The following is a 57,671-nucleotide window of genomic DNA, read 5'->3' as shown; positions in this document are numbered from 1 at the left end:
ATCCATGACGCCGGCGCCAACCGGGCGGTAGCCGAGGGCCGCGAGCTCGCCCGCATCCCGCGCCAGGGTGGCGGGATTACAGGAAACATAGACGATTTTCTTCGCGCCGAAGCGCGCCGACTGTCGCACCACTTCGAGGGCGCCGCTGCGCGGCGGGTCCAGCAGGATGCGATCGAAACCGCCCCCGGCCCAGGAATGGGACAGGATATCCCGGGTCAGGTCGGCGGCGTGAAACTGCACATTGTCGAGGCCGTTGCGGGCGGCGTTGTCGATACCGCGCTGCGTCAGAGCGCCCTCGCCTTCCACCCCCACCACCTCGCCGGCGCGGCGCGCCAGCGGCAGGGTGAAATTGCCCAGGCCGCAGAACAGGTCCAACACCCGCTCGCCCGGCTGCGGGTCCAGCAGTTCCACCGCGCGGCTCACCATCTGCCGGTTAATGGCGGAATTCACCTGGATAAAGTCCAGCGGGTGGAAGGCCAGCGCCAGGTCGAATTCCGGCAGCTCGTAGTGGAGCCGCTCCTCGCCGACCGCGGGCCAGATGCGGTGTGCCGTGTTCGCGTCGCCCGGCTGCAAATACAGGTGGATGCCGGTCGCTTCCGCAAAGGAAAGCCAGCGCTCGCGGTCCGCGTCCGCCAGCGGTTTCAGGTGGCGCAGCACCACGGCCGCAGCGTCGTCGCCGACCGCCACTTCCAGCTGGGAGAAATGCGCGCGGCCGACGCTTTCCGCCACCAGCCGTTTCAGGGCCGGAATATGATCGGCGATGGCCGGGTGCAGTACATGGCACTCGCCGATATCGGTCAGGTCGTTGGAGCGCTTGCGGCGGAAGCCGAATACCAGCTCGCGCGCGCCTTTGCCTTTTTTCACTTCGCCCTTTTTCATCTCCCGGATGCCGATACGCCCCTTGCGGCGGTAGCCGAACGGCTCGGCCACCAGCGGCGGCAGTATTTCCGGGACCTGCAGATCGCCGAAGCGCGCCAACTGATCCAGCAGGATTTTCTGCTTTTCCGCGACCTGCACCGCCGGCTGCAGATGCTGCACCGCGCAGCCGCCACACAGGTCCACGTGCGGGCAGCGCGGCTGACAGCGATCCGCGGACGGCTGCAGGATTTCCACCGCCGCGCCCTCGTCGTACCTCGAGCGCCGCGCGCTGTATTTGAACGCCACCGATTCACCGGGCAGCGCATTGTCGATAAATACGGTTTTGCCGCCGACGCGGGCGATGCCACGCATATCGTGGCTGAATTTTTCCACCTGCGCCCCGGCTTTCGCGGGCAGCGGTTTCTGCGGCTTTTTTTTCGGGGAAAAGAAACGGGGTTTGCCGGCCATACAAGTCAGTCACAAAAAAATAAGTAGGGTCTACACAGTCAGACGGTGACCGTTGTCCCGGAGCCAGCCGCGCAGCTCGCGGTAGCGCGGGCAGACGGAATCCACCAGTTGCCAGAAGGCGCGGCTGTGGTTGTGGTGGCGCAGGTGGCAGACCTCGTGGGCCACCAGGTAATCCACCACCGGCTCCGGCGCCAGGCAGACCAGCCAGTTGTACTGCAGTTCGCCGCGAATGGTGCAGTGACCCCACTTGCTCCTGGTGCGGCGCACGCGCACCGACGAAAACTGCAGGTCCAGCCGATCGGCGTAGAGGGCGGATTTGTCCGTCAGCAGCGCCAGCGCCTCGCGCTGGTAGAGTTTGTACAGGGCGGTTTGCAATTGCGCTTCCGTCGGCTGGCGATAGCGGCTGTAGAGATGGATACGATCCGCGCGCACGCCGGCGCCGGTCGACTGCGCCGCGCGCTCCAACGGCAGTTTCCGTCCAAGCCAAGGAAACATCTCGCCGAATCCGTAGCGATACCGCGGGATCTCCGCGGCCCGCTCGCTGGCGCGCAGCAGTTGCGTCCGCACCCAGCGGATATTCTCCTGCAGGAAGCGATGGCCGTGGCGCGCGGCGCAGCGCTGCGGGATCCGCACCTCCACGCCGGATGCCGCCAGTACCAGGCCCAGGCGCTTGCGCCGCGGCGAGCGCACCAGCCGGTAGGGAATATCCTCGTAGATGTGCTCTTCGGCCGTATTCATTGGCCGCCGTGGGGCACCACGGCCATGGTGATGCGGGAAATGCAGCTCAGCTTGCCGCTCGGATCGCTGATGCGGATTTCCCACACCTGGCTGCTGCGGCCGATATGCACCGGTTTCGCCACGCCGGTGACCTCGCCCTCCGCTACCGGGCGCAGGTGGTTGGCGTTGATCTCCTGGCCCACGCAGTAGAATTTTTCCGTGTCCACCACCAGGTTGGCGGCGATGGAGCCGAGGGTTTCCGCCAGCACCACGCTGGCACCGCCGTGCAGTATGCCGAACGGCTGGCGGGTGCGGCGATCCACCGGCAGGGTGCCGGTGAGGGAATCGTCGCCGATCCCGGTGATTTGCAGGCCGATATGACCGGGCATGCAGCCGGCCGAGTTCCGGTTGATGTCTTCCAGGGAGGGAATGGTATGCCAGATTGCCATAGTGTTACTTCTCAGGGGACGGCCCGGTTCAGTAAAACCCGGGCCAGAACAGAAAATCGATGCCGGTGCCGAAACCGGATTCACCGCCAAAACCGAAACCGGTGCCAAAGCCAAAGCCAAAGCCGCCGATGCGGAACATCTGCATATCCAGCCTCTGCAGTTCGCGGTTGAGGCTCGCGCGGCGCATCCGCAGGCTGCCGATGCGGTTCGGGTCCTCGGCGCCGGCCAGGGCGGCGTTCACCGCGTACAGCTGGCGCTCGACGTGATCCTGCCGCGCCGCCAGTCGGCGGTATTGCCGCTCCACCCGGTAGTCGGCGAGGCCCTGCTTGTAGTAGTCGACAAACAGGTCCGCGGTGGGGCCTGTGCAGACACCGTTGTAGCTGCGCCCCCGGCGGCCGTAGCGGTAGCCATTTTCCGGAGTACAGAACTGCTCCACGCCCTCCTCGTGGCCGCGCAGCCAGGCCTCGCTGTCGACGCGCACCCCGTACTCCTGCTGGCAGGTCTGGGCGATATCGTACACCAGCGACTGGTTGCGGCCACGGGCGCCGTCCTCCACGCCGCGCTCGTACCAGAGCCCGGCGCGGCACTCCTCCTCGGAGACCACGGCGCAGCCGGCCAGCAGTGCGGACAACAGTATCAGCAGGCGTTTCAGTAATGGCATGGCGGCCTCACTGCTTGTCGTTATCGGGATCGCGTCGTCAGCCGAAGCGCTTGTCGGCCACGAAGGGATTCGTCTGCCGCTCGTGACCGAAGGTGGACATGGGGCCGTGGCCGGGTACAAAGCGCACCTCGTCGCCCAGCGGCCACAGCTTTTCTTTAATGGAGCGGATCAGGGTATCGTGGTCGCCCCGGGGAAAATCCGTGCGGCCGATGGAGCCGGCGAACAACACATCGCCCACCAGCGCCAGGTTGGTGGGGCGGTGGAACAGAATCACATGACCGGGGGTGTGGCCCGGGCAGTGGTGTACCTCCAGTGTCTCGTCACCGACGGTGACGGTGTCGCCCTGGTGCAGCCAGCGGTCCAGGGTAAAGGTCTCCACCGGCGGGAAGCCGAACATCTGTGTCTGCAGCGCCAGCTGTTCGATCCAGAAGGCGTCGTCCTCGTGCGGGCCCTCGATCGGCAGTTGCAACTGCTTCGACAGCTCGGCGGTACCGCCCACATGGTCCAGGTGGCCGTGGGTCAGCAGGATCTTTTCCAGTTTCAGGCCGCGCTCTTCCACGGCAGCGAGAATCTTGTCGATATCGCCGCCCGGATCCACCACCGCGGCGCGCAGGCTGTCTTCACACCAGAGCAGGGTGCAGTTCTGCTGAAAGGGCGTGACCGGCACGGTGTGAAATTGCAGGGACATATTCGCTACCCACTACTGCTGAGAATGTGGCGGAGATTATACCGCGGCAGCCGCACGGTTTCGCGCCGGTGTTGCCGGTCTGCGGCCGCGGTTCCTGTTCAGCAGTTCCCGCAGGTCCTCCAGCAGTTGCCGCTGTACCAGCGCGTCGCTCCAGTAGCCGTGGTGGGAGACCAGCTGCGGGCCCCAGTTGGACGCGCTCCAGTCTGTCAGCGGGCGGGTCTCGTAGTCTCGGTAGACCGACTGGTTGTAGGAGGGGGAGAGCGGCTTTAGCGGCCAGCCGAACAGGTCGTCGGGGTGGTAGAAGTTCTTCCAGCGAAAGTTGTAGCCGCGGGTATCGGAGGTGACCGCCTGTATCTGCTCCCGCGGCATGCCCGCGCACCAGAGCGGGTTGCCGGCGCCGAGGGTATACCAGTGGCTGAGGCTTTTGAGCCGCAGGAACAGGTCCCGCGCCGACCCCTTGTGTACGCCGCGGGGACCGCCGTCCCGCCAGATGCCGTGGTTGACGCTGGGGCGCTGGGCGTCCCACAGATAATTGGAGAGGTTGATACAGCCCACCGAGTGACTGAGCAGAATCACCGGCGCCGTCTCGCTGGCGGCCGCGGCGGCCTTTTCCAGGGTGGAATAGATGGATTGCTGGGTCTTTTCGTAGTTGCCGCCGCGCTGCTGCAGTTCATTCATCTGCGCGGCGCTCTCGGCCAGCCCGTAGAGCATGAACTTGCGCGCGCGCAGGAAGTCCATATCGCGCTTCTGCATGCCCTCGAACACCCGCTCGATATTGGTCTGCAGGTGGCCCTGGCAGAGGATGGTGTCGCAGTGCAACCGCGACCAGTCATCCTCCCCCAGCCCCTCGCGCAATACGGCGAACAGCGGGTCGGCGAAACGCTCGTCCACCGCCCCCATACCCGGCGCTGCCAGAATCACTATATCGGCCATTTCTCGCCCCTGTATTTATTCTCGTACGGCGCTTCGAGGATGCTTTTTGTCAGAAGAAGCGCCTGTCGTTCTTGTTAATGGGCACCGCTGAACCTGACGAAACTACCAGTTGGACCGCATATTGCAAACTTCTACGCCCCGACGGCGGAGGATGTCATACCCCTGTCCCCATGCCACCCTTATGGTGCATAATCTCGTCTGTACAAAAATCAACCACCAAAGACGAACCGCACCCAGCGATGTTACTGACCTCCAAGTACAGCCTGCCGGACTGCCCCGAGCACACACTGCCGCGACCGCGACTGCTGTCACTGCTGGACGACAGCCACAGCGATCAGTTGCTGCTGGTCACGGCGCCGGCCGGCTACGGCAAGACCACCCTGGTGTCCTCCTGGGCCCTGACCCAGGACAATCCCGTGGCCTGGTTCTCCCTCGACGCCAGCGACAACGACCCGGCGCAGTTTTGCCGCTACCTGGTGGAGAGCGTGCACCGCGCCACCGGCAACGGCGTGCCCGAGACACACGGCCTGCTGGCCGCCCAGCAGCACCCGGACGCGGCGCTGATCATCAGCCAGATGCTGGCGGAACTGCGCGGCCTGCCGAGCGAGCTGCGCATCGTGCTGGACGACTACCACCAGATCGACAACCGCGCCGTGCACGACGCTACCCGCTTCCTGCTGCGCCACGCGCCGGCGGGCATCGGCGTGGTGCTCACCAGCCGCAGCCAGCCCCCGCTGGGACTGGCTTCGCTACGCGTGTCCGGCCGCCTGCTGGAACTGGGCAGCAGCGAGCTGGCGCTCACCAGCGGCGAGATAGCGCAACTGCTGAAACAGCGACTGCCTTTTTCCCTGGACAACGACCGTGTGGACCAGTTGCACCAGTTGAGCGAGGGCTGGCCGCCGGCGGTGCAACTGTTCGCCCTGTCAGTGCGCGACCGCGCCGAGGTGGATCACTACTTCGCCGAGCTGGAACAGGGCCACAGCCATATTCTCGACTACCTGGCCGAGGAGGTACTCGAGCGCCTGGAACCCGAGCTGCGCGAACTGCTCGCCAGCACCTCCATCCTGACCCGCGTCAACGCGCAGCTGGCGGAGAGACTGAGCGGTCTCGGCGACGGCCAGCAGCTGCTGGAACAGACCGCCCGGCGCGGCCTCTTCCTGCAGGCGCAGGATTCCAGCCGCCGCTGGTTCCGCTACCACCCGGTATTCGCGCGCTTCCTGCAGCGCCAGCTCACCGACAGGGCACAGCTGGAGCAACTGCACAGCACCGCCTGCGACACCTGGCTGGAAATGGGCCAACCGCTGGAGGCGCTGCGCCACGCCCTCGAGGCCGGCGACAGCGAACGCGCCGAACAACTGCTCGCCGACCGCGGCGAACAGCTGCTGCGCGAGGGCCAGAGCCGCCTGCTAAAGGACAGCCTGACCTGGCTGGGCGAGGACAAGCTGCGCCGCAACGCCCGCTTCGCGTTGATCGCCGCCAAGCTGGCGCAGGAGAACTACGAACACGGCCAGTGCGAGAAGTACCTGGCTGCCGCCGAGAGCTGGCTGCAGCGCCAGGACCCGGCCCAGTGGCGCGACTTCGAGGGCGCCTTCGCCGCCGCCCGCGCCCAGGCCGCCGTGGCCCGCGGCCGGACGCTGCTGGCCAAGGAGTACGCCGAGGAGGCATTGACGCTGCTGCGCGACGACCAGCCCGGCGACCGCATCGCCGCGCTGCTGGTGACCGGCGAGACCGGCTTCTGCCTCGGCGAGCTGGCCGCGGCGGAGCAGCATATGCGCGAGGTGGAGTCCCTGGCGCTGGCGGAACAGGACTACCCCAGCGCCACCTGGGCCGTCTGCCAGCAGACCGAGATCGCCATCGCCCAGGGGCTGATGAAAAAGGCCGACGCGCTGCAGGAGCGCGCCCAGCGCCTGGTGCAGGAACACCACCTCGTGGGCCTGCCCATCTCCGAATTCATCTGCCGCCTGCGCGGCCAGCTGCAGTGGGAACAGGTTGACCTGGACGGCGCCGCCGCCTCCGCCCGCCGCGGCATGCAAATCAACCGCAAGGTGGGCGAGCGCTGGCTGTTGCCGGAATACACGCTGCTGCTGAAAGTGTCCCAGGCCCGCGGCGAGAAGGAGGAATCCCTCGAGTGGCTGGCGCGCATCGATCGGCTGATGGCCGGCGAGCGCTACCACCTGGACTGGATCGCCAACGCCGACGCCGCGCGCATCCGCGCCTGGCGCGCGCTGGACGACCGCGAGGCCATATACGCCTGGCTGGAACAGTCGCAGCCGGTGGCGGACAGACCCGCCAACCACTTCGAACAGTGCAACGGCCGCAATCATGTCCGCGCCCTGATCGAGCTGCACCGCTGGTCCGACGCCAACCGCCTGCTCACCCGCCTGCTGCAGGTGGCCCGCGACTGCGGCCTGGTCACCGACTGTCTGCGCAACCTGGTGCAGGAAGCGCACCTCCTGTGGTTGCGGGAGCAGCGCGACAGTGCCCTGGACGCCATCCGCGAGGCCCTGAGCATCGCCGCCGAGCGCGACTTCCGCGCCAGCTTCCTGCAGATCGGCAAGCCGCTGATCGTGATCCTGAAGGCAGCGCTGGAAACCGACCTCAGCGATGCCGAGCGGAACACCGCCGAATCGCTGATCCGCCTGGCCCAGCAGCAACCGGAACTGGACGGTGGCATCCGCATCGAGCTCGACGAAACCATCATCCGCGAGATACTCGACAGCAACGCCGTGCCGGACTTCCTGCGCCACTCACCGCTGACCCCGCGCGAGTGGCAGGTGCTGAACGCCATCCACTCGGGCCTCTCCAACGAGCGCATCGCCCGCCACTTCAAGGTGGCCCCCAGCACCATCAAGACCCATATCCGCAGCCTCTACCAGAAGCTGGACGTCAAAGACCGGCAAGAGGCGATTGCGCTGGCGGAGCAGATGTTGCGGTCGGTGCAGGATCAATAAACTCCGCTCTCCTCTAGGAAGAGGGGCTGGGGAGAGGGGATACCGGGACCGCGGAGCTCCAGCTCCGCACGCGGGCCTCAGGCCCGCCAAAGCCCCCCGATCCATGGTGCGAAGCCTTCAAGCCGAAAGCCCTCAATGGCTCCACGCATTTGATAACTTCTCGGCCTGTTGCAAAATCAGCTCCACCGCTTGCGGCGCATCGTCCGGTGGATACTTGTATCGCCGCAGTGTCCTGCGAACCAGAATCCGCAGTTTCGCTCGCACACTTTCCCGCACCTGCCAGTCCACAGTAGTGGATTTGCGCAGTTTGTCGGTGATCTCCACGGCGATCTTCTTCAGGATGTCGTCGCCCAACTCTCGCACGGCGCTTTGGTTATCGGCCAGGGCGTCGTAGAAGGCTATCTCGTCTTGGTTCAAACCAAGAGCAGCATCCCGTTCCAGGTCGGCCTGGAACTGTTTCGCCATGGCAATCAGTTCCTCGATCACTTGGGCGGTCTCGATACCGCGATTGTTGTACTTGCGCAGGGTTTCCCGCAGGCGGTCGCTGTACTTTTTCTCCTGCACCACGTTATTGCGGGTTTTCGCTTTGATGTCATCTTTCAGCAGTTTCTCCAGCAGTTCTACCGCAAAGTTCCTGTAGGGTATCTGCCGCACGTCTTCCAGGAACTCGTCGGATAGCAGGCCGATATTGGGCTTGTCGAGACCACACAAGGCAAACACGTCCGTGACGCCTTCCGAGACCAGCGCATTGTCCAGGATCTGCTTGAGTGCGGAGTTCTTTTCCTCGCGAGTGAGCTTTCTGTCCACGCTAGTGTGCTTGACGATCGCCGCCTTGACCGCGGACAGGAAAGCCACCTCCTTATGCAGGGTGCGGGCCTCGTCCAGGGTACTGCACAGGGAGTAGGCCTTGTTGATGGCCAGCAAGGTATCGAGGAAACGCTTCTTGCCATCTTCCAGGCCCAGAATGTAGTTGGCCGTGGGAACCAGCAGGCTGTTGGGGTCCTCCTCAAAACCGCTGTAGTCGAAGCCGTCACCGCGGGGCCCCTTGGCGAACATGCCACGAATACTATCCAGTCTCTCCAGCAGGATGGCATAGGCCTCCCCCGTACTGTGGGTGGGCTCGCCCTTCCCCTTCGCGTCGGTGTAGGTTTTCAGTGCCTGCTTCAATTCATTCGCGATGCCGATGTAATCCACCACCAAGCCACCGGGCTTGTCCTTGAAAACGCGGTTCACCCGCGCGATGGCCTGCATCAGGTTGTGGCCCCGCATGGGTTTGTCCACATACATGGTGTGGCAGCAGGGGGCATCGAAGCCGGTCAGCCACATATCGCGCACAATCACCAGCTTGAGCGGGTCGCTGCTATCCTTGAAACGCTTTTCCAGCCGTTTCTTGGTCTGCTTGTTGTAGATATGCGGTTGCAGCAGGGGTTTGTCGGAGGCGGAGCCGGTCATCACGATCTTGATCGCGCCCTTTTCCGGGTCGGAGTCATGCCAATCCGGTCGCAGCGCCACGATTTCGTTATAGAGATGGGCACAGATATCCCGGCTCATGGCCACGATCATGGCCTTGCCATCCATCGACGCATTGCGGGTCTCGAAGTGCTGCACCAGGTCCGCAGCCACCTCCCTCAGGCGCGGCCCGGCACCCACCAGCTTTTCCAGCCGGCTCCACTCACCCTTGGTCCTCTCGCGGGAGCTGATGTCCTCCTCGTCTTCGACGACCTCCTCCACTTGTTGCGAGAGCTCGTCGATGGCTTCGCGGTTGATGTCGAGCTTGGCCAGCCGGGATTCGTAGTAGATGGGCACCGTAGCGCCGTCGTCCACCGCGTCCTGGATATCGTAGATGGACACATAGTCGCCGAACACCGCGCGGGTGTCCCTGTCCTCGCTGGCGATGGGGGTACCGGTAAAACCGATAAAGGAGGCGTTCGGCAGCGCGTCGCGCATATGCTTCGCATAGCCGAACTTGTAGCGGCCGTCCTTCTTCAGGGTCGCCTTCAGGCCGTACTGGCTGCGGTGGGCCTCATCGGAGATCACCACGATATTGTGGCGGCCGTTCAGAACCGGATGGCCGGCCTCACCTTCCAGCAGCGCGAACTTCTGCACCGTGGTGAAGATAATGCCGCCGGATTCCCGCTCGGCCAGCAGCTGGCGCAGTTGCTCCCGATCCCCAACCTGCACCGGCTCCTGCTTCAGCAGCTCGCGGGCATTGCTGAAAGTGGCATACAGCTGGCCGTCCAGGTCGTTGCGGTCGGTCACCACAATCAGCGTGGGGTTGTTCATTTCCGGCTGTTGCAACAGCTTGCCCGCGTAGCAGCACATGGAGATGCTCTTGCCAGAGCCCTGGGTGTGCCAGACTACGCCGGCCTTCTTACTGCCGGGCACCACCTCATCGCCGTAGGTGGCCCTTTTCTCGCGGACTTCCGGCCCGTCCATCTGCCGGGCCGCTGTAACCGTTGCCTTTACCGCCTCGCGCACCGCATGGAACTGGTGATAGCCGGCAATCTTCTTGGTCAGCCGGTCGGAATCCCTCTCGAAAAGAATGAAATAGCGCAGGTAATCGAGGAACAGCGCCCGGTCGAAAAAGCCCCGCACCACGGCTTCCAGCTGCCAGTCCAGCAGCGGCTTGTCGCCCTCGTCGCGAATGGTGCGCCAGGGCATAAAGCGCTCGCGGTTCGCCGTCAGCGAGCCAACCCTAGCGTTGTAGCCATCGCTGATAATCGAGGCCGCGTTGTAGACAAACAGGTCCGGGATTTCCTCCCTGTAGGTCTGGATCTGGTTGAACGCATCCCAGATATCGGCGTTCTCGCTGTTGGGATTCTTGAGCTCCAGCACTGCCAGGGGCAGGCCGTTGATAAAGCAGACCACATCCGGGCGGCGGAGCTGTTTGCTGCCCGACAGGGTGTACTGGTTGATCACGCGAAAACGGTTGGCCGAGAGATCGTCGAAATCCATCAGAAACGCCCGGTCGTGGACCGTCATGCCCCGGTTCTTGTACTCGACCACTACCCCGTCGAGCAGCAGGCGGTGAAACACCCAATTGCTGGTGGTCACATCGGGGCTTTCCGGTCTGCCGGCCACCGCCAGCGCCTGCTCGACGGCACTCGCGGGCAGGTGCGGATTGATGCGGCGGATGGCCGCCTCCAGATCGGCGGACAGCAGCACCTGGCGATAGTCACGCCGCTCCGGGGCGTCGCCGTCGGGGGCTATATCGGGTCCGTGCCCCACTTCCCAACCGCCGTCTGCAAACCACTGCAAACACTGCCGCTCCAGGGACTCCTCGGTCATCATGGGCTGTCACTCTCCTCGCTGGTAGGCCTGTTGCGGGTGGTTCGGTTTGGTCGGGTATTTCAGCTGTAGCTGCTTGGACTTCACCAGCGGCTGCAGATAGTGCTTGCGCAGGGATTCGGCGGACCGGTTCAGCAGTTGCTCCAGTTCCTCGAGGCGCAGGGACTGCTGCTCGCACAGCGCCTTGATTACCGATTCCACTTCCTCTCGCGGCGCCTTGCCGCGCGCCGCTACGGGCCGGGCAATGTCCCGCAGAAGCTCCCAATGTCCGAACCCTGCCGCCAAAGGTCCGGACCCCAGCTCCGGACCTTTGGCGATATCTCCTTCTCCATTGTCGCTCTCCGCCAGCAGATCCCGGGCGCGGGCATCCGGCAAGAAGTAGACGGTGCCGCGGCCCGAGCCCGCGCGCTCCAGCAGGCCCTTGTCCACCAGGCCGGAGAACAGCAGCGTCAGGTCGCGCGGGTGGAGATCCAGGATCGACATCATTCTGCTGTGATCCACCGTGATCTCGATCCGCGCGGTGGCCAATACCAGCCGCTCGTTATCCGTCAGTCCGGCGAAGACCTGATCACCCAGCATCGCCTCCAGGTCGCCCAGCACCTTTTCCGGCACCAGGCTCAGCATATGCAGTTCCAGCAACGTCTGTTCGCTCGGCGAGCCGTGTTCGCGCAGCACCGGCCGCCGCCAGTGCTGGCCGGCCCAGCCCTGGAAAATCTTGGGCAGGCCGGAGCCGGCGTTCTCGCCGAGACCGATATAGCGGAACATGTCCTGCAGCAGGCGGTTGCGGCAGTCGCTGTTGCCACCGGCCACGGCGATATCCACCGGCACCCGCATCAGGCCCGGGTTGCGAAAGCCGAACATATCCGGCCGCTTGACCACCAGGATCGATGCCCGTCCGGAGAAATCCGCGTGCACCAGCGTGTTGACCAGCGCTTCACGTAGAGCCTTGTGCACCGAGGTGTCGTCCTGCCGCTGGTCCCCCTCGAGCAGGAAGGGAATCTTCAGGTCCGTGGTCAGCTTGCGGATAACGCGGCGGTAGAAGTCGAAGAGATTGCCGGACCAGGAGCCGTCCAGTGTCAGCCGGTCCACCCAGCGCAGCTCCGCCCTGGGCTCGGGCCGCTCCTGGTAATCCAGCATATAGTTGGGGAAGGCCTCCTTGATTGGCGTCAGTTGGCCAAACATCAGCAGGCCCGCGCGGGTCAATCCCGAGTGCCCCGTCTCCCGGTCCCGGCGCCAGCCGCCGATGCGGTACAGGAATTCCTGCGCGTCCAGCTGGTTCCAGGGATGGTCGGGCTGGCGGTTGATATACATCTGGCGGTACTGGTTGAAGCTGTCGATATCCAGGTCGTCCAGCCCGTAGCCCCGCAGTATCTCGCCGTCCCGGGAATCCTCCACCTGCTCGGCCAGCATCCTGCGCACCGACTCCTCGCCCTGGCGCTGGTCGGTGCTGTTGCGGCGGATATAGGTTCCGACCAGGGGATTGCCCTTGATATATACGGGCCGCTGCTTGCGGGTGGCCTGGGGGATATGGATATGAATGACCGAGTGGCCGTCGATGGTGAGAACCCTCACCCAGCGGTCGCGCAGCACGCAGTTGCTGACTTTCTGCGGATTGTTCAGTCCGGTCCAGAGTTCGTCGATGACCTTGTCGGGATCGTCGATACCGGCCAGTTCGAAGCGGCCGGCGGCAAGCTCGCGGATACCGAGGAAAACGTCACCGCCATAGGTGTTGGCAAAGGCGCTGTAGGTTTCCCAGAAATCCTTCGGCAACTTGCCATTGCCATCCCGGCCCGCCGCCAGCTTGCACTCCACATCGACACTCTCCTTGAGCGCGGCGATATCTTCCAGGGAGTCGATTTCCATCATGGAGCTGCCAATGTCCTTATCGTTGTCGCTCAATCATGCACTAACTCGCCGGACTCGAACACTTCCCGCTTGAGCTGCTGGTTGATTTCCTTCAACGGCTCGCGCAAGGCGTCTTCCAGCCGGGCCATATGCTCGACCAGCCACTCTATCATCTCCGGCCAGTTGGCCCGGTCATAGCCGTCCACCGGTTTCGCATACTGGATGCGGCAGGACTTTTTATCCGGAAGCGGCAACCACTCCAGCGACTGCCCGAAGCGTTCCTCTATCTCCCCCTGCCGGGCGCGCAGCCCCTCGAAGACATAGCGGTTCTCGTCGGCGTTGCGGCGCCCGATATTCAGCTCCACGCGGATCTCGCCCTTGCCGAAGATCAGCGAGAAGGGCACAGAGGAAACCCCAGAGCCGGCGTAGAGCCAGTGGTCCCTGGCCGGGCTGATATTGTTGTACAGGGTGCAGCGGCTCCGGCCGAAGGCCTCCAGCGCCCGCTCCCAGAAGGCGAGCCGCAGCGTATGGCGGTGCTTCTGTTCGCTGTCGGCATTCTTCTCCTCGGTTTCCTTGGCCACCATGCCGATCATAAATTCCGAGGACTCCGGCGTGGGGATAATCTGCTCCACATTGAGGAAGAGCTCATTGCCGGCCCGGTAGGGCGTCACCTTGAAGCACTGGCAGGCGATGCCGAACTGGCTCAACCAGAGCACGGTGTTGGTGACCTCCTTGCGGTAGCGGGCGGCCACGAAGATCAGCCGCTGGCTCTTGATACGGTTGATCTGGGCCGCCTCCAGGCCATCCACTTCCAGAAATTCCACCAGTTTGTCGGCGGCACTCTCCGCTGGCCGGCCGCTCTGCTGGCCCTTCTGGTTCAGGTAGCGCTGGTAGATATCCACCACCTGCGCCTTGCTCAGGTTGGCGCAGTAGCCGGCGTACTTGAGCGCCTGCCAGACCACGTCGCGGCCGGTGTCATCGAGCTTGTTCTCAATAATCACCAGGTTGCCCTCCTTGTCGATGGCCAGCAGGTCCAGCCGCTCGCGGGTATCGTCGAAGCCGTCGAACTCTTTCTGGATAACCAACAGCTCCTCGCCGTCGCCCTGCGCCAGCGCCTGCGGGCAGTTCTCCAGCCACTCCTGCAGATGCCGGCGCTCGCCAAAGCCCAGCTCGCCGAAACGGCAGGGTTCCAGCGGCGCTATCCGGTTGTGGGCTGGATCTATCTTATACATTGGCGACCTTTGGTAGTTCGGGTTCCTGTGTTTCGGTGGCGGGTAGGGTCAGTTCGCCGGAGAGGAGTTTTGGCAACAAAGTATCTCTCAACTCAATCAACGATTGAGTTTCATTGTTAGAAGCGGATTTCATCTTAGAGATGGAATTTACCGTCAGGGAAAAACGTTCCATAAGCTCCAAGGAGTAACATGGAACTTCCAAACGATAAACGTTATTTCTATTCAGCCCTGGTACCGCAGCATCTGTATTCATGCCATCAAGCCCAAGCGTGTGTAGCAAATAATATGCAAAAGGTAGCGAGCACCCGTTTTTTACCAACACGTAGTAAGTTGTGTCTATGGGGTAGAAGTCTTTCGTCTCCCAGTAAATACTGCCAACGGTTCCTTTTCTACCAACAACGATACCAGGCCCCGGCACCAGAAAGTCATTGTGAGATCCAGTAATACCTCCAGAACCATATACAGGGTACGGACCTTCAACACGCGAAGATTTTTTTAGAGCCTTCCCGTATGCAAGCTCTATATATCGCTCTAGCCGAACCGGCCCCCATCCTTCCGGCACCTCTCCCAACTCACTGTCCTGCATAGCGGACGGAAACAGTTCCGCGGTGACGCGCAGCTCGGCGTACTGCTCGGGCTGCTCGCTCTGGAGACGGGCCAACTCCTCCCGATTCTTGCCGGAGATGGCCTGCATGGCAGCGAGGTTCATGGTGGTTTCGAGGTCCTCGCCGGCAGCAGGACCTCCCTGCTCACCCGCGTAGCAGACCGGCGACGCGGCCTCATTGCCCGGCTGTGTGGCCTGCCAGCGCTTGCGCGCCGCCATCTTGGCCTTGACCGGCTCGAAATCGACAAACCAGCTTTTAAAGACGGCCTGGGCCATCTGTTCGAGGGTTTGGTTAATTTGATAGTTGAGTTCAATTTTCTTGTCCAGGTACCCCAGGATCTTTGCTATCGCAGTTTGTTGCGACAAAGGTGGTATCCGGATTGCAAATTTCTTTAGGTACTCAAGGTTTATCTTAGGAACTCCAGTGAACTCGGAGTCCTGCTTAATTTTCTGGATAGCCCATTTGGATGACACCCAGTAATAAACGTATTCTGGCAATGCCTTCTCGGGATCAACTCGGAGCCTCATCTGATTTGAAGATATGAGGTATTTTTCTATTTGACTATCACTAGGCACTAATCCTGTTTGCCCTAGCGTTCCCTTCTTCGTGAAAATAATGTCGTTCGGACGGCATTCGCTACGACTTAGCCTTTTAAAGGTCTCCTCACCGACATAGACAAACTCCTCGGATTTGAAACGATGAGGACCTACCGTCAAATTGCTGCCCCTTATTACTGGGATTCCTGACTCCACGTAGCAAGAAGCTTTCAAATTTGAGCCAAATGGCCCATCAACAACGCCTCTCGGAACGGCCACATCCTCCAAGGTTAGTAAAGGCCACTCAGAGCTCATACCCCAGCCCCCCAAGATTCCGCTTAATCTCCACCTCCAGCCGCTCGCTCTCGGCAAACTGCGCCTTCAGCTGCCCGGTCAACCGCGCCATCTTGTCCGCAAACGGTTCCCCGTCATCCTCCTGCTCCGGCGCGCCCACATAGCGCCCCGGGGTCAGCACGAAGTCGTGCTTCTCGATCTGGTCCAGCTCGACGGATTTGCAGAAGCCGGCCACGTCCTCGTAGCCCTCGCCGCGCTGCCAGGCGTGGAAGGTGTCGGCAATGCTGGCGATATCCTCGTTGGTGAAATCGCGCAGCACCCGGTCGCGCATATAGCCCAGGTTGCGGGCGTCGATAAACAGGAACTGGCCGCGGCGATCGCGCTTTTTCTCGTCCAGCACCAGGCCGTTGGTCTTGTCCTTGGTCAGGAACCAGATACAGGCGGGGATCTGGGTGTTGGTGAACAGCTGCCCCGGCAGGGCCACCATGCACTCCACCAGATCCTCCTCCACCAGGCGCCGGCGGATCTCGCCCTCGTTGTTGGTATTGGAGCTCATGGAGCCGTTGGCCAGCAGCAGCGCCATGCTGCCGGCGGGGGCCAGGTGGTGCAGCATATGCTGCATCCAGGCGAAGTTGGCGTTGCCCTTCGGCGGCGTACCGTATTTCCAGCGGGCGTCGCCGGCCAGGGACTCGCTCCACCAGTCCTTCATATTGAACGGCGGGTTGGCCATGACGAAGTCGGCGCGCAGGTCCGGGTGCTGGTCGTCGAGAAAGCTGTCGGCATTCTTGTTGCCGAAATTGAAGTCGATACCGCGGATGGCCATATTCATCGCCGCCAGGCGCCAGGTGGTGGGGTTGGATTCCTGGCCGTAGACGGAGATATGCTTTTTCTGCTCGGCGGCGTTGTAGCGCTGCTCCCTGGCGTGTTCCTCGATAAACCTATCGCTGGAGACGAAGAAACCACCGGAGCCCATGGCCGGATCGTAGACGCGGCCGGAGTAGGGTTCCAGCATCTCCACGATCAGGGTGACGATACTCTTGGGCGTATAGTACTGGCCGCCCTGCTTGCCCTCGGCCAGCGCGAACTGGCCGAGGAAGTATTCGTACACATGGCCGAGGATATCCTTGCTGTGCAGGTTCAGCGGCTCGCCGTTGTGCTCCGGCCTGGTGAAGGAGGTATCGGAGAAGGTGTTGATCAGGCCAATCAGCTTGTCGTCGTCCAGCTGGAAATGACTAATACGGTTGAGGATGCCCTTGAGCTTGGCATTCGCTTTCTCGATCTCCTCCAGCGCGTTGTCGACCAACCAGGATACGGAGCGCAGCTTGACCTCCTTGCCCGCCTTTTTTCCCGCCGAAGGCTCCTCTTTCCACAGCACCGATCCCGCGGGCAGCACGGCCTTTTCCTTTAGCGTGCTCCAGCGGGCGGCCATCGGCACCCAGAACACATTGGCCTCGCGGTAGTAATCCAGCACCTCCAGTTCTTCGCGCAGGGCCTGCAGGTAGTCTTCGTCGCTGTCGTAGTCCTCCCGCGGCAGGTAGTAGATATTGTCGTCGTCATCGGCCTGGAACAGCTCCAGCAGTTGTTCCTGCCGCTCTTCGAAGGCGTCGGAGACATACTTCAGGAAGATCAGGCCCAGTGCCACGTGCTTGTAGTTGGCCGCGTCCAGATTGGCGCGCAGCTTGTCCGCGGCCTTCCAGAGCTTGTCGTCCAGCTCTTTGAGGAATTGCTGCTCAGCTTTGTTCATTTTTTACTCACAACTCGAATCGATCGGACCGCTCTGCAAATAATCCGCTATAGGGCCGTACAGCCCCGAATCCCGCGGATACAGCCCAACCACAGGCGTAACGGCTGGCGCAGTGCCGGCAGTTCGCGTGCGTCGAGGTGGGTTGGTCCGGGTATCCCCCGCGGGGCCATCTCAGCAGCACCGGTCGGAGGTATCAGACGTCATGCTATCAAAACCTTACGGCCTGTGGGACGCCCGCCGGCTCTTCTGCTGGGCGGGCTAGTGGCTCAGTGCTTCTCTGGCGGCATGAGGGGACGGAAGCAGCTCGGAGCAGGCGGAAATTGCGGCTATCACGCTGCCGGCGCTGTCCCTGGAATAGCCACCTCCGCCGAGGAGGACAGCTGGAGTTGAACGTTTTTTGAGCGCCCGGACGGTCAGCCTTTCCCGCTCGACCACATCCTCGGTGGTCAGGCAGAGACCGCCCAGCTTGTCGCTGGTGAGGACATCGGTGCCGGCGACGACGAATGCCAGCCGGTAATCGCCGTCCAGCTTTTCCAAGGCATCATTGTATCGCTGCAGGTAGGTTTCCCCCTCCGTGCCCGGGGGAAGAGGGACGGGTATATCGACGCGGTCGCGGGTATAGCCAGACGTTGGATAGATACCGGCATTGTAAACGTCCAGCAGCGTTACCCGGTCGTTGTCCATAAAGGTGTAGGCGTTGCCGTTGCCATGGTGGGCATCGGTGTCGATGATCAGGATTTTGTCTTCGGGAGACAGAAGGCCGCGCTTTACCAGCTGTTGATGACAGATGCCGATATCGTTGTAGATGCAGAAACCTTCCATATTCTGCTGCATGGCGTGGTGGTAGCCGCCGGAAAGGTTCCAGTAGATATCCCCGCTGCTCAGTGCCTTTTCCGCGCCCAGCATGGTTCCGGCGACGCCCCAGCGCATCGGGGTGAGTATCTTTCTGTCCAAAAAGTTAAAGCTGACAAACGGGAGTTTCGGAACTTCAAGAGCCCTGAAAACAAAAACAGAGTCCCTGACTTTCTTTCTCATTATGCTGGAAAGAAAGCCGTCGACAATCTCCATATCCACGGGGACGTCAGGACTCAGGAAATCTACTTTTTCATTATCTTCCAAAGCTTTATGGATTCTCTGGAACTTAACCCCGTCAAAGGGATGCAGATAGTTAAGCAGCCCAAGGTTGATATTATATTGATCACTGTATAAGACGTTCACGCGATCTCCCGACCAGTCACGGAAAGCTCCCTGGCATAACGCAACACCTCGCTCGGTGTCCAGATACCACGCCCCAACGTCCCTCCAATTCTTCCATATTCTCGGGCAGATGGACGAAAACTTGGCTCTCTCCCACTCGCCACTGTCAGGCATTCCGCAACGACGTGCGAGCAATTGTACCTTGCCAATTGATATCGTGGATTCTTTCTCTGCAAATCCAGAATGAAATTCTCCAACTTATCAGAATCTATACGCTGGATCGTTATTGTAACCGGATGCCTATTGCCCTCGGACTCAATATCTTCATCCAACGCTTTCATGAAATGCCCGGGATGGCTACGCTTGATTTTCAGATCTTTCTTTCCCGCACCGTCTTCGGGCCAGAAACTGACATAGTTACCACCAAATGAAAGAGATGCGTGCCCCACCATATTGCCCTCGGGCAGCCAGACATGCACTTTGAGCATGGTTGCCTCCTTGCATATAAACGTTTTTCATTCCCTGTGGCGTCATCAACGCCCGAGCGAAGAAGCTCCTGACTATTTTTCAATCGATGGTTATACAATGGCGCAAGCTGCGCTTGCAAGGAACCTGCACACATCGACTGGAAGGGCGGCATTAGAAGCGGGGGTGCCACTGAACTACCTTGGCAGGCGGGCCTCCCCGGCCCGCTGGCGGAGCTGGAGCTCCGCGGTCCCGGGATCCGATACATGACTGATTGGTCAGAAAAATCTCGTCATTTGTATGTCCCGAAACAGGCCAGGTGCTTCCATCTCTCCCCCCGTTCGGGGGAGGAGGCATCCCCCGCCCAACGCCGCCATACTCGTGTTCTGTAAGGTGCTCAATGCGGATATCAGCGGGCCGCTAAGCGGCCAGATGCAAGGCGCACTTGTGCAGGCATAGTGGTTCTATGTCAAGCAAGTGCAACGCCGCAGATGGCTGCTTAGCGGCCCGCCCGAAGGGAGCCCCCCCCTCTTCACCTGGTAGAGAGGGTCCACAGCGGCGTTACCGCTCTTGCAAATGGAACCACCATTCCCTGCGAGCGGCGCCTTGCTGTGAACAATTTGGGGGGCTCTGATATCCGCATTGAGCACCTTACAGGACACTGACCCTATCCTAATAAACGACGATCCAACGGACTGAGTTATGAGCGGTAACAGCGAATGGTGGCGCAATAGCGTCATCTACCAGATCTACCCCCGCAGCTTCTGCGACGCCAACGGCGACGGTATCGGCGACCTGCCCGGTATCACCCGCAAGCTGGACTATGTGCAGTCACTGGGTGTGGACGCCATCTGGATCTCGCCGTTCTTCAAGTCACCGATGGTGGATTTCGGCTACGACGTGTCCGACTACCGCGATGTGGACCCGATCTTCGGCAACCTGGCGGACTTCGACGAACTGATCGAGGCCGCCCACGCGCGCGGTATCAAGGTCATCATCGACCAGATCCTGAGCCACACCTCCGACCGGCATCCCTGGTTCGAGGAGAGCCGCGCGAACCGCGACAACCCCAAGGCCGACTGGTATGTCTGGGCCGATCCCAAGCCGGACGGCAGCGCGCCCAACAACTGGATGTCCAATTTCGGCGGCAGCGCCTGGCGCTGGTGCACCCGCCGCCGCCAGTACTACCTGACCAACTTCCTGAAGGAACAGCCGGACCTGAACCTGCACAACCCGGCGGTCCAGGAACAGTTGCTGGCAGACCTGAAATTCTGGCTCGACCGCGGCGTAGACGGCTTCCGCCTGGACGCCATCAACCACGCCTTCCACAACCGCTCGCTGGATGACAATCCGCCGCGCCCGCTGGAACTGGACGAGAAGGGCCTGCCGCCGGTCAACACCTACGAATACCAGTGGCACATCCACGACAAATCCCAGCCGGAAAACCTGCTGTTCCTGCAGCGGGTGCGCCAGCTGACGGATCGGTATCCGGGCACCATCACCATGGGCGAAGTCGGCGACGACAACACCCACAAGATCATGGCCGAGTACACCACCGAACACCGCCTCAACATGGCCTACTCCTTCGACCTGCTGGGCAGCGACCACAGCGCGCAGTTCCTGCGCGACACGCTGGAGAAAAACCGGGAAGTGATCGAGCGCGGCTGGCCCTGCTGGTCCATCGCCAACCACGACGTGCCGCGCTCCCTGACCCGCTGGAACGCCGAATTCAGTACGGAACAGGCCCTGGCCCGCGCGCCGCTGTTCGTGCTGATGCAACTGACCCTGCGCGGCAGCGTCTGCCTGTACCAGGGGGAGGAACTGGGCCTGGAGGAAGCGGAGATCGCTTTCGAAGACCTGCAGGACCCCTACGGCATCAACCTGTGGCCGGAATTCAAGGGCCGCGACGGCTGCCGCACGCCCATGCCCTGGTTCGACAGCGGCGCCGTCAACGCCGGTTTCTCCGAGGTAAAACCCTGGCTACCGGTACCGCAGGAGCACCACCCGAAAGCGGTGAGCGTCCAGGAGCAGGATCCGAACTCCACACTGAACCAGTTCCGTGCGCTGATCGACTGGCACAGGGGGCTATCCGCGGAAATCGCCACCGCCGAACAGGAAGTGCTGGATACCGGCAACGACCTGCTGGCCTTCTACCGCCGCGGCCAAACGGAACAGTTGCTGGTGGTACTGAATATGGGCACCGGCGAGGGGACACTCGCACTGCCGGAAGAGTTTGCCCCAGCCGAGGACATTACCCCGCAGCTGTTTGCCGGCGAGGTGGCCGGCGGCGAGATCAAACTGCCGGTGGCCGGCGCGCGCGTGTTGCACCTGAACCAGTAGCAATCAGTCAGTCTCCGTTTGAGAAGTGTCCCGGTACCGCAACCGCCATTCGTCGGCCGGGGCGCTTCACTTTTCCTTCTGCTCTCCCTTCCTGAGCTCAAGCTGTAAGCCGGGAGACGGCGCAATCGGGTCGACGAAACAGAGAATATCTCCCGGGTGGTCTACGAGGTTTCCAGCAAGCCGCCGACCAGGTCCACTTCCACAGGCTGTTCCCCCGGCAGAAGTGCTGTCAACCGCTGGTCAGAATCGCATGGAGAACCCCACGATGCCCTTGAAGCCATAGCTGCCTTCGAAGCTGGTCTGGCCGAGCGCCTCGCCGTGGACGGTATATTTGCCGCCACCCCATTCATAGGTGCCGCCGATGCCGAGCTCGCCGCCGAAATCGTGCGGCTCGAAGTCGAGGACCGTATCGTCGACGTCGACCGCGGTGCCATCGAGAAATTCGTAGGTGAGATTGGCGATCGTATAGACGTGGCCGCCGCTCCCGGCACCGTAGCCGGCGGTATCGAAGGCGACACCGAGCCGGCCGTTGAGGCTGTCGCCGCTCTCCAGCGCGATGTCGGCGTCGAAGGGGTCGGTGAAGTCGTCGAAATCGACCCCGGTGTAGGAGAGCTGCGCCTGCGGCGTCACCGACCAGTTGCCGCCGATGGCGATTCTCTTGCCGGCCTCGATGCCGAGCCCGTAGCCCCAACCCGAATTGTCGTCGACGAGCGCGCCGATACCGGTGGCGCTGAGGTCGCTCATGAGATAGGCAAGCGTCGCCTGACCGTCGGCATAAAGGCCGTCGTCGCCGTACCAGGTCAGCGATGCGCCGACCCCGACGGTATCGGTCGAAGCGGTACCATTGCCGGTTTCCGACTCGATGTCGGATTCGGCATGGGCGTAGTGCGCGGTGAGCCCGCCGATGACGATGCCCGAAGCCTTGTCGGCCAGTTGGCCGTCGGCGCCGACCTGCACGAGCGTGCGGGTCGAGTCATATTCGGTGCCGAGGCTCGACGCCCCTTCGAAGTGGCCGTGAGTCGCCTCGATCCGCGTCCGCAGGACGCGCCCGCCGGAATGGCCCATCGACTCGGTCGCCGGCTCTTCGGCCGTGGGAAGATCGGCGCCGCCGCCGGCAAACGCGTAATAGCGGTTGCCGACCCGCTGCCTGAGCGTCGGCAGCGCCATCAGGTCGAGCAGCGTCGCCGCATAGGCCTCATAGGTCGGCACCGTCGGGGCCAGGCCGACACTGCGCAGAAACCAGTCGCCGTCGCCCGGTTCGAAGAAGAGGTCGTAGCTGTATTCGCCGCCGATCGCCGGTGCGCCGAGTTCGAAGAGATCGGCCGACGAGGTGCCGTCGACCTGGACGATCCTGATGCCGTCGCCAGACGTCTCGCCGCCGTCACCGCCGAGATTGGTCACGAAGATCCGGGTCGCCCCCGACCCCATGAGGGTGTCGCCGGTGATGTGGAGAAGATCGCTCGGCGAGGAATCGTCGCCGAGCGCTGCATCGATGGCGAGATTGCCACCATTGCTGGTGTAGTCGCCGTCGATGGTGAGGGTGCCGATGTGCCCGGGGCCGGCGGGCGCGATGGTGCCGCCGGAGAAACTGGTCGTATCGCAGACGGTGCCGGTGCCCGCCAGGGTGCCGCCGGCGCGGATCGTCAGCGGGCCGCACAGGCTGCCGTCGACCGCGAGCGTGCCGGCCAGGATCTCGGTCTCGCCGGTGAAGCCCGAGCTGTCGCCAGTGAGATGCAGCGTGCCGCCGCCGAGCTTGTCGAGCGGGCCGCTGCCGGCAAGGGTCTGATCGAGCGTGAAGGTGTTGGCGGCGTCCGCGATGTCGAAGCCACCGCCAAAGGTGCCCCAGGCGATCGGCCGGTCGGTGGTCCTATAGTCGGTCCCGGTCACCCGCAGGATGCCGCCGTCGAAGCGGAGTTCCGTGCCCGCCGCGCCCAGATTGCGATTGTCCGAAACGCTCAGCGTGCCGGCCTCGATCGTCGTGCCGCCGGAATAGGTGTTGTTGCCGGTGAGCACCAGGGTGCCGAGATCGGCCTTGACCAGCCCGGCACTCCCCCGAAGCACCGACCCGATGGTCGCCGTATCGTCGGCCCCGTTGGGCGTTCCGTCGCCGACCCGGATGGTGGCGGAATCGCTCTCCAGGGTGATCGCCTCGCCGATGATGGTGTAGCCATCGACCGCGAACTGCATGCCGGCGACGCCGACCTGGCCCTGGCTGTTGTCCACGGTCACCATGCCGGGCCTGCCCTGGAAGATGGCGAAGCTGCCGTCGGTGAAGGCACCGTTGGGTGTACCCTCGATGTCGGTCCAGTTGGTGTTGCCGCCCGAGCCTTGCCAGACACCGCTGCCGCCCTGGATGACGCCGTCGTTCGGATTCCCGGGCCCGTCCCAGAAATTCATCTCGAGGCCGGCGGTATTCACCATGTTGACGCGGCCAGGAACCGAGGTCTGCACGGAGAAATCGCCGGACGGCAGGTTGGTATTTGCAAAACTGCCGCTCAGGCTGCCGCCGTAATGGATCAGCCCGTAGATGCCGGGATCGAAGTCCCGGCCCGAATGGTTCCTGACATGGAGGGTGCTGCCGCCCAGATCGACATTGCCGCCCACCTCCATCATCAGCGCGTCGTGGTTGCCGCCCGGCGACTGGCCGTAGGTGTAGTCGAGGTTGGCGCCGCTCCGCAGGCCGAGATCGCCGTTGATGGTGAGCTTGTGGACGCCGTCGTCATCGCTGTCAAACGCGGTGAGCCTGCCGCCGCCGTCGACCCGCACATTGCCGCCGATGGTGCCCCCGCCACCGAGCGTGCCGCCGTCCCGAACCCGGGTGAGACCGGTGGCAGCCGACTGGTCGCCGTCGATCAGCAGCCTGCCGTCGGAAACCGTCGTCGTGCCGCTGTAGCGGTTGTTCCCGGTCAGGGTGGTGGTGCCGCTGCCCACCTGCTCGACGCGGCCGGCGCCGCTGATCACGCCCCCGAAGGTGTACGCATCGGAACGGTTGAAAGCGAGCCTGCCGGCCTGCCCGGTCGCGATGTCACCCGTGATGCTGCCGGTCCCGCCGCCATCGCCGAGCTGCAGGGTGCCCCGCGCAATCCAGGTCCCGCCCTTGTAGTCGCTGTCGCCGGTGAGGATGGTGGTGCCGCTGCCCGCCTGCTCGACCCTGCCGGCGCCGCTGATCTCACCGCCGTAGGTGTAGGTGTTGGTGCGGTCGAACACGAGCGTACCGCCGCCGGCGATGCCGACATCGCCGGTGCCGAGGGTGCCGGCCGTCCCGGCGACGCGCAACCTGCCATTGGAGATGGTCGTGCCGCCGCTATAGGTGTTGTCGGCGGTGAGGGTGACCGTGTCGAACCCCCTCTGCTCGACCTGGCCGCCGCCGCTGATCACACCGCCAAAGGTGTAGGCATTGAACCGGTCGAAGACGAGCCGGCCGTTCTCCTCGACCGTGACATCGCCCTCGATACTGCCGCTGTTGCCGCCCAGCGCCAGCTCGCCGGCCTCGATCGTCGTGCCGCCGGAATAGGTGTTGTTGCCGGTGAGCACCAGGGTGCCGAGGTCGGCCTTGACCAGCCCGGCACTCCCTCGAAGCACCGACTCGATCGTCGCCGTATCGTCGGCCCCGTTGGGCGTGCCGTCGCCGACCCGGATGGTCGCCGGATCGGTGCCGAGCGCGATCGCGTCGCCGGTGATGGTGTAGCCGTCGACCGCGAACTGCATGCCCGCGACGCGGACCTGGCCCTGGCTGTTGTCCACGATCACCGTGCCGGGCCTGCCCTGGAAGATGGCAAAGCTGCCGTCGGTGAAAGCACCGTTGACCCTGCCGCCGATATCGGTCCAGTTGGTGTTGCCACCCGAGCCTTGCCAGACACCGCCGCCGCCCTGGATGACGCCGTCGTTCGGATTCCCGGGCCCGTCCCAGAAATTCATCTCGAGGCCGGCGGTGTTCACCATGTTGACGCGGCCAGAAACCGAGGTCTGTACGGAGAAATCGCCGGACGGCAGGTTGGTGGCGCCGAAGCTGCCGCTCAGGCTGCCCCGGTAATGGATCAGCCCATAGACACCGGGATCAAAATCCTGGCCCGAATTGTTCTCCACGTTGAGGGTGCTGCCGCCCAGATCGACATTGCCACCCACCTCCAGCATCAGCGCGTCGTGGTTGCCGCTCGGCGACTGGCCGTAGGTGTAGTCGAGGTTGGCGCCGCTCTGCAGGCCGAGATCGCCGTTGATGGTGAGCTTGTGAATGCCGTCGCCATCGCTGTCGAACGCGGTGAGCGTGCCGCCACCGTCGACCCTCACGTTGCCGCCGATGGTGCCCTCGCCGCCGAGCGTGCCGCCGTTCTGAACCCGGGTGAGACCGGTCGCACCCGACTGGTCGCCGTCGATCAGGAGCGTGCCCGCCGAGACGGTGGTTGGGCCGCCATAGCTGTTGTTCCCGGTCAGGGTGGTGGTGCCGCTGCCCGCCTGCTCGACGCGGCCGCCGCCGGTAATCGTGCCGGGGATCGCCAGCGCGTTGCTGCGATTGAAGACGAGTGCGCCGTGGTTCTCGATATCGCCGCTGCCGGCGCTGCCGCTGGTGCCGCCATTGCCGAGCTGCAGCGTGCCGCCGCTCTCGATAGACGTGCCGCCCGAATAGGTGTTGTCGGCGGTGAACGTGAGCGTGCCGGTGCCCGCCTGCTGGACGCTGCCGCCGCCCTCGATCAATCCGTCGAAGCGGTAGGCGTTGGACCGGTCGAAGGCGAGCCCGGCACCCTTCTTGACAGTGACGTCGCCCTCGATACTGCCGGTGGCGCCGCCTCCGCCGACCACCAGCACGCCGGCGTCGACCCTTGTGCCGCCCTGATAGGTATTGGTGCCACTCAAGGTCAGCGCGCCCGCCCCCGTCTTGGTGAGCGCGCCCGCACCCCCGATAACGCCGGTGAGGTGCAGAGGGGCGTCGGTCCTGAATGTGCCGCCGCCGGCACCGAGCGTCACGCCGCGCCCGGACGTGAACCCGGCGGTGGTCTGCAACGTGCCGCCATCGATGGTGAGGCCCGCGCCCGCCGCGCCCAGATTGGCATCGCTCGAAACGCTCAGCGTGCCGGCATTGATGGTGGTGCCGCCGCTGTAGCTGTTGGCACCGCCGAGCACCAGCGTGCCGAGATCTTCCTTGATCAGCCCGGCATCGCCCCGAAGCACCGAGTCGATGGTCGCGGTCCAGCCCGCGCCGTTGACGGTGTTGTCGCCCACCAGGATCGTGGCCGGGTCGGTGCCGAGCGTGAGCGCGTCGCCCGCGATCCTGTAGCCGTCGACCGCGAACTGCATATCCGCGACCTTCACCGGGCCGTTGCCGTTGTCCACCGTCACCGTACCGGGCGCGCCGAGGAAGATGGCGAAGCTGTCGTCGGCGAAGCTGCCGTTGCGCGCGCCGTCGACCGTGGTCCAGTTCCGGTCGCCCGAGGCTTGCCAGACACCGCTGCCGCCCTCGATCCGGCCGTTGCCCGGGGTGCCGCCGCCGTCCCAGAAGCTCAGCTGGAAGCCCGCCGCGTTCACCAGGTTGACGCGGCCGGCGACCGAGGTCTGCACGGAGAAATCGCTGCTCGGCAGGTTGGCATTGGCAAAACGGCCGCTCAGGTTGCCGTCGTAGTGGATCAGCCCGTAGACGCCGGGAGCCAGGTCCTGGCCCGAATTGTTCGCGACATTGAGGGTACTGCCGCCCAGATCGACATCGCCGCCCACCTCCATCATCAGCGCGTCCGGAGCGCCATTGGGCGACTGGCCGTAATCGTAGTCGAGGGTCGCGCCGCTCTGCAGGGCGAGATTGCCGTTGAGGGTGAGCTTGTGGATGCCGTCCTGGTCGTTGTCGAACGCGGTGAGTTTGCCGCCGCCGTCGACCGTCACATCGCCGCCGATGGTGCCCTCGCCGCCGAGCGTGCCGCCGCTCCGGACCCTGGTGAGGCCGGTCGCGCCCGAGTGGTCGCCGTCGATCAACAGTCTGCCGCCTGAGACGGTGGTTGCACCCTTGTAGCTGTTGTTCCCGGTCAGCGTCGTCGTGCCGGCCAGCTGGTTGACGGATCCGGTGCCGGAAATCGCAGGCGCGAAAATATGGTCCGAACTCGTATGGTTGAAATTGATGGTGCCGGTGCCGGCACCGAAGGCGACCGTGGGCGCCTGCAAGTCCCCGGCGGCGGCCGCGGCCTGACCGGCTGCGGCGCCGATATTGAGCGTACCCGTGGCGCCGGCCGCCTGGGCGATGGTGATGCCGTTGCTGGCGCTGACCAGGCCGCCGTCCGCGACCGTGACGCTGCCCGTGCCTTCCGCACCGATAAGAAGCGCGCCGGGGGGCGGGTCCTCCCCAGCCAGCCCAGTGTTCATGCTCCAGCGCGCGCCGGGTCCGGTCACCGTCACAGTGCCGGTGCTGTTCGCCTCATCGCCGACAACACCTCGCGCGCTGGTCACCACACCGCCCGCTGAAATGGTGAGGGTGCCGGCTCCCTGCACCCCGACTTCCAGGATATCATTGGTCTCGAAGTCGGAATTGAGACCGGTGACCGTGACAATGCCGCCGTCGCTAATGGACATTCCGCTGCTGGTCGTTCCAATGGCGCTCACGCGACCGCCATCCTCGATTGCGAGGACGCTGTTCACGGTCAGCGCACCGTCCATACTCCAGAGCGAGCCGGGCCCGGTTACCGTCACCGTGCCCCGAGATCCGGGATTTGCACCAATCACGTTTCCGCTCAAGGAACCAACAAGGCTCTCGACGACCCCGCCGTTGCGAATCGAAAGCGCGCCGCTACCCGTGCGGCCGACCGTAATCTGGCCGACAATTGCCGGAGCGCCATCGACCACCGCCCCATTCCCATTCGGCGCGTCCGTATCGATATCGACGTTTTTTCCAGCGACCGGCACAGTCCCGTCCTGCCAATTTTGTGGGTCGAACCAGACGTTCGATACCGCGCCTATCCAGTTGTCCTGTGTCTGCTGCGCCCAGGCAGGCGTGACCACGGGAACGAGGGTGGGAATGGCCAGCATCGAGGCGCTGGCCAGCGCCGTCGAGCGCACGTATACCGCGTGCCGGGACCGGTTTCGAAACATGGGGCCTCCGTTGCCTCCGACAATTCCCTTTGATCCCGCCGCCCTCGAATCGCCAAGAAAACGCAATCACAACAGCCCGCTCTCCCGCGAGGAGAGTGGTTGCGGTCACCCAACTGCTATGTGTCTATGCATGCACCCGAGGTGCAACGGCTGCCGTCGGGCGAACCCGATCCGCAACCGCGACACCCGTAACGGGGTCGCCTTGTCGACTCGGTCGTCCTCGGCAATGGGAGCAGTATAGATGGTGACAGGCGCGGGGGAGCCGCAGATCCCGGCCCGGAGGACAAAGCCGCCACCACTGACGGGCCCTTCACAGGGAGTTGCCGTCCTCCCCTGAGGCAATGGAAAAAAAACCACCCCGAAACTATCTTGCCTGCAACCCACACGGTGCCATCGGGGGCGATGGCGATGCCGCCGGCATCTGTTCCCGCCGCAAGCGAAATGGCCGTCAAGTCGTCGTCCATAAGCGGACTCCCTCCTTAGTGGTTTAGCGATATATGGCTTTGTAGACGAATATCGAAAGGAAGGATACGCCAGCAAGCACGGGGCGAACCTGGCAATAATGCAATGCCTGGACCTCTCCCAATCGGAGGGCCTGGAGGAGCTGATACAGAGAACCGCTGAAGAGCAGGGAATGGAGTGATTCGGCTTTGGGTCTAGCGGGAGGCCGCTAGACCGCCCTATCCAGGGCCGTCAAACAGTCGACGTCGAGGACCGAGACTTTGCCGGGGGCAAACTCGGTGAACCAGACGCCCTGAGGCGAGACGGCCACGAGAGCGATCGCCGAACCGGGGCGAGACCTTGTAAGCGCCGGGTCGGGTTGGCCGTGTACGGGATCGATGGCGAGCAATTGATGTCCAGCCTCGTCGGCAACCCATAGACGCCGTCTCCCCTGGTCCCAAGCGAGACCGCGAGGCCTGGAGCCCTTGCCAATATCGACCAACCCGACCTCATCATGGCCGCCGCTTCCCGGCTTGAGCCAATAGACGACACCCGCCCCGACATCGCTCACCCAGACTGCTTCGACCGAGTGCCCGCTTGTCTGGAGAGCGACGTATGCCGGCTGCGGCTTTCCGCGCCCGTCAGGGACTTTGGGCAATGGATGTGCCTGGTACTTGCCGCCGTCGGGCGGTATGGAAAATATCTGGCCCGCTGTGCCGGCGGGAAGCTCGCGCTTGTCTGTGACCCACACGGTGCCATCGGGAGCGATGGCGATACCGCCGGCATCTGTTCCTGCCGCCAGCGAAATGGCCGTCAAGTTGTCGTCCATGAGCGGACTCCCTTCTCAGTGGTTTAGCGATATATGCCCTCGCGGCAAAAGCAAAGCATTCAGCGATGAATCGTAAGGACGCCATCGATATATTTGAAGGTGTAGTTCGGCGCCGATCCGCCACTGGCCTTGATTGGATATTCGCCGTGGTGAGAATTGGCGTCGGCCGCGGTCGTGACCTGAATGCCGGTGACCTTCGCGCTCGTCTGGTCCTCGCCGGGCACAAAGCCGCTGATCGTATAGCGGAATGCCGGGTTTGGCTGGTGCGCGCGGCGAAAGGCATGTTCCACCGTGACCGTCAACAGCTTCGGCGTGATGCTCGCCGCGGTGGTTGGCGGCTTGAGGTAATAGTTTCCCGCATCCGCCCCGCTGATCGTATAGCCGCTCGCCGTTACGGCGATATGCTGGCCCACGTCCTTGGTCGCAAAGGTTCCCTTCGCAGCCGCCGTCTCCAATTGCACCGCATCTCCGGCCAACGGCTGGACGGTGCCGCCGTGCAACGTCGCGGCCGGAGCGCCGTCATAGACCTTGTCCTCGGCGCTCACGCCCGATACCTGAAGGGGCGCCTGGTCGATGGTGCCCACATTCGCGCTCACCTGCGGCGCGGCGAGCTCGTAGTTGCCGGCGTCCTTCCCGGCGAGCGCCAGCCCGGAGACCTTCACTTGCTTGGGAGTCCCGGCCCGCTTGTCGGCAAACGCCGCGCTCGCCCGGTCGAGCGCCACCGTCACCGTCTCGCTGTGAACGACACCCGACAGATGGATGTCGCCGGTCTTGACCGGCGCCGTCTCGTTCCCGTCATAAACCTTGTGAACCTTGCCGGTCAGCGCCGCCGCCAGCGCCTTCTTGGTGATGGTCGCCGTCAACCCCGTTGGCTGCGCGAGAGCATAGTTCCCCGCATCCGCCCCGCTGAGCGTATACCCGTGTGCCGTCACCGCGTGCGTGCCCGCGTTCTTGCTCCCGAACCTGCCCGCCGCATGGGTCGCCTCCAGCGTCACCTTGTCGTGGCCAAGCGGCTGGATGGTGCCGCCGCTCAGCGCCGCACTGTCGGTCCCATCATAGACCTTGTCCGCGACCGTCACGCCCGACACAGGCAGCGGCGCCGGCTTGATGATGCCGACATTCCCGCTCACCGGCGTTGCCGGAAGCTTGTACTTGCTGGCCTTCGCCCCTTTCAGCACAAGCCCGGACACCGTCACCTGCTTGGAGGTCCCGACATTTTTGTCGGCAAACGTCATGGTCGCCCGGGACCAGTCAATTTCAACCTGGCCCTTGTCGGCAGCGTCCAACCCTTTGAGTTCGCAGTTCAGCTTGGCGGGCGGCGCGGTTACCGCGGCAGTCCCATCGTAGACCTTGTGCACCTCACCTACCGCACCCAGCAGTGTGACGGTCAGGGTCTTCACCGACGGCTTCCGGATGCTGGCCGTGACCGCCGGAACCACGATTTTGTAGTTTTCCGCATCGGCCCCCGAGAGGGCGTAGCCGCTCAGCGTCACCTTGATATTGTGGCCCTCGCCCGCCTGCGCAAACTGCCCCTGCACCTTCGCGGTGACCAGTTGCACGGCATCGTGGGGGTCGGCGAGATCCCGCTTGTCGATGTCCCCGGGGTTGGTCACCGTCGCGGTGTTTCTGCCGTCTTCGTCCTTGTCCGCAACCGCCACGCCCGTTACGTGCAGCTGCTTCTTGTCGATAGCGCCGATATTGGCGCTCACCGGTGTCGCCGGCAGACTGTAGTTGCCGGCACCCGCGCCGCCGAGAGCGAGCCCGGACACCGTCACTGGCTTGCCGACGCCGACACGCTTGTCGGCGTAGGCCGCCGTGGCCCGGCCCGTGTCCGCCGCCAGCGTCTCGCCGGCGACAAGGCCCGCAAGCTGGATATTGGCGGCGCCGAGCGTCGCCGCCACCGTGCCGTCGTAGACTTTGCGCACATCTCCCGTCAGGGTCGCGGTCAGCGGCCTGGCCGCGATGGTCGCGGTCAAGCCCTGCGGCGGCCTGAGACCGTAGTTGCCCGCATCCGCGCCGCTGATCGTATAGCCGCTCGCCGTTACCGCGATATGCTGGCCCACGTCCTTGCTCGCGAATTTGCCCGCCGCATGGGTCGCCACCAGCGTCACCTTGTCCTGGCCAAGCGGCTGGATGCTGCCGCCGCTCAGCGTCGCACTGTCGGTCCCGTCGTAGATCTTGTCCGCGGCGCTCACGCCCGATACCGGCAGTGGCTTGGCCGTGATCGTCGCGGTCACCCCCTGCGGTGGCTTGAGATCGTAGTTGCCCGCATCCGCCCCAGTGATGCTATAGCCGCTGGCCGTCACGGCGATATGCTGGCCCACGTTCTTGCTCGCGAACGTGCCCGCCGCATGGGTCGCCTCCAGCGTCACCTTGTCCTGGCCCAGCGGCTGGATGGTGCCGCCGCTCAGCGCCGCACTGACGGTCCCGTCGTAGACCTTGTCCGCGGCACTCACGCCCGATACCGGCAGCGGCGCCTTGTCGATAGCGCCGATATTTCCGCTCACCTGCGCCGCCGGCAGCTTGTACTTGCCGGCTGCTGCGCCCTTCAAGTCAAGCCCGGACACTGTCACCTGCTTGGAGGTCCCGACATTTTTGTCGGCAAACGTCATGGTCGCCCGGGACCAGTCAACTTCAACCTGGCCCTTGTCGGCAGCGTCCAACCCTTTGAGTTCGCAGTTCAGCTTGGCGGGCGGCGCGGTCACCGCGGTGGTCCCGTCATAGACCTTGTGCACCTCACCCACTGCACCCAGCAGCGCGACGGTCAGGGTCCTCACCGACGACTTCCGGATGCTGGCCGTGACCGCCGGAACCACGATTTTGTAGTTTCCCGCATCGGCCCCCGAGAGGGCGTAGCCGCTCAGCCTCACCTCGATATTGTGGCCCTCGCCCTTCTGCGCAAACTTCCCCTGCACCTTCGCGGTGACCAGTTGCACGGCGTCATTGGGGTCGGCGAGATCCCGCTTGTCGATAGTGCCGGGGTTGGTCACCGTCGCGGTGTCGCTGCCGTCTTCGTCCTTGTCTGCAACCGCCACACCCGTCACGTGCAGATCCTTCTTTTCAATGGTGCCGACTTTCCCGCTCAACTGGCGGGGGAACTGATAGCCGTAGACGTTGACTTGGCCATTCAACGCCTTGACGGCAAATTCGTTGCCGGGCGCGTCCACCGTCACCAGCTTGCCCGTGCCCGCTTTCTTGTCGTCGTAGGTCCCCGCCTTCGGGCCGCTCAGCGTCTCCCCTGCCATCAAGCCGGCGACGGTATAGTTGCCGTCATCCAGCTTCGCATCGGCGTTGCCGTCGTAGGGCTTTTTGACCTCGCCGGTGAGGTTCACCGTTATCCCTGGCGCCCCCGCGCTGTACAGGAGGCCGTTGCCGGTCGCCTGCTCCGGGGTGGTCGTGCCGTACTTGGCGTAGTACTGCTTGAAGTCCGGGGACAGCCCGGCGAGCGGGTCCTTTCCCGGTTTGACCGACCACACCAGCCACCGCCCGGACGCGGCGGACAGCGCCTGCGACCCCGCCCGGTTGTCGAACACGGGCGCCGATATCACCAACGCATCGCCCTTGCCGCCAGCCGCCAGCGACGCGCCCTGCGCCAGCACCACGCTCTTGTCTTTGCCCACCGCCGCGGCATCGGAGATCACCTGGATGCTGCCGCCCCGGATAGCACCGGACAGCGTAATATCGCCGATGTCATGGTTGACCAACCGCGGATCCGCGTTCAACCGCAGTGCCACCGCGCCGGATCCCGCATCGATGGTCTTGTGCGCGGCCAGCGTTATCTCCCCCGTGCCCGGATCCTGGTTGAGGCTCGCACCGGGAATTTGCGAGATATCCTCGTTGGCGCTCAGCGTCACCTTGCCGCCGCGGGTGAGAATATCCGCATTCACATGCACCGACCTGCCGGCCTGCAGCGTCAACGCCGCAACCGCAGAGGCGCCCGCCACCAGGTCGATCGGCGCATCGACCGTGATGTCGTTCAGCGCCTGCAGGGTCACCGCCGTTCCGCCGGCCAGGACCCCGGCAATGGCCTCCCCCTTCACCGCTTCGGTTTGAGACTGATGGTTGTGATACTGAAAATACCCGGAGAGATTCTCGTCTCCGGCGGTGAACAGGTAGACCCCGGGTGAACCGGTGAGCGCATAGCCGACGACCATACGTGTGCCATAGGCGTTCAGCGCCACAGACGTGCCAAAATAGTCATTCTCCTTAAGCTTCGCCATATCGACATCGTCGGCCCGCCGATAGCCTCTGCCGAGGATACCCTTGAGCTTGCCGCCACCGAAGTCCCGGTCCGCAAAGCCGAACACGTACACCGCGCCGGCATTTTGCGTTGGCGCCGAGCCGGCATCGCCCTTTGCGCCGACGGCCAGAAGCGTTCCGTCGGCATTCAGCGCCACCGAGGTACCGAACTCCCCATGCAGTTCCCCCAGGGCGACAAGGTCCGGCCCTGTGAGGCCTTTGCCGATGCGAGCGGCCAGTTTGGCGGGCCCCGGCTCGCGGGTCGCAAACTTGAACAGGTAGACCGCACCCACGGCGCCCGCCCTCCTCGCGCCGACGGCCATCCGCGTTCCATCCCCATTCAGCGCCAACGATATGCCAAAGTTGGCGCCCGGTGGGAGATCCACACTGGTATCCGTGCGCTCCTTGTAGCCTCTGCCGATAACGCCGGCGTGCTGACAATCACCGAAGTCCCCGTCCTTGAATTGGAACAGATGGACCGCACCGGTATTGGCGTTTGAGTTGTCCTCGCCCCTGTCGCCCCATGCGCCAACGGCCAGCCGCGTTCCGTCGGCATTCAGGGCCACCGACCAGCCGAAGTAGCTGCCCGGCTGAAGTTTCGGCACCTTGATGGCGTTGGCTGCCGTGGGGTGGCCGATGATGCCGGCGGCTTGACCGCCACCGAAGTCGCCGTCCTTGAATTTGAACAGATAGACCGCGCCGGTTTTTTGCTCTGTGACCGCGGCGCCGACGACGAGCCGCGTTCCGGCGGCATTCAGCGCCACGGACCTGCCAAACTGCTCGCCACCCTTGAGGTCCTGCACATCGATATCGTGGCCCTTGCCGACGGTGCCGATAAGCGCGGCGCCACCGAAGTTGACGGTCTTGAAGCTGAACAGATAGACGGCACCGTACACAGAGCCCTTGTCTCCGGTGAACGCGCCCACGGCGAGCCGCGTTCCCGCGGCATTCAGCGCCGCCGACGCGCCGAAATACGGTGAGGCTTGCTGAAGTTTTTGGTTGACCTCACGCTTGGGATCCTTTTCGCTTTTGAGGGGGTCCACCCCGGGGCCGATGATGTAGTGCGGCACCCAGTGCTGCGCTTCCGCCCCCACGGTGAGATATTTTGGGTCGAGCAACAACTGGCCCTTGCCGACCTTCACATTCAACAACTGCGCCCGACGCAACTCGCCGGCGGAGGAGATCTCCACCGCGCCGCCGCCGGTCTTGCCGGCCGCCACAATCCCGCCGAGAAAGGTCGTCTCGACGTCCGACCAGATCACCGCCGTGCCGCCCATACCGGATAGGGACGACACATCGATCGCCGTGTCGTCATTGAAAAAGTTGCTCTCGGCCGTGGCGAGGTCCGGCAGTGCGCCCCAGCGCCCGACAAAGGCCGCATGTTCGGGCCGGCGCACATCCGCCACCTTGCCGCCCCGAAACGCCCCGCCGATGCGCACCAGGCCGCCCCGGCGCGGCCCGGACGCGACAAGCCGCGCCGACAGCAGCCGCACATTGGCCGCCGTCATATCGATCCGCCCGCCAACCCCGGAGGCGCCGGCGGCGCTATAGGTGCCGGAACTCAGCAGGTCCGCCCGCGCCACCAGGGAGACGGCGCCGCCATCCGTGCTGCCCGAAGCGTCCGTCCGCGCAGTGGCGGTCTCCACCACGCGCGCGGCCTGGTAGTGGACCTGGCCCCCGGCGCCGGCGAGGCCCCTGGCCTCGACCCGCTCCCCCAGCGACAACAGTCCCGACGACGTCACCGCGAGGCACCCGCCCGCGCTGCCGGATACGCTCACCGTGCCGCCGAGACCGACATGGCCCCCCGTAATGGCGATGCGTCCGCCCCCGGCCACCGGCCGGCCGGCCTCATCCACGCCCTCGGCCGCAATGCGGCCCCTCTGCACGACCATTCCGGCGCCGCTGTCGCGGGCGGCCAGCTCATCTCCGGGCGCAAAACCGACCGGCTCCTCCGACTCCGGCGTCACCGCACAGCCGGCACATGCCGCCAGCGCCACCCGGCCGCGGGGCGCGACAATCGTGCCGCCCTGCCGCACCTCGGGGCCCACCAGGGCGACAAACCCGGCCTCGGCCGTGCGAATCGCGCCCGCGTTCTCCACGATTGCAGAGGTGGCACCGCCGCCAAAGCGCAACCGGGCGTCGGAAGCCATCGGGCTGGAGGCATTCTCCAGCTCGTGCGCGGCCGCCACCAGGCCCGCGACCACCAGCTCTGCGCCCGGCGCAAATACCACGCCCTGCGGATTGCTCAAAACCACCCGGCCCGGCGCTTCCAGCCGCCCAGCCAGCGTCGAGGCCACGCCGCCGCGCACCACAAGCACCGTCAGCGACGCTGCGCCCGGCTGTTCCAGCCGCAGCGTGGCATCCGCGCCCAGCGACAGCTCGTCGAAGGCGATCACCGCCACCGTCGAGCGCTGCCGCACAACGACTTCGGCGCCGCGGCGCGCCACCGCCGCCTCCCCGGCCAGCACCCGATCCTCCCCCGGCGACGCCGCCGTTTCACCGTTCACCGCCACCGGCGCCCTCTCACTGCCGCCCGTTGCGCGCCGTGGAGTTTGTACGCCGGATGCGCCTGTCTCCGCCACGCGGTCCTCCCGCATCAAAACCGCACCGCTATCTTCGGTCTTCATCGTCGCAGCCCTCTTTCAAAAATATCCGAAACTCTGTGGCATCGTTGCGGCGGCCTTGTACGACCAACGCGGCCGAACCAACTGCACTGGCTGAAGCAACCATCAAACCACCATCTCTCTCTCGACATTGGCAGTAATATCCCAGGCCGCTTTCGTCGCGCCGGCGGGCTGGATGACTGCAAAGCGGATGTCCACGTGCCCCGGTTTTGGGCTTGTAATGAAGTACTCCGCCCCGGCCCCGATCGCGGCCTGCCCATTCCGGTCGGTCCGGAGTCGGACTTCTTTGACAGTGGGGTCGTCGGGCTTGCCCTTCTCCCCGAAATGCACACCTTGCGCCTCCGATCCTACGGAACGAACAATGACCTGGACCACCACATTGGGCACCGGAGTGGAACCGGCAAGAACTTTCAGGGGGAAGTAATGCGAGGGCTGACCGACATAGATGCCCATGGCTTCGCTCGCCTGGATCTTGTCCGGCAGGGGAACGATATGTCGTATTTTGAACGTCTTCTTTGCAGCGGCACCCAGTGTCTTTGGATAGACACTGACAGTCACATCTCCAGCTTTTTCGAGGGCGTAGAGGCCGGCCCTGGCGATGCCGTCGGAACCGGCCTGTGTGGTATATTCGGTCGCGCCGGCCTGGCCCTGCCTGAAAGCCGCGTGTTCCGCTCCCGCGTCAATTCTGAAAACCACCTCGGCATGAGCAGATCCGGCCCCTTCCACCTGGGCCTCGAGGTTCTTGAAATCTGTTCCAAAGGCGACTGTTTCCTCCTCGTCCTTTATCGGAGTAATGCCGGTAATGTTGGCAATATGGCGGTCGCCGATAACACCAATATAAACAGGGCCGGGATCCTTGTGACCAGCCCTGGCCGTGATTGTAATGGTATCGTCCTTGATGGCATCCGCTGCCGCTCTCAGCGTCGTTATATCAGCCTTTCCGTCCTTGCCCGTTTGAACTGTGATACTGTTTTTGTTGCCCTCGAACGAAGCCTTGCCTGACGGCTCTATGCTCAAAGTGACCTGTCTCTCGACAGGCCTTTCGGCGCCCATGGTGATAACTGTAAATGCATCAAACAACTCACCTGGAGCGGCCCTTCCAGTTTTCGGGACTGCCGTGATCGAGATTTCGCCAACCGTGCCGGTAAAAATGGTGACGGGCTCCTCGAAGCCGATCGTCGTGGCCTCGATGGTAAAGGTATCGCCTGCGGTGGCATCCATCGCCGCCCTTAGCATATTTACGATCACCGTTCCGTCCTTTCCCGTTGGAACCGTGATGCTGCTTTTATTTCCTTCGAACGAAGCCTTGCTTGAAGGTTCGATGCTCAGAGTCACATCTCTTCCCGCAAGAGGCTTTCCATCTCCCGTGACTGTGATCGAGAATTCATGAAACAATTCACCTGGAACAGCTTTTCCGGCTTTCGAGCTTGCCGTGATCGAGATTTCGCCGATAGTACCGGTGAAAATGGTTTCGACTTGCTTGGGTGAGAAACCGCGCGTCGTGGCCTTGACTGCAATCTCGCCTTTAGCAGCACCAGCCTTAACTTGCAGTGTCTTTACGACAGCTTTACCCGTGGTCGCGTCCGTTTTAACGGTGAGACAGCTCTGATTAGAGCTATCCCGGAAGAGGGCCTTGTCTGATGGCTCAACGGTCAGGGTAATGTGTCTCTCGACAGGCTTTTCGTTCTCCGTGACTGCAACCGTAAACTCGGGAAACAGTTCACCTTGAAGAGCTGCTCCAGCTTTAGGGCTTGTCGCGATCCGGACATTGCCGTTCCGGGCCGGCTTGATCTGATCGATTGGCGTTAGAGCCAAATAGCGATGATTGGGCTCCGCATCGGAAATCCAGATTTTATCCCAAATCACATCATAGGCGATCCCGCCCAAAGGGTGATTGTTCCTGCCAAGATCATACCTTTTGACGAAATCACCGGTATCTGTAAATTGAACTACTGTAGAAAATGTATTCCCACCACCATCCAGGTTAACCCAGAGATATCCCGCTGCGTCCACAATGATATCGGTTGGCCAATATCCCTTGTCAAAACTCGCAACTTTGCGCGGCTTCATTTCCTCAGGAGCTACGGTAGCTATGGTAATATCATCAATAACCCACAACTCTCTGCGTCGATACTCCGTAATCCACAAACGGCCGTCGCAAGTCGCAAGCCCGAAAGGCGAGCTACTTACAGGATTCTCAGGTGTGAGAGCTAATTCTGTGATCTCTTCCATTTGGTCCATGCAATGGAAACAGACTTTTCCCGTTCCGGCCTCCGTAAACCAGACTCCTTCTTCCACAACGGCTACCTGGATGATCTTTGAACCCGGACGAGATACTGTTAGTTCATCCAGAATTCCTAACGGGTTGGTATCAATGGCGACCAATCGTCCAGCCTCATCCGCCACCCAAATAAACTTCCTCCAATTATCCCAGGCGATGCCAGTCGGCCTGGATTTTTCGCCAAGGTCGAACGTCAGATTTTTTTCAGCAGATCCAAGATCTTCGGGATCGAGGCAATAAACATAGCCCGCACCATAATCGCTCACCCAAACGTAGCTGAGTGCGTTATCGTCATTTGTCTGCAACGCAATAGCTTGTGGATGCGATTCTTCGCGTCCCTCAGGGGTTTCAGGTAATGGCATTGACCCATAGCCACGACCATGCACGCGCTCACGATAAATTTCACCGTGGCGGATTTTCCGTCCGCGGGTGTTCGTGTAGGATATGGCACTTCTATTCAACAACCACAGGCAATCATGCTCAACGGCAATGGCGCCGGGAATATACCTATCCGGAAGTTCAAAAATCTTCACGTTATTGTCCATAAGTCAGTTCCCTTCGAGGGCCCAGTCGCGCGACAAACCCGATCTTGGCCGCGCGGATGGAGCGAAAGCATAATACGGGGCTGATTCTCCACCCTGCATCCCGGATCGTGCTTCGATGCCGGACAGGAATAAATTCCTGCCCGACATCGAATCTCCACCGGGCTACAAGCCAACTATCAAATCAGCCCCGGAGCGCTTCAACAAACAACCAACACGGCCGAACCAACTGCGCTATCTGGAGCAGCCATCAGACCACCATCTCTCTCTGAACATTGGCATTAATATCCAAGACCGCCTTCATCGAACGGGCGGGCTGGATGACCTCAAAGCGAACGTCCACGTGCCCCGGGTTTGGGCTTATGATGAAGTACTCGGCTCCGGCCCCGATCGCGGCATGCCCATTCCGGTCGGTCCGGATTTGGACTTCTTTCATAGTGGGATCGTCGGGCGCGCCCTTCTCACCGAAATGCACACCTTTCGCCTCCGAACCGACGGGACGAACAATGACCTGGACCACCACATTGGGCACCGGAGTCTTACCGGAATAAACTGTCAGGGGGAAGTGTTGCGAGGGCTGATCGACATAGATACCCATGCTCTGGCCCGCATCGATCCTATCCGGCCGGGGAACAATATGTCGTGCTTTGAACGTCTGCTTTGCACCGGCACCCAGTATCTTTGGATAGACACTGACAGTCACATCTCCAGCTTTTTCGAGGGCGTAGAGGCCGGCCCTGGCGATGCCGTCAGCGCCGGCCTTAGCGGTATATTCGACCGCCCCACTCTGGCCTTGCGTGAAAGCCGCGCAATCCGCTCCGGTGTCAATTCTGAAGACCACCTCGGCATGAGCAGATCCGGCCCCTTCCACCTGAGCCTCGAGATTCTTGAAATCTGTTCCATAGGCGACAGTTTCCTCCTGATCATGGAGCGGCTTGATGCCGGTTATCTCTTCGCCAACACGCCCCGTATAGATGCCGGCCGGCTTCTGAAGGCCGCGCGTTGTCGCCCGAACTTGAAACAGGGTGCCTATTGTTGCAGAGGCCGCTACTTTCGGCATTTTTTCTTTCAGCGCATCCTGCAAGACAATATTTCCCGACATATCGTCACTCTTTACGACGGCGTAGTTCTCCCCCCCGAACGAAGCCACGGATGGCGGGTCGATGGTCAGAATAAGATGTCTTTCGAGCGCCGTTTGATCATCGCGGTTCATAACTGAAACCTGCAACCTGGCAAGCGACTTATTGGGGGCAACAAATCCCTCAGGCGGAGTCCCCTTGAGATCGATCTGCCCGTTTTTTGCCACCTCTATTTGATCGATCGGCGTTAGACGAAGGGCCCTCTGGTTCTCTTTCTTCGTATCACAAATCCAGACCTGATCCTGATGAGCGTCGTAGGCGATACCGGTGGGCAAACTGCTTTCGAGATCATAGTCCCGAACAACAATCACGCCGGTATCGGTCAATTGACGCACCTTGCGGGCAGCCAGCATAGTGACCCAGAGGTAGCCGGCCGCATCGACCGCGACGCCGGTGGGTTCGGAGCCCTTGTCAAGGCTGGTCGCGGGGTTCAGCTTTGCTTTTGACATATCCTTGCGATTATCCACATACCACAAGCCACATTCGCTCAACCCCGCCACAACCCACACACGATCACCGGCAATGGCGAGCCCGGTGGGGTAACTGCTGGGCAGTTTGTTATCCCCGTCAACGATGAACATGCCGAAGGGAAATTCCTTGATTCTGTCTTTGTCAGCGGCTTTCTTTCCTCCATCGAGGAAGCAGATCTTGCCTTCCGAATAGGCCGTGAACCAGACCCCGTTATCCGCAACCGCCAAATGAGTCACGCCGGCAGCTTGAGGCGCTGCAACACTCGTGTCTATCGTTTTCTTGGCCGAATCGATTGCAAGAAGCCCTTTGTCTTCGTCTGCAACCCATACATGCGTGCCCTTTTCATTCCAGCCGATGTCACGCAATCTGGCGCCCTCACCAAAATCGATCTTCTCGGCCTTGTGGCCGTCCGCGTCTCCGGGCACCAGTCGATAGACGAATCCCGTGCTTTGATCGCTTACCCAAACCGCTGTTACCGCTCCGGCCTTTGTCTCGAGAGCGATATGCGCGGGCTGCGCAGCTCCGCGACCACCGCCAGTAGGCAATTTATAGGGAACGGGTTTGTCGGGAGCACCGGGCGCAATTGAATACACCACCCCTGCATCCCTGCCTGCAACCCACGCGACTCCGTCTGGTCCAATGGCTACGCCGCTGGTTCGCGTGTTCGTAGTTTTAACGGACTCTATGTTGTTTTCCATAGTCATAGCTCTCTCCTTCACATGGTTTACCTCGATGGTTTCGCCGTCCTGGAGGACTGGTTCACGCATCGAAGCGGGGTCAGGCGCTCCACCATCGGCGGAAGACGCCATCGGGAACAGTTACGCAACAGCTTGCGTAACCACTTTCTTCGGTTATCTCAGAATCGTTTTGATCGAATCCCGCTTTTAGAAGCCGTCATACCACCGCCTCCCGCTCAACGTTGGCGCTAAACTCCAAGCTCGCCTGAGTCGCGCTGACGGGCTCGATAACCTCGAAGCGGACGTTTACGTGCCCCGGATTCGGGCACAAAATAAACCACTCTGCTCCATCTCCGATCGAAGCCTGCCCATTCCCGTCGGTCCGGATGCGGACTTCCTTGAGATCGGGGTTGTCGAGCTTGCCCTTTTGCTTGAAATGCACACCCGCTGCCTCCGCAGCTACGGGGCGAATAAAAACCTGAACCACCACATTGGGTACAGGAATCCCGCCCGCGACAACTTTAATGGTGTACAGCTGTGAAGGCTCGCCCACGGGGATACGCATCGTCTTGTCTCCCTCGATCTTGTCAGGGATGGGCACGACGTGTCGGGGCTCGAATCTTGCGCTCAGGCGGTCACCCACCACCTTTGGACGGACGCTGACACTCACGTCGCCAGCCTGGTCGAGAGCATGCAGGCCGGCCCGCGCTATGCCGTCCTGACCGGCCTTGGTACTGTATTCGCTCGTCCCTTTGGCCTGCGTGAAAGCCGCGCTCCTAGCGCCCTTTTCAATTTTGAATATCACATCGGCGTTCGCTCCCCCGGGCCCAACCAGTTGCGCCTCCAGGTTCTGAAAATTTGTTCCAAGGGCGACGGTTTCCGGCTTGTCGTTTACCAGGCGGACTTCAGTAATCGGCTCGCCAACGAAACCTTCATAGACGAGGGGCTTGCCACTGGTGTTTCGCGGCGTGCCACGCGTCTCGGCGTGGACCGTAAACTTATCCCCCTTGGCCGCGCCGGCCGCCACTTTCAGAAGACTCTTTACGGTAGCCTGACCGGTGGCTTTGTCCGTTTTCACAACGGTGTAGTTCTTCCCCCCAAACGAGGCCGTTTCCACCGGATCGACATTCAGGATGACGTGTCTTTCGAGCGGTTTGCCGCGGTCGTCCGCGACTTTGACTGTCAACGCCTGGAGCGGCTGACCCTGGGCAACGAATCCCCACTCCGGCTGCCCCGAAATATGAACTTTCCCTTCTGAGGCAGGCAGGATTTGATCGATTGGTGTTAGACGAACGACCCGCGGGTTATCTTTCTGCGCATCGCAAATCCAGATTTGATCCTGAAGGCCATGAGTACAGGCAATGGCGGTCGGCACGCCCTGTTCACCGAGATCATATTGGTCGACATACAGGCCGGTATCTGCCAGTTGAACCAACTTATGCGTGCCGGACAGAGTGACCCAGAGATACCCGACCTCGTCGACTGCGATGTCGCTTGGTTGCGTGTTCTTGCCAAAATCCGTGACATGCTGCAGCGGTGTTATGGGATCGCTGGCTATTGTATCAATAGCCCATAAACTCCCCTCAGCCGAATCGGCAAACCCGGTGACGATCCATATACGATCACCGGCAACCGCAAGTCCAGAGGGATAGCTCGTGGGCAGTGTGTTACCAACTTCATCCTTAGTGGTTATCTTGAAGTCGAACGCCTTGATTCTGTCAGCGGCATCGGCCTTTTTGCTTGCGTCGAGGAAGCAGACCTGTCCGGCCGCATACTCGGTGAACCAGACTCTGTCTCCGGCAACCGCCACATCGGAAATTCCGGAGGAGGGATGAGACGCCGCAAGGCCTTTGTTTTCCGCTTTTTTCTCCGTATCGATCGCGAGCAAGCGCCCACGTTCGTCTGCAACCCAGACAAGTTTGCGCTTTTCGTCCCAGGCGATACCGCGCAATACGGAGCCTGCGCCGAGATCGATCTTATCGGCCTTGTGGCCGTCCGCGTCTCCGGGCACCAGTCGATAGACGAAGCCTGTGCGGACATCACTGACCCAGACCGCTGCGACACCTCCATCTTGCTTTATCTCGAGCGCGATATGGGATGGATGCTGGTGTCCGCGAGCCGGAGGGACGCCGGCAGGCAGTGTATAGGAGAGGGGCTTGCTGTCCTCACCAGGTGCAATGCAAAAAACCGCCCCGGCATCCCCGACCCGGCCCGCAACCCACGCGGTGCCATCGCGAGCAACGGCGACGCCATCGGGCCTTGCGCCCGCGGGCAGTTTGATATCCAGGGTGGGGACAGGCTTGACCTCTCGGTCCTGAAAGGTGACCGTCTTTACGGGAGAGGGATCAATGAGCGACCAGGCTTGTACCGTCACCGTTCCAGGGACGGCAAGGGCTTGCAGGTGCACCCCGGCGATACCGCTATCGTCTATCGATACGAGATACTCGTCCTTGTGAGTTTCGCCCTTGCTTTCTATAAAAAACGCACTGTAATTTCCCGCTGTAATCTTGAATTTTACCTTGGTACCGCCAATCCCGCTCCCCTCCACCTTGACTTGAAGCTTATTCGCAAACGCCTGCCCGGTGAAAACAGCCTCCCCCGTGTCAGCGATCTTCTGAATACCGCTAACCTTGGGGGCAGGTTTGACCTCTCGATCCTTGAAGGTAATGGGGTGCCCTGAAGGATTTAACCCGTTGGGCACATTGGCTTCCACTTTTACCGTTCCGGGAACGTCGAGGGCCTGCAGGTGAGCCTCGGCGATACCGTCATTGCCAACCTTCGCATAGTATATGTCCTTTTTAGTTTCGTTCTTTCTCTCTACGAAAAACGCGCTCCGATTTCCCGCTTCAATAGAGAAAATTACATCGCTTCCGACAATCGCACCAATCCCTTCAACCTTGACCCGAAGTTTATTCTGAAACAATTGTTCGACGACAACGGCCTCCTCCTTGTCATCGATCGCATAAAAACTGGTAGCCATGGGAGGAGCCTCGCCCTTAAATACGGGTACTGGCGTATCGAGACCACTCGTCTTAGCCATGACTTCAAAGCTATCGTGTAGGCGCAGGTTTGCCGCAGCTTTCAATCTCTCGATGACGATCTGACCGCTTGCGTTCGTTCTGACCTTGTTGATACTTTGGCCGTCTCTGAACCAGGCGTGTCCCTGAGGAACTACGGACAAAGTGACCTCTATTCCTTCCTTAACAGGCTTTCCATCCTTACTGACTGTGAGCGTAATCGGGCTGAAACATTCCCCTGGGGCCACAACTTGGTATTTCCTGTCTGAGGTGATAGAAATCGGGACTTCGCCAGTAGAGCCGGACTTCACCTTGTCTGTCATGGGCTGTCTCCCTTTATGGTGCTATGGCTCAACGGAGGGGCTAAGCTCTCATTACGGTGGGCGTAAGCCGCAGCTCCACCGGCTTCGAGCTGGCGGGCTGAGTGATATCAAAATGCACATTCACACGCCCGGGCGTTGGGCTTAGAACATACCACTCCGCTCCATCTCCGATTGAGGCCTCTCCCTGCTCGTTGGTTTGAATGAGAACCTCCAGTCGATTGACGTCGCTCTCGCCCTTTCTTGCGAAATGCACGCCCGTCGCCCCCGGACTTACCTTGACGATACGCACCCGAACCTCCGCGTTCGGCACCGGAACCCCATGGCCTTGATAATTGCCGGTTACCTTGATGGTGTACAGTTCGGATTCTTCGCCGGCAGCTATGACCATTTCCCCGCTTGTCGAAACCATCGTATCCGGAACAGGCACGACTCTCCGCTCTGCGAACTTTTTTACCATTGACTCGTGAGTGGCGGGATAGGCTGCGACCACAACCTTTCCGGGGATATTGCGGGCTTTCAGAACGGCGCCGGCGATTGCGGTGTTCTTATCGGCAGTCGCGGTATGTTCGCTACCACCTTGCTCGTTTTCTTTGAAGACCGCCTTGTCGCTTCCGTCTATAATCTTGAAAACCACCTTGGCGCCGGGGGCCCCAGGCCCTTCCAGCTTGACCTGAAGAGGCCTGTGGAAGTCCGCCCCAAACACGGCAACCTCCGTCTCGTCCTTTATCGTGGTAATCCCGGTGATGGCTTTCTCAACGACATGGCGTTCGCCAATAACGCCGGTGTAGACGGGGACGGGATCCTTCAGGCCTCTCGTCGTCGCTTTGATTTCAAAGGTATCGTCTTTGGCAGTATCTGTTGCCGCCCGTAGTGCCTTTACGACCGCTGTTCCATCCGCGCCCGTCTTAACGGTAATACTGCTTTTATTTCCTTCAAACGTAGCCTTGTTTGACGGTTCGATAGTCAGAGTAACGTCTCTCGCTACTAAAGACTTTCCGCCTCCCGCAACTGTAACCGTAAATTCTCCAAACAGCTCACCTGGAGCAGCCGTTCCGGTTTTTCTGCTTGCCGTAATCGAGATTCCAGCGATAGTTCCGGTGAAAATAGGTTGGGCTTGCGCGGGTATGAAGCCCCGTGTCGTGGCCTTGATGGTAAACTGGTCGCCTTTTTCTGCACCGGCCCTCGCTTGTAGGGTCCTTACGGCAACGTCACCCGCTCCTGGGTCCGTTTTTACAATGATATATTTCTGATCATCCTCGTCCGGGCTATTCTGGAAGAAGGCCTTGTCTGATGACTCGATGAACAGAGTAATGTGTCGCTCGACCGGCCGATCGTTTTCTATGACCGCAACCGCGAACTCAGAAAACAGTTCACCTGCAGCAGCCGTTCCAGATTCAGTACTTGCGGCAATCGTGATCACGTCCTCTGCAGCGGGCTCAATTCGATCGATTGGCGTTAGAACTAAGACGCGACTACTGGGCGACGCATCAGAAATCCAAATTCGATCCATATTAGCATCGAAAGCGATCCCTCCCAGAGGATGATGACTCTCTCCAAGATCGTATTTATCGACGAATTGGCCTGCACTTGTGAGCTGAAGCGCAAAGATTTTTCCCTCATCACTCAAAAGGTTGATCCAGAAATATCCAACTGCGTCCACCACAAAATCGGTCGGATGACCTTTCGAACCAAAACTCGTGACTCGGTGCAACAGAGAAGGATCTTCGCGAATAAGATCGGGATCCGTGACATCATCAATGATCCACAACTCTCCCCGTTTATATTCCGTAATCCACAAACGGTCGCCGTCAACTGCAAGCCCAAGAGGTGAGCTATTTTTGGGATTATCAGGCGTGAGAACAATTTCTACGACCTCGTCAATAGCAGTTTGGTCTTTGTTGTTGCCTGTATATATAGGCAAGACGCAGACTTTGCCCGTTCCAGCTTCCGTAAACCAGATCCCCGCCTCCGTAACGGCCACCTGGGTGATTCGTGCATTCGGGCGAGATTGTGTCAACTCCTGATCTTCCGCGCTTGTTTCGGGGTCAACGGCGACCAGCTGCCCAGCTTCGTCCGCCACCCAAATAAGTTTTCTCCATTGATCCCAGGCGATACCAATTGGTTTGGATTTCTCGCCAAGATCGACGGTATCCAGGGTAGTAGTTTTTGGGTCGAGGCGATAAACATAGCCCGCACCGTAGTCGCTAACCCAAACCGCTTCGAGCGCGTTATCGTCATTTATCTCGAGCGCGACATTTCTCAACCTCGGATCATTGCGACCCCGCGGGACTCCGGCCAATCGATATGGGTAGACTTGGGATTGACCCGGCGGCACCTGTAAGAGCCGGCCGGCGCGAAATTTGTGCTCCGGTTGGTCATTCCCTGTGCTTTTTAGGTAGACTTCGGATGCCCCGTCTGCGATCCACGCGGTGCCATCAGGAGCAATAGCGATGCCCTGGGGAATTGATGCCTCAGGAACTGTTCCATGGAGAAACTCAATAGCCTCCAACTTATCGCCAGTCGCGCTATTTTTGGAAAGACTCAACGTGTACCCAAGATAAACGAATTTACCGCCGGCGCCCTCGTTTGTGTTTTGGTCAATTATACAAAAGCCAGAGAGACCAGCCTTTGCCTGTTCGGCCGTGACACCTTCACCGCCTTTAAGGTCAGTGATTCTAGGGCCATCATGAGTAATTTTGTAACATAGATATATGGGCGTCCCTTTGGTCCCTTCGTTCAGATTCTTGGATATTTTTTGCCACCCCTCCGGTGTGGGCGCGTCGCCTATAATCATCTGAAGCCCGCTCACGCCCGGGCCGGTGGTTCCCAAAAGATAATAAATGCAAATCGTTACGCCGGTGTAGACGCCCGTATTGAAGTCTTGGAACCACTGGCCTTTGTTGTCCCGTACGACATGCCAATCATCTCTGGTGGGAAACCCCTCAGTAGGCTTGTGATAAGGGGGAATCACGCCCACCGCCACTTCGGTGACGTAAGAGGGTGCGTCGTCGCCAAGCGCATATCCTAGATAGACGATCTTACCGCCAGCGCCCTGGTTTGTGTCTTGGCCAATCATATGAAAGTCAGAGAGGCTGGCCTTTACTTCTGTAACCGTTTCATTACTTTTGCCGGCTTTAAGGTCAGTGATTCTGGGAGCTTTAAGGCTGGTGATTTCAGAGACGTCTGTAGCACGTTGATAGCATAGATATATGGGCTCCCCCTTGGTTCCTTCGTTTAGATTCTGGGGTATTATTTGCCACCCCTCCGGTGTGGGCGTGTGCTCACCTATAATCATACGGAGCCCCGTCAGCCCCGAACTGCTGTTTTCCCAACGGTAATAAATGTAAATGTATTTGCCGTGATTGCCCGCGTTAAAGTTTTGAGCACCAGCAGCGTTCCTTACGACCCACCAGCCACTTCCGGGATGCGCGCTCTGCCAGTCTGATGTATCAAGCCCAACGACCTTGATTTCGGTGACATAAGACATGCTTACTCACCCTCCGGGGCATCGACAGGGATTGATCGCGCCGGCTGAGAAATAGCTTTCAGGTTGTCGTCCATGAACCTGCGCCTTCGATACTGGTTTGGTCGTTGGGCGTATGCAGACGTTGAATTTCAGTCGCATACGTAGCTTCTGCCACTCGGTGAGTCGCCCGTCACGATAGCATTGCGATGGGAGTAAGCTGATCAGCGGGGAGCCGGAATCAAGACCAGAATATGGAATTCTTATCTTATTTTTGGCTTCGGGTCCGCGCTTTGAGAGATCGCGAAAACCTGTCGTCCCCAAGATCGTCCGGCACCACGGAGGAGATCGGATCACCACCGCGACAGCTTGTTTCCCGAATGACTCCAAGCTACCACAGTCCGGAGTCGCTGTGACCGTAAAACTTTACGTAGGGTAATAATCCACGCCATACGGATTGCAAAGTTTGCGGAAAGCCACAGTGTTTTGCGGACTTCGTGCGATCGAGCCATCGAGGGGGGGGGCGAATGCTTCGTGGAGATTATCCTGGCAAAAACTGCCGGGCTCTCGCTGTCTATCGGAATAACGATCGTATGGGTGGATGCAGGTCTCGATCTGGTACCGTCTTGCTGGCCCAGAGTTGCCGTGTTCCCGGTTGGCAGGTGGGAAGCTGAGCTGCCGTGGCTACCGGCTTGTACCTTTGCGCGCCATACGCGCTATCGCCGTTGCATCGACCGCCAGCGGGTGAACGCTGGGACAGGGTTTTTTGCAGCGTATCGAATCGCTTGCACAGTTTTTCCCTGAAGATGGCCGCCACCTGGTCCGGAAGTGACTTGTTGAAAAGCGGTGCGGCCCCGCGTGGAGTTCGCTGGTAATAAAGTTCAACCATTCCTGCAGCCGCACCCGCTGCCAGCTGGCGGGCGGCGGTGCCAGCCCCTTTTCCGGTTTGAGGTCGGCGAGGTACTGCACGATTGCGGGGCCCTCCGTCAGCATCTCGCCGTTTTCCAGTTCCAGTGCCGCGACATACCCCTTGGGGTTGATGCTGCGGAAACCCCACCCGGCGGCTCAGCCGAGCCGGTGGGGCTCAGCGGCGCGGTGCTGCCACCACTGCTCCCGGGCGATCCGCCACTCCACCTGCCGCCAGCCCTTCGCCGCCATCCAGTACGGGCCCGCCCGCACCACTGCCATCGCGCCGAAGGAGTCCGCCAGGCGGGCGATACGGGCGCTATCACTCACTGTGCCGCCGTAGATTTCCCGCAGCCCCATTTCGGAAAAGCCGAAATCCACCAGTGCCAGCATGACCTCGAGGGCGTAGCGGTAGCGCCCCCAGTATTCCGACGCCAGCTCGATGCCCAACTCCGCCCGCCCGGGTCCCGCACCGGCACAGCGCAGGCCGCAGCAACCCACCAGTGTCTGCGCGGCAGCGCGCCGCACGATTGCCAGCTGGTAATTGAGCCTCGGCTCCTCCCGGGCCCAGCGACCGAAAAGTTCGAGCAGCTCCCGTGCATGCTCCGGCCGCGATTGTTCGTCGCCGTAGAATTCGATAGAGCGGGGGGCCGCGTGGTAGGCCTCAAAGGCAGGGGTATCCCGCGGCTCGAAGTCGCGGAGCAAGAATCTTCTGGTGACGACTTCCATTTTTTGTTTCCTGCCTGGTAACTACTCTCCCCCAAGGGGAAGAGGAAATTGTTGAACCGGGTTGTCATGGAAAGTGCTTTGGGGTCAGTCCCCCGGATGCCGCGGTTTTCTCGCCGCTCTCTTTTCCAGACCCAGCGCCGTAAAGTAATCGTGTGCAGCGCGATTGACACGTTTCGCCAGCAGCAGTGTCGATAGCATCGTGGGTATCGCCATCATGGCGTACATACCAATCACCAGGCTGTTGACCATAGTGAGTGACGCCACGGCGCCGAAAATAATCAGCAGGATATAGACCGGTGTGTAAAAACGCTGGGCGCCGGTGCCGAAAAGAAAGCTGACGCACTTCACACCGTAGTACCAGAAAGTGACGATGGTACTGAACGCCAGCGGCGCCACCATAACCAGCAGAAACAGTGGTCCCCAGTGGCCAAACACCCGGGAGAAGGCTTCGGAAGTGAGGGATACCCCCTCGATGCCCTCGCCGTGCTGCCAGGCGCCGGTAATCAGGATGACCAGTGCGGTGCAGGTGCAGACGACGAGGGTATCGACAATGGGGCCCACCATGGCCACCACCCCTTCGCGAATCGGCTCGGTGGTTTTGGCGGCGCCGTGAGCGAGAGACTCTGTGCCGATACCCGCTTCGTTGGAGAAGGCCCCGCGGCTGACACCGATACTGATCACCGTCCCCAGAGCGCCGCCGGCCACCGACTGGCCACTGAAGGCGTCGGTAAAGATCAACGCGAAGGCCGCCGGCAACTCGCGCCAGAAATAGCCCAGCACGACCAGGGTCAACCCCAGGTAGAAAACCACCATCGAGGGGACGATGCGCACCGCCAGCCGCCCGATACGCTGAATGCGCCCGACGATCACTACCAGCGTGAGCACTGCCAGCAACAGCCCCACGCCCAGGTTGAACCAGAACGATCCGTCCTCGCGCACCCAGCCCAGGGGCAGGGCAAAGGACTCACGCAGCAACTGTACCGTCTGATTGGCCTGGAACACCGGCAGCAGGCCGCAGAGCCCGGCGACCGCGAAAAAAATCGCCAACGGCATCCAGCGTCGGCCCAGGCCCTCGCGAATCACGTACATGGGGCCGCCCTGTATCTCGCCACTGGAATCCGGTCCGCGATACATGACCGCCAGCGACGCGGTGTAGAACTTGGTGGTGACCCCCACCAACGCGGTTACCCACATCCAGAAAATGGCGCCGGGGCCGCCGGTGCTGATGGCAATGGCCACACCGGAAATATTGCCCAGCCCCAGAGTACCCGAAAGCGCCGTGGAGAGCGCCTGCCGGTGCGGCACCTGCCCCGGATCGTCGGCGTTATCGTAGACCCCGCGCAACAGGTCGATACTGTGCCCCAGGTGGCGATATGGTCGGCCGCGGGAATAGATCAGCAGAGCCAGGCCCCCACCTACCAACAGTACCAGTAGCGGCGTCCCCCAGGCATAGGTCGCGAAAGTGTTGAGTGCGGTTTCGATGGTCTCCAGCAACGGCATATTGTGACTCGATTTTGATCCACAGTTTTACGCAATCTATCAGGCCACGCGGCGTTTGCATTGGCGACTCGCGACCGTGCCCGCAGTCAGCAACGGGCCGGCCGCAAGCCGCCGACCCGCGACCGAGCACACTACACTGGCCGAAACCGATAGTGGTTTAGCGTGACAGAGGGCGGACTATCAGCGGGAGTGCAGTCATGACTCAACACATTTTCGTAATCGGCCTGGATGAGTTCAACCTCCAAGAATTGCGGACGGTCCGAAACGCCGACGAATACGAATTCCACGGCCTGGTGGGCTACGACACCCTGGTGCTGCCCGACACCTACGACATGGATGCGATCATGGCCGAAGCCCGCGCCGTCCTGAACGCGGCGCCGGCGGTCGATGCCATCATCGGCCACTGGGATTTTCCCACCACCTCCATGCTGCCGATCCTGCGGCGTGAGTACGGCCTCCCCACGAGCTCACTGGAGAGCGTACTCTATTGTGAAAACAAGTACTGGAACCGCGTCGCCGGCCGGCAGGCACTGCCGGAATGCACGCCGGAATTCCAGGGGCTGGATCCGTTCAGCGACGACCCGGTGGGGGACCTGAAAATGGAGTATCCCTTCTGGCTCAAGCCGGCCGTCTCCTTCTCTTCCTATCTGGGCTTCAAGATAGAAAATGAATCGCAGTACCGCGAGGCGATGGCCACCATCCGCGACAACATCCAGGTTTTCTCGGAGCCTTTCGACAACATCATGCAGTACAGCTGCAACCCCGCCGCACTGCCCGATTCCGGCAACGGCGCCACCTGTGTGGCGGAGGCACTGATCGGCGGGCACCTGTGTACCCTGGAAGGGTATGTCCACCGTGGAGAGACGCACGTCTACGCGATCATCGATTCCCTGCGCAGCTCCAACAATGTGAGCTTTTTCAGCTACCAGTATCCGTCCCACCTGCCGGAGGGTATCAAGGAACGCATGTGCCGGAACGCCGCCACCATCCTCGAGCACATCGGCCTGGACAATTCGCCTTTCAATATGGAGATATTCTGGGACGAGGCGCAAGACAAACTGTGGCTGCTGGAAATCAACCCGCGCATTTCCAAATCCCACTGCCCGATATTCGAGATTGCCACCGGCACCTCCCACCACGAGGTGGCCATCGACATCGCTCTGGGCAAGCGCCCCGACTTTCCCCGCCCCGAGGGACACTACCCCATGGCCGGCAAGTTCATGCCCCGGGTCTTCGGCGACACTCGCGTAACGCGGGTGCCCTCGGCCAACGAGATCGAGGCACTGTACCGCCGGTATCCGGACCTGCGTCTATCCATCGCCGTGGAGGAGGGCATGATGCTGTCGGAACTGCGGGCCCAGGACAGCTACAGCTACGAGATCGGCGACGTTTTCATCGGTGCCGAAAACGAAACGGCCCTGCACGAAAAGTTCAGGCATATTATGGCGACGCTCGATTTCCGCTTCGCCGACGTCCTGCCCACCAACTACGGCAGCCTCGACGATATGCCCCATTTCCCGCCGCCGGAAATGCCGCTGCAGGCCCACGGCTGACCGGCGTGGCAATACGCGGCGGGGAATCGTTTCAGGCGGCCACCGGCGCCATGGGTTCCGCGCGCTTCTCTACCGCTCGCCCGGCAGAGAACACCAGCAGGCCACCGATGGCCAACAGCGTCCCTACGGGCCCGGTGACCGACCAAGCGAACCCCGCCTTGACCGCCACGCCCGCCAGCCAGGCGCCCAGCGCATTGGCCAGGTTGAAGGCGGCGTGGTTCAGGGACGCCGCCATGGTCTGGCCGCCCTCCGCCACATCCATCAGCCGCGTCTGCAGTGCCGGCCCCAGCGCCATGCTGGAGCCCACCAGGCCGACAAACAGGATGCCCGGCCAGACGTAATCCGCGGCGAAATAGAAGCCGCCCTGCACCAGCGCGCACCAGACCAGCACCAGCGGAATCGCGCGCAGCAGATTCCAATCCGCCGCCCGCGCGCCCAGCAGGTTCCCGGCGATGGCGCCCACACCGAAGACCGCCAGCACCACCGGCCCCAGAGAATCGGCCATACCCGCCTGTTCGGTGAGCGTCGGCATTACATAGCTGAATACGGAGAACATGCCGCCGAAGCCGATACTGGCAATGCCCAGCGTAAACAGCACCCGATGCTTCGCCAATGCCGACAGCTCCCGCGCCGGACTGGCATCGGGGTCGGAGGGCTGCACCGGCACGAAGCGCCAGACCATCAGCGCCGTCAACAGGGCGATGACACCGACGGCGATGAACGCCAGTTGCCAGCCAAACAGGTTGCCGGCCCAGGTGGCCAGCGGCGCGCCAACCAGGATCGCCCCGGTGAGCCCCAGCATCACCCGCGCCACGGCACGCGCCCGCTCACCGGGCGGCACCGCCGCCGCGGCCACCAGCGCGGACACGCCGAAATAGGCCCCGTGTGGCAGGCCAGCGAGGAAACGCAGCCCGACGAAAGACCAGAACCCCGGTGCAAAAGCGCTGGCGATATTGCCCACTGCAAACACCAGCATCAGCCCGATCAGCAGTGCCCGCCGCGGCGCGCGCGCCGCCAGCACGGCGATGATCGGCGCACCCACCACCACGCCCAGGGCGTAGCTGCTGATGGCATAGCCCACGTCCGGAGCGGAGACATTCAGGTCCGTCGCGATCCGGTTCATCAGGCCCATGATCACGAACTCGGTAGTACCGATACCAAAGCCACCCAGGGCCAGGGCGAATTCCGCCAGGCGGGAACGAGAAGGGACAGCTACCTGCGCCTCGGCAGCAGCGGCGGACGGGGACGACATCGGGGGAACTCCTTACATCGGATATACAGCGGACGGGAGGGCGCGCATGGTAACGCTAACCGACTGCCCGAGCCATCCCCCGCGCCCACTGAAACCTTTTGGTCATAAAAACTTAACCGGCGCGAATCGATGGTGGCAATAAAAATGCCATGAACGATCGGTACCTTCGCGCCCCGCTTCCACACGCTATTTCGGGGAGCCGACAGAGGAAGCAAAAAGGGAAGTTCCACTTCTTGGTAAAGCGCAGGGAAGGCGGCCCGGAGGATCAGTAATTGGGTAACCTTAGAATGCAGATAATCACAAAGTTCCACAAAGATAGACTTGGCCTGGCAATCGGCAAGATTCTCTCCGGCACATTGCTGGCCGCGGCGAGCACCGGCGCCTTCGCCCAGGGCAGCCCTGTGGCGGAAGAGGAACTCGTCGAGGAAATCGTTGTTACCGGCAGCTATGCGCGCAGCCTGGAAAGGGCCGTGGACATAAAGCGCGACTCCATCGGTTTTTCCGACGCGATCGTGGCCACGGATATCGCGGACTTCCCCGAGCAGAACCTGGCGGAAGCCCTGCAGCGCATGCCCGGTGTCACCATCGAGCGCAACAAGGGCCTTGGTACCAAGGTCAATGTGCGCAGCCTGCCGAGCGAATTCACCCACACCACCATCAACGGCCTCGCAACCGCATCCGGCAGCGGCGGTCGGGATGTGGAATTCGATATCTTCGCCTCGGAGATCATCCAGACCGTTACGGTCAAGAAATCCCCCACTGCCGCCGATGAAGAGGGCGGCATTGCCGGGACCGTAGAGATCGACACCGCGCGCCCGTTCGACTACGACGAGCGCCAGTTGGTGGTATCGACGGAAGGCGCCTACAACTCCATCTCCGAAGAAACCGATCCCCAGTACTCTTTCCTGGCCAGCGACACCTTCGGCGACTGGGGTGCGCTGGTTTCTTTTTCCAGTTCGGAGCGTACCAACAGAACCGACTCCAATTCCGGCGTGGACTTCCGCCCGTCCAGCCGCTGGCTGGAAAAGACCGGCTCTTCCGAATGGCAGGCGGAGCAGACCGAGGCTGTACTGGAGCGGGATGCGGGAATCGCCATCGACGACCGTTTCGATACCGACCAGACCAACCGCGTGGTCTTCATGAACAAGGTCGGCGACCGCGCCTACCTGAACAGCCAGGAAAAGTGGGGTGCCACCGCAGCCCTGCAGTACCAGCCGAGCGACGAGCTGAGCCTGACCTTCGACGCAATGCTGGGCAGCTACGACAACACCGAGGACGAATACGACGCGGCCGCCTACTCGGCCTCCAGCATCAGCGCACTGGAAGAGATTCACGAATACGACGACACCACCCTGTCCCGGTACGGTGTCACGGTACTGACCGACGCCTCCTACGCGGCCACCCAGCACGAATTCCTGAGCAAGGAACACGTCTACGAAACCGATTACACCCAGTACAGCCTGGACATGGAATGGACCCCGGGCGACTGGCTGATCGACGGCCTGGTGGGTTACTCCGGTGCGGAAAAGCTGATCGACAGCAGCAACCTGAAACACGTGGCCTATGCGCCCTCGCGCACCCGCTACACCAACACCGGTGGCGAGACCATTCCCAGCGACAGCCCCGACACCATCGACATGTACAACTCGCCGGATTCCTACCTGTTCGAATCCTACGAGGTGAACCTGGAAGATATCCAGGATGACAAGTACGCGGCGCAGCTGGATGTCATCAAGCCGCTGCAACTGGACTTCATGCCCTCGCTGGCACAGGTGCAGTTCGGTATGCGCTACACCGACAAGTCCAAGGAGCGCAATCGCGGCACCAATACCGTCACCGGCCCCACCGCCGACGACAGCTCCTGGGCCGGCGAGCGCACCCTGGCCGACAGCGAACTGACACCCGTCTCGCAACTGGTACCGGGTGGCCGCTACCTGTCGGAATCCTCCAACGCCCCCCGGTGGTCCCAGGTTTCCAACGGCTACGCCCGCGACACCTTCCGATACGATGGTTTCGACGTGGCCTTTGCCGACGACCAGTACTATCGCGTCGATGAAGAGGTGCTGAGCCTCTACGCCATGGCGGACTTCGAGTTCGAGCTGGGGCAGGTACCGGTAGACCTGAATGTGGGCGTGCGCAACGTGGACACTTCAGTGCTTTCGTTCGGCTACCACCAGGTACAGAACGAGGACGGGTCCACAGGCTATACATCTTCGCCCGTGTCCAAGAAAGGCAGCTACAAAGAGCTGCTGCCGAGCTTCAACCTGACAGCCGGGCTGGCCGATAACCTGCAGTTCCGCGCAGCGGCCTCGGAAACCATGATGCGCCCGGCACTGACCGATATCGCCTACAAGCGCACCGTCAGTGTCAACGAGTTCAAGTACTACGACGGCAACCCGGACCTGGAGCCCACCTACGCCGAACAGTGGGAGATGGGCCTCGAGTGGTACCCGGAAAACGGCGGCCTGTTGGCGGCCTCCTATTTCGAGAAGACAATCGAGGGCGTGGTGCGCGAATCCCTGACCGGCGTGGTCGAGGACGTGACCAAGTACAACGCCAACGGCACCGTCGACGGCGTCTACGACTTCGATATCTACCAGAAAATAAACGGCGAGGGCGACTACGATGTGTCCGGCCTGGAGCTGATCGCCCAGTATCCCCTCGGTGCGCTCTACGCAGCGCTGGACGGTTTCGGTATCAACGCCAACTACACCATGCTGGACAACTCCCTGACCGGGGAATCCGACCTGGATATTCCCACACCGCCGGAAGGACTCGCGGACAAGACCTATAACTTCACCGTCTTCTATGAGAACGACATCTTCGATGCCCGCGTCTCCTACAACTACAAGGACAAGTATGTGGAGCGCATCGAACGGGACATGTATCCCGTGTATCGCGATGCCTACGGCCAGGTGGATATGTCCCTCGGCTACCGGATTACGGACAATATAAAAATGACCCTGGAAGGTATCAATGTGACCGACGAGGAAACCACGGGCTACACCGTACACCCGGACTTCCCGACCATGTACGAGTTCTCCGGTCGGCGCATGGCCCTGGGTGTAAGAGCCACTTTTTGAACTTTTCATTTGCGCTGTGGGTGCCATCCGGAACGGGTGGCACCCTTTTTTAATCAAGTTTCGGGGTTTAGTTCAGGGATCTGGAGGCACCACGAACTCCGAAACTTGTGCTTCTATTTCCTGCAGAGTTGCCCGCCATCACCATGAAATACAGAATTCCCGCCCTCCTCTGCCTCGCCCTGATGCCCCTTTTCGTTGCGGCGGCGGAGCAGGATTCCCCGGTTATTAACCCGGCATTCAAATAGGCATCATGCGGCATATCGAAT

Annotated in this window: 28 protein-coding genes (1 of these 28 running past the window's edge); 4 read left to right on the top strand and 24 right to left on the bottom strand. The window is 61.7% G+C overall.

What is annotated here, in order from left to right; translation table 11 throughout:
* The 6 genes in view from rlmD to OQE62_RS13605 are tightly spaced (at most 37 nt apart) and all read right to left on the bottom strand, a layout consistent with a single transcriptional unit that may run on beyond the window.
* Window positions 1–1,326, bottom strand: the 5' portion of a protein-coding gene (gene rlmD, locus OQE62_RS13630; protein ID WP_265722592.1) for a 23S rRNA (uracil(1939)-C(5))-methyltransferase RlmD. It extends 54 nt beyond the left edge of the window; only the first 1,326 of its 1,380 coding nucleotides appear in the window; the start codon lies at window positions 1,324–1,326; its stop codon lies off the left edge, out of view.
* Window positions 1,327–1,356: 30 nt separating this feature from the next.
* Window positions 1,357–2,064, bottom strand: coding sequence for a M48 family metallopeptidase (locus OQE62_RS13625; RefSeq protein ID WP_265722591.1), 708 nt, complete (start codon window positions 2,062–2,064; stop codon window positions 1,357–1,359).
* Window positions 2,061–2,492: a hotdog fold thioesterase gene (locus tag OQE62_RS13620; RefSeq protein WP_265722590.1), complete on the bottom strand. Its 432-nt coding sequence runs from the start codon at window positions 2,490–2,492 to the stop codon at window positions 2,061–2,063. The genes OQE62_RS13625 and OQE62_RS13620 overlap by 4 nt, the downstream gene beginning before the upstream one ends.
* A gap of 28 nt (window positions 2,493–2,520) precedes the next feature.
* The gene (locus OQE62_RS13615) at window positions 2,521–3,153 is read right to left on the bottom strand and encodes a DUF2799 domain-containing protein (protein WP_265722589.1); all 633 of its coding nucleotides are present in this window, start codon (window positions 3,151–3,153) and stop codon (window positions 2,521–2,523) included.
* A gap of 37 nt (window positions 3,154–3,190) precedes the next feature.
* The gene (locus OQE62_RS13610) at window positions 3,191–3,841 is read right to left on the bottom strand and encodes an MBL fold metallo-hydrolase (protein WP_322746579.1); all 651 of its coding nucleotides are present in this window, start codon (window positions 3,839–3,841) and stop codon (window positions 3,191–3,193) included.
* A 36-nt stretch (window positions 3,842–3,877) separates the two neighbouring features.
* Window positions 3,878–4,774, bottom strand: a complete 897-nt coding sequence (locus OQE62_RS13605; RefSeq protein WP_265722588.1) for a hypothetical protein — start codon at window positions 4,772–4,774, stop codon at window positions 3,878–3,880.
* A gap of 239 nt (window positions 4,775–5,013) precedes the next feature.
* Here OQE62_RS13605 and malT point away from each other — a divergent pair, with 239 nt between their 5' ends.
* The gene (gene malT, locus OQE62_RS13600) at window positions 5,014–7,725 is read left to right on the top strand and encodes an HTH-type transcriptional regulator MalT (RefSeq protein ID WP_265722587.1); all 2,712 of its coding nucleotides are present in this window, start codon (window positions 5,014–5,016) and stop codon (window positions 7,723–7,725) included.
* A 132-nt stretch (window positions 7,726–7,857) separates the two neighbouring features.
* Here malT and OQE62_RS13595 read toward each other — a convergent pair whose 3' ends face one another.
* The 7 genes from OQE62_RS13595 to OQE62_RS13565 all read right to left on the bottom strand — a co-directional run bounded on the left by OQE62_RS13595 (window position 7,858) and on the right by OQE62_RS13565 (window position 18,954).
* On the bottom strand, window positions 7,858–11,016 hold the full coding sequence (locus tag OQE62_RS13595) for a type I restriction endonuclease subunit R (protein WP_265722586.1): 3,159 nt from the start codon (window positions 11,014–11,016) through the stop codon (window positions 7,858–7,860).
* A gap of 6 nt (window positions 11,017–11,022) precedes the next feature.
* Entirely contained in the window at window positions 11,023–12,912 is a 1,890-nt protein-coding gene (locus OQE62_RS13590; protein ID WP_265722585.1) for an RNA-binding domain-containing protein, read from the bottom strand.
* On the bottom strand, window positions 12,909–14,090 hold the full coding sequence (locus OQE62_RS13585) for a DUF4268 domain-containing protein (RefSeq protein WP_265722584.1): 1,182 nt from the start codon (window positions 14,088–14,090) through the stop codon (window positions 12,909–12,911). The genes OQE62_RS13590 and OQE62_RS13585 overlap by 4 nt, the downstream gene beginning before the upstream one ends.
* Window positions 14,083–15,546 carry a restriction endonuclease subunit S gene (locus OQE62_RS13580; protein ID WP_265722583.1) on the bottom strand — a complete coding sequence of 488 codons (1,464 nt, stop codon included), beginning with the start codon at window positions 15,544–15,546 and terminating at the stop codon, window positions 14,083–14,085. Before OQE62_RS13580 ends, OQE62_RS13585 begins: the two co-directional genes overlap by 8 nt.
* A complete protein-coding gene (locus OQE62_RS13575; RefSeq protein WP_265722582.1) occupies window positions 15,536–17,269 on the bottom strand; it encodes a class I SAM-dependent DNA methyltransferase in 1,734 nt (577 codons plus the stop codon). The genes OQE62_RS13580 and OQE62_RS13575 overlap by 11 nt, the downstream gene beginning before the upstream one ends.
* A gap of 258 nt (window positions 17,270–17,527) precedes the next feature.
* Window positions 17,528–18,487, bottom strand: coding sequence for a histone deacetylase family protein (locus tag OQE62_RS13570; RefSeq protein WP_265722581.1), 960 nt, complete (start codon window positions 18,485–18,487; stop codon window positions 17,528–17,530).
* Window positions 18,484–18,954, bottom strand: a complete 471-nt coding sequence (locus OQE62_RS13565) for a hypothetical protein (RefSeq protein WP_265722580.1) — start codon at window positions 18,952–18,954, stop codon at window positions 18,484–18,486. The genes OQE62_RS13570 and OQE62_RS13565 overlap by 4 nt, the downstream gene beginning before the upstream one ends.
* Before the next feature lie 679 nt (window positions 18,955–19,633).
* On the opposite strand from OQE62_RS13565, the gene OQE62_RS13560 reads away from it, so the two are divergent.
* Window positions 19,634–21,271 carry an alpha-amylase family glycosyl hydrolase gene (locus OQE62_RS13560; RefSeq protein WP_265722579.1) on the top strand — a complete coding sequence of 546 codons (1,638 nt, stop codon included), beginning with the start codon at window positions 19,634–19,636 and terminating at the stop codon, window positions 21,269–21,271.
* A 240-nt stretch (window positions 21,272–21,511) separates the two neighbouring features.
* Here the strand turns inward: OQE62_RS13560 and OQE62_RS13555 are convergent, their stop codons facing one another.
* The 9 genes from OQE62_RS13555 to OQE62_RS13515 all read right to left on the bottom strand — a co-directional run bounded on the left by OQE62_RS13555 (window position 21,512) and on the right by OQE62_RS13515 (window position 51,517).
* A complete protein-coding gene (locus OQE62_RS13555; protein ID WP_265722578.1) occupies window positions 21,512–28,336 on the bottom strand; it encodes an autotransporter-associated beta strand repeat-containing protein in 6,825 nt (2,274 codons plus the stop codon).
* 670 nt (window positions 28,337–29,006) lie between these two features.
* A complete protein-coding gene (locus tag OQE62_RS13550) occupies window positions 29,007–29,606 on the bottom strand; it encodes a Vgb family protein (RefSeq protein ID WP_265722577.1) in 600 nt (199 codons plus the stop codon).
* A 59-nt stretch (window positions 29,607–29,665) separates the two neighbouring features.
* On the bottom strand, window positions 29,666–36,472 hold the full coding sequence (locus OQE62_RS13545) for a YDG domain-containing protein (RefSeq protein WP_265722576.1): 6,807 nt from the start codon (window positions 36,470–36,472) through the stop codon (window positions 29,666–29,668).
* Window positions 36,473–36,574: 102 nt separating this feature from the next.
* Complete coding sequence (locus tag OQE62_RS13540) at window positions 36,575–39,295, bottom strand: NHL repeat-containing protein (RefSeq protein ID WP_265722575.1); 2,721 nt, start codon at window positions 39,293–39,295, stop codon at window positions 36,575–36,577.
* A gap of 247 nt (window positions 39,296–39,542) precedes the next feature.
* The gene (locus OQE62_RS13535; RefSeq protein ID WP_265722574.1) at window positions 39,543–41,606 is read right to left on the bottom strand and encodes an NHL repeat-containing protein; all 2,064 of its coding nucleotides are present in this window, start codon (window positions 41,604–41,606) and stop codon (window positions 39,543–39,545) included.
* Between the two features lie 190 nt (window positions 41,607–41,796).
* The gene (locus tag OQE62_RS13530) at window positions 41,797–44,919 is read right to left on the bottom strand and encodes an SMP-30/gluconolactonase/LRE family protein (RefSeq protein WP_265722573.1); all 3,123 of its coding nucleotides are present in this window, start codon (window positions 44,917–44,919) and stop codon (window positions 41,797–41,799) included.
* A gap of 40 nt (window positions 44,920–44,959) precedes the next feature.
* A complete protein-coding gene (locus tag OQE62_RS13525) occupies window positions 44,960–48,406 on the bottom strand; it encodes a Vgb family protein (protein WP_265722572.1) in 3,447 nt (1,148 codons plus the stop codon).
* 1,041 nt (window positions 48,407–49,447) lie between these two features.
* The gene (locus OQE62_RS13520; protein ID WP_265722571.1) at window positions 49,448–50,017 is read right to left on the bottom strand and encodes a GNAT family N-acetyltransferase; all 570 of its coding nucleotides are present in this window, start codon (window positions 50,015–50,017) and stop codon (window positions 49,448–49,450) included.
* Window positions 50,018–50,101: 84 nt separating this feature from the next.
* Window positions 50,102–51,517: an alanine/glycine:cation symporter family protein gene (locus OQE62_RS13515; RefSeq protein ID WP_265722570.1), complete on the bottom strand. Its 1,416-nt coding sequence runs from the start codon at window positions 51,515–51,517 to the stop codon at window positions 50,102–50,104.
* A gap of 197 nt (window positions 51,518–51,714) precedes the next feature.
* On the opposite strand from OQE62_RS13515, the gene OQE62_RS13510 reads away from it, so the two are divergent.
* Window positions 51,715–53,070, top strand: a complete 1,356-nt coding sequence (locus OQE62_RS13510) for an ATP-grasp domain-containing protein (RefSeq protein ID WP_265722569.1) — start codon at window positions 51,715–51,717, stop codon at window positions 53,068–53,070.
* A gap of 31 nt (window positions 53,071–53,101) precedes the next feature.
* On the opposite strand, the gene OQE62_RS13505 is transcribed toward OQE62_RS13510, so the two are convergent.
* Entirely contained in the window at window positions 53,102–54,322 is a 1,221-nt protein-coding gene (locus tag OQE62_RS13505; protein ID WP_265722568.1) for an MFS transporter, read from the bottom strand.
* 287 nt (window positions 54,323–54,609) lie between these two features.
* On the opposite strand from OQE62_RS13505, the gene OQE62_RS13500 reads away from it, so the two are divergent.
* On the top strand, window positions 54,610–57,405 hold the full coding sequence (locus tag OQE62_RS13500; RefSeq protein WP_265722567.1) for a TonB-dependent receptor: 2,796 nt from the start codon (window positions 54,610–54,612) through the stop codon (window positions 57,403–57,405).
* A 67-nt stretch (window positions 57,406–57,472) separates the two neighbouring features.
* On the opposite strand, the gene OQE62_RS13495 is transcribed toward OQE62_RS13500, so the two are convergent.
* Window positions 57,473–57,671: hypothetical protein (locus OQE62_RS13495; protein ID WP_265722566.1), on the bottom strand; the 199-nt coding region annotated here is incomplete at its 5' end.

The sequence above is a fragment of the Microbulbifer halophilus genome, assembly GCF_026183675.1.
In the GTDB taxonomy this organism is placed as follows: Bacteria; Pseudomonadota; Gammaproteobacteria; order Pseudomonadales; family Cellvibrionaceae; genus Microbulbifer; species Microbulbifer halophilus.
This window is presented reverse-complemented; position numbering and strand designations above follow the sequence as displayed.

Excerpts from the sequence above, each read along its gene's own strand:
- OQE62_RS13620 (WP_265722590.1), bottom strand. The coding sequence starts at position 2,492 with ATGGCAATCTGGCATACCATTCCCTCCCTGGAAGACATCAACCGGAAC.
- OQE62_RS13565 (WP_265722580.1), bottom strand. The coding sequence starts at position 18,954 with ATGCTCAAAGTGCATGTCTGGCTGCCCGAGGGCAATATGGTGGGGCAC.
- OQE62_RS13515 (WP_265722570.1), bottom strand. The coding sequence starts at position 51,517 with ATGCCGTTGCTGGAGACCATCGAAACCGCACTCAACACTTTCGCGACC.
- OQE62_RS13510 (WP_265722569.1), top strand. The coding sequence starts at position 51,715 with ATGACTCAACACATTTTCGTAATCGGCCTGGATGAGTTCAACCTCCAA.
- OQE62_RS13595 (WP_265722586.1), bottom strand. The coding sequence starts at position 11,016 with ATGATGACCGAGGAGTCCCTGGAGCGGCAGTGTTTGCAGTGGTTTGCA.
- OQE62_RS13575 (WP_265722582.1), bottom strand. The coding sequence starts at position 17,269 with ATGAACAAAGCTGAGCAGCAATTCCTCAAAGAGCTGGACGACAAGCTC.
- OQE62_RS13505 (WP_265722568.1), bottom strand. The coding sequence starts at position 54,322 with ATGTCGTCCCCGTCCGCCGCTGCTGCCGAGGCGCAGGTAGCTGTCCCT.
- OQE62_RS13520 (WP_265722571.1), bottom strand. The coding sequence starts at position 50,017 with ATGGAAGTCGTCACCAGAAGATTCTTGCTCCGCGACTTCGAGCCGCGG.
- OQE62_RS13535 (WP_265722574.1), bottom strand. The coding sequence starts at position 41,606 with ATGACTATGGAAAACAACATAGAGTCCGTTAAAACTACGAACACGCGA.
- OQE62_RS13540 (WP_265722575.1), bottom strand. The coding sequence starts at position 39,295 with ATGGACAATAACGTGAAGATTTTTGAACTTCCGGATAGGTATATTCCC.
- malT (WP_265722587.1), top strand. The coding sequence starts at position 5,014 with ATGTTACTGACCTCCAAGTACAGCCTGCCGGACTGCCCCGAGCACACA.
- OQE62_RS13555 (WP_265722578.1), bottom strand. The coding sequence starts at position 28,336 with ATGTTTCGAAACCGGTCCCGGCACGCGGTATACGTGCGCTCGACGGCG.
- OQE62_RS13500 (WP_265722567.1), top strand. The coding sequence starts at position 54,610 with ATGCAGATAATCACAAAGTTCCACAAAGATAGACTTGGCCTGGCAATC.
- OQE62_RS13615 (WP_265722589.1), bottom strand. The coding sequence starts at position 3,153 with ATGCCATTACTGAAACGCCTGCTGATACTGTTGTCCGCACTGCTGGCC.
- OQE62_RS13545 (WP_265722576.1), bottom strand. The coding sequence starts at position 36,472 with ATGAAGACCGAAGATAGCGGTGCGGTTTTGATGCGGGAGGACCGCGTG.
- OQE62_RS13525 (WP_265722572.1), bottom strand. The coding sequence starts at position 48,406 with ATGTCTTATGTCACCGAAATCAAGGTCGTTGGGCTTGATACATCAGAC.
- OQE62_RS13550 (WP_265722577.1), bottom strand. The coding sequence starts at position 29,606 with ATGGACGACAACTTGACGGCCATTTCGCTGGCGGCAGGAACAGATGCC.
- OQE62_RS13580 (WP_265722583.1), bottom strand. The coding sequence starts at position 15,546 with ATGAGCTCTGAGTGGCCTTTACTAACCTTGGAGGATGTGGCCGTTCCG.
- OQE62_RS13605 (WP_265722588.1), bottom strand. The coding sequence starts at position 4,774 with ATGGCCGATATAGTGATTCTGGCAGCGCCGGGTATGGGGGCGGTGGAC.
- OQE62_RS13560 (WP_265722579.1), top strand. The coding sequence starts at position 19,634 with ATGAGCGGTAACAGCGAATGGTGGCGCAATAGCGTCATCTACCAGATC.
- OQE62_RS13530 (WP_265722573.1), bottom strand. The coding sequence starts at position 44,919 with ATGACAGACAAGGTGAAGTCCGGCTCTACTGGCGAAGTCCCGATTTCT.
- OQE62_RS13625 (WP_265722591.1), bottom strand. The coding sequence starts at position 2,064 with ATGAATACGGCCGAAGAGCACATCTACGAGGATATTCCCTACCGGCTG.
- OQE62_RS13585 (WP_265722584.1), bottom strand. The coding sequence starts at position 14,090 with ATGTATAAGATAGATCCAGCCCACAACCGGATAGCGCCGCTGGAACCC.
- OQE62_RS13610 (WP_322746579.1), bottom strand. The coding sequence starts at position 3,841 with ATGTCCCTGCAATTTCACACCGTGCCGGTCACGCCCTTTCAGCAGAAC.